At 69.8% G+C, this 56,940-nt stretch carries 50 protein-coding genes and 2 pseudogenes (2 of these 52 cut by a window edge); 19 read left to right on the plus strand and 33 right to left on the minus strand.

What is annotated here, in order from left to right:
- On the minus strand, positions 1–214 hold the 5' end (the start) of the coding sequence (locus tag AC1RU4_RS11485; protein ID WP_492891223.1) for an FAD-binding oxidoreductase. The gene continues 1,220 nt to the left of window position 1, outside the view; only the first 214 of its 1,434 coding nucleotides appear in the window; its start codon is at positions 212–214; its stop codon lies beyond the left edge, outside the window.
- 222 nt (positions 215–436) lie between these two features.
- Here AC1RU4_RS11485 and AC1RU4_RS11490 point away from each other — a divergent pair, with 222 nt between their 5' ends.
- The 7 genes from AC1RU4_RS11490 (at position 437) to AC1RU4_RS11520 (ending at position 7,875) form a co-directional block, all read left to right on the plus strand.
- Complete coding sequence (locus AC1RU4_RS11490; RefSeq protein ID WP_492891224.1) at positions 437–2,254, plus strand: ABC-F family ATP-binding cassette domain-containing protein; 1,818 nt, start codon at positions 437–439, stop codon at positions 2,252–2,254.
- A 65-nt stretch (positions 2,255–2,319) separates the two neighbouring features.
- Complete coding sequence (locus tag AC1RU4_RS11495; protein ID WP_492891225.1) at positions 2,320–3,126, plus strand: TrmH family RNA methyltransferase; 807 nt, start codon at positions 2,320–2,322, stop codon at positions 3,124–3,126.
- A 794-nt stretch (positions 3,127–3,920) separates the two neighbouring features.
- Positions 3,921–4,520: an amino acid kinase family protein gene (locus AC1RU4_RS11500; protein WP_492891226.1), complete on the plus strand. Its 600-nt coding sequence runs from the start codon at positions 3,921–3,923 to the stop codon at positions 4,518–4,520.
- Complete coding sequence (locus tag AC1RU4_RS11505; protein ID WP_492891227.1) at positions 4,517–5,095, plus strand: flavoprotein; 579 nt, start codon at positions 4,517–4,519, stop codon at positions 5,093–5,095. Before AC1RU4_RS11500 ends, AC1RU4_RS11505 begins: the two co-directional genes overlap by 4 nt.
- Positions 5,088–6,518 (plus strand): DUF6513 domain-containing protein, encoded by a 1,431-nt coding sequence (locus tag AC1RU4_RS11510; RefSeq protein WP_492891228.1) that lies wholly within the window; start codon positions 5,088–5,090, stop codon positions 6,516–6,518. The genes AC1RU4_RS11505 and AC1RU4_RS11510 overlap by 8 nt, the downstream gene beginning before the upstream one ends.
- A 3-nt stretch (positions 6,519–6,521) precedes the next feature.
- Positions 6,522–7,115, plus strand: coding sequence for a DUF447 domain-containing protein (locus AC1RU4_RS11515; RefSeq protein ID WP_492891229.1), 594 nt, complete (start codon positions 6,522–6,524; stop codon positions 7,113–7,115).
- 25 nt (positions 7,116–7,140) lie between these two features.
- A complete protein-coding gene (locus AC1RU4_RS11520; RefSeq protein ID WP_492891230.1) occupies positions 7,141–7,875 on the plus strand; it encodes a (5-formylfuran-3-yl)methyl phosphate synthase in 735 nt (244 codons plus the stop codon).
- Positions 7,876–8,309: 434 nt separating this feature from the next.
- On the opposite strand, the gene AC1RU4_RS11525 is transcribed toward AC1RU4_RS11520, so the two are convergent.
- The 5 genes and pseudogenes from AC1RU4_RS11525 to AC1RU4_RS11545 all read right to left on the minus strand — a co-directional run bounded on the left by AC1RU4_RS11525 (position 8,310) and on the right by AC1RU4_RS11545 (position 12,107).
- The gene (locus AC1RU4_RS11525) at positions 8,310–8,684 is read right to left on the minus strand and encodes a hypothetical protein (protein ID WP_492891356.1); all 375 of its coding nucleotides are present in this window, start codon (positions 8,682–8,684) and stop codon (positions 8,310–8,312) included.
- Between the two features lie 12 nt (positions 8,685–8,696).
- Positions 8,697–9,248 (minus strand): annotated as a pseudogene (locus AC1RU4_RS11530) (OmpA family protein); the annotation flags it as partial.
- 243 nt (positions 9,249–9,491) lie between these two features.
- Positions 9,492–10,379 carry a hypothetical protein gene (locus AC1RU4_RS11535; protein ID WP_492891231.1) on the minus strand — a complete coding sequence of 296 codons (888 nt, stop codon included), beginning with the start codon at positions 10,377–10,379 and terminating at the stop codon, positions 9,492–9,494.
- A gap of 29 nt (positions 10,380–10,408) precedes the next feature.
- Positions 10,409–11,725, minus strand: coding sequence for a hypothetical protein (locus AC1RU4_RS11540; RefSeq protein WP_492891232.1), 1,317 nt, complete (start codon positions 11,723–11,725; stop codon positions 10,409–10,411).
- A 16-nt stretch (positions 11,726–11,741) separates the two neighbouring features.
- Positions 11,742–12,107, minus strand: a complete 366-nt coding sequence (locus tag AC1RU4_RS11545; RefSeq protein ID WP_492891233.1) for a hypothetical protein — start codon at positions 12,105–12,107, stop codon at positions 11,742–11,744.
- A 532-nt stretch (positions 12,108–12,639) separates the two neighbouring features.
- On the opposite strand from AC1RU4_RS11545, the gene mgtE reads away from it, so the two are divergent.
- Positions 12,640–14,055: a magnesium transporter gene (gene mgtE, locus AC1RU4_RS11550; protein WP_492891234.1), complete on the plus strand. Its 1,416-nt coding sequence runs from the start codon at positions 12,640–12,642 to the stop codon at positions 14,053–14,055.
- 52 nt (positions 14,056–14,107) lie between these two features.
- Here the strand turns inward: mgtE and AC1RU4_RS11555 are convergent, their stop codons facing one another.
- On the minus strand, positions 14,108–14,311 hold the full coding sequence (locus AC1RU4_RS11555; RefSeq protein ID WP_492891235.1) for a DUF1059 domain-containing protein: 204 nt from the start codon (positions 14,309–14,311) through the stop codon (positions 14,108–14,110).
- Positions 14,312–14,764: 453 nt separating this feature from the next.
- On the opposite strand from AC1RU4_RS11555, the gene AC1RU4_RS11560 reads away from it, so the two are divergent.
- Genes AC1RU4_RS11560 through AC1RU4_RS11575 form a run of 4 tightly spaced genes read left to right on the plus strand, consistent with a single transcriptional unit; the run spans position 14,765 to position 18,570 of the window.
- The gene (locus AC1RU4_RS11560; protein ID WP_492891236.1) at positions 14,765–15,889 is read left to right on the plus strand and encodes an ATP-grasp domain-containing protein; all 1,125 of its coding nucleotides are present in this window, start codon (positions 14,765–14,767) and stop codon (positions 15,887–15,889) included.
- A gap of 10 nt (positions 15,890–15,899) precedes the next feature.
- On the plus strand, positions 15,900–16,853 hold the full coding sequence (gene mch / locus AC1RU4_RS11565) for a methenyltetrahydromethanopterin cyclohydrolase (protein ID WP_492891237.1): 954 nt from the start codon (positions 15,900–15,902) through the stop codon (positions 16,851–16,853).
- Positions 16,850–17,752 (plus strand): RimK family alpha-L-glutamate ligase, encoded by a 903-nt coding sequence (locus tag AC1RU4_RS11570; protein WP_492891238.1) that lies wholly within the window; start codon positions 16,850–16,852, stop codon positions 17,750–17,752. The genes mch and AC1RU4_RS11570 overlap by 4 nt, the downstream gene beginning before the upstream one ends.
- Entirely contained in the window at positions 17,749–18,570 is an 822-nt protein-coding gene (locus tag AC1RU4_RS11575) for a triphosphoribosyl-dephospho-CoA synthase (RefSeq protein ID WP_492891239.1), read from the plus strand. The genes AC1RU4_RS11570 and AC1RU4_RS11575 overlap by 4 nt, the downstream gene beginning before the upstream one ends.
- Here AC1RU4_RS11575 and AC1RU4_RS11580 read toward each other — a convergent pair.
- The gene (locus tag AC1RU4_RS11580; protein WP_492891240.1) at positions 18,560–19,237 is read right to left on the minus strand and encodes a HisA/HisF-related TIM barrel protein; all 678 of its coding nucleotides are present in this window, start codon (positions 19,235–19,237) and stop codon (positions 18,560–18,562) included. The genes AC1RU4_RS11575 and AC1RU4_RS11580 overlap by 11 nt on opposite strands.
- A gap of 29 nt (positions 19,238–19,266) precedes the next feature.
- Here AC1RU4_RS11580 and AC1RU4_RS11585 point away from each other — a divergent pair, with 29 nt between their 5' ends.
- Genes AC1RU4_RS11585 through folB form a run of 3 tightly spaced genes read left to right on the plus strand, consistent with a single transcriptional unit; the run spans position 19,267 to position 21,663 of the window.
- On the plus strand, positions 19,267–20,229 hold the full coding sequence (locus AC1RU4_RS11585; RefSeq protein WP_492891241.1) for an ATP-grasp domain-containing protein: 963 nt from the start codon (positions 19,267–19,269) through the stop codon (positions 20,227–20,229).
- Positions 20,226–21,269, plus strand: coding sequence for a hydantoinase/oxoprolinase family protein (locus AC1RU4_RS11590; protein ID WP_492891242.1), 1,044 nt, complete (start codon positions 20,226–20,228; stop codon positions 21,267–21,269). Before AC1RU4_RS11585 ends, AC1RU4_RS11590 begins: the two co-directional genes overlap by 4 nt.
- Before the next feature lie 31 nt (positions 21,270–21,300).
- Positions 21,301–21,663 carry a dihydroneopterin aldolase gene (gene folB, locus AC1RU4_RS11595; protein WP_492891243.1) on the plus strand — a complete coding sequence of 121 codons (363 nt, stop codon included), beginning with the start codon at positions 21,301–21,303 and terminating at the stop codon, positions 21,661–21,663.
- A gap of 9 nt (positions 21,664–21,672) precedes the next feature.
- Here folB and AC1RU4_RS11600 read toward each other — a convergent pair whose 3' ends face one another.
- Positions 21,673–22,923: an acyltransferase family protein gene (locus AC1RU4_RS11600; RefSeq protein WP_492891244.1), complete on the minus strand. Its 1,251-nt coding sequence runs from the start codon at positions 22,921–22,923 to the stop codon at positions 21,673–21,675.
- Between the two features lie 191 nt (positions 22,924–23,114).
- On the opposite strand from AC1RU4_RS11600, the gene pepN reads away from it, so the two are divergent.
- Positions 23,115–25,763 carry an aminopeptidase N gene (gene pepN / locus AC1RU4_RS11605; RefSeq protein WP_492891245.1) on the plus strand — a complete coding sequence of 883 codons (2,649 nt, stop codon included), beginning with the start codon at positions 23,115–23,117 and terminating at the stop codon, positions 25,761–25,763.
- 96 nt (positions 25,764–25,859) lie between these two features.
- Positions 25,860–27,290, plus strand: a complete 1,431-nt coding sequence (locus AC1RU4_RS11610; RefSeq protein ID WP_492891246.1) for a GGDEF domain-containing protein — start codon at positions 25,860–25,862, stop codon at positions 27,288–27,290.
- 26 nt (positions 27,291–27,316) lie between these two features.
- Here the strand turns inward: AC1RU4_RS11610 and AC1RU4_RS11615 are convergent, their stop codons facing one another.
- Entirely contained in the window at positions 27,317–27,856 is a 540-nt protein-coding gene (locus AC1RU4_RS11615) for a formaldehyde-activating enzyme (protein ID WP_492891247.1), read from the minus strand.
- Positions 27,857–28,130: 274 nt separating this feature from the next.
- Here AC1RU4_RS11615 and AC1RU4_RS11620 point away from each other — a divergent pair, with 274 nt between their 5' ends.
- Complete coding sequence (locus tag AC1RU4_RS11620) at positions 28,131–30,482, plus strand: PAS domain-containing sensor histidine kinase (protein ID WP_492891248.1); 2,352 nt, start codon at positions 28,131–28,133, stop codon at positions 30,480–30,482.
- 44 nt (positions 30,483–30,526) lie between these two features.
- Positions 30,527–31,654, plus strand: coding sequence for an NAD(P)/FAD-dependent oxidoreductase (locus tag AC1RU4_RS11625; RefSeq protein ID WP_492891249.1), 1,128 nt, complete (start codon positions 30,527–30,529; stop codon positions 31,652–31,654).
- A 3-nt stretch (positions 31,655–31,657) separates the two neighbouring features.
- Here the strand turns inward: AC1RU4_RS11625 and AC1RU4_RS11630 are convergent, their stop codons facing one another.
- The 23 genes and pseudogenes from AC1RU4_RS11630 to AC1RU4_RS11740 form a co-directional block, all read right to left on the minus strand.
- Positions 31,658–34,588 carry a bifunctional [glutamine synthetase] adenylyltransferase/[glutamine synthetase]-adenylyl-L-tyrosine phosphorylase gene (locus AC1RU4_RS11630; RefSeq protein WP_492891250.1) on the minus strand — a complete coding sequence of 977 codons (2,931 nt, stop codon included), beginning with the start codon at positions 34,586–34,588 and terminating at the stop codon, positions 31,658–31,660.
- 114 nt (positions 34,589–34,702) lie between these two features.
- A complete protein-coding gene (locus AC1RU4_RS11635) occupies positions 34,703–36,139 on the minus strand; it encodes a sensor histidine kinase (RefSeq protein ID WP_492891351.1) in 1,437 nt (478 codons plus the stop codon).
- Positions 36,123–36,803, minus strand: coding sequence for a winged helix-turn-helix domain-containing protein (locus AC1RU4_RS11640; protein ID WP_492891251.1), 681 nt, complete (start codon positions 36,801–36,803; stop codon positions 36,123–36,125). Before AC1RU4_RS11640 ends, AC1RU4_RS11635 begins: the two co-directional genes overlap by 17 nt.
- Before the next feature lie 284 nt (positions 36,804–37,087).
- Complete coding sequence (locus AC1RU4_RS11645) at positions 37,088–38,662, minus strand: Do family serine endopeptidase (RefSeq protein ID WP_492891252.1); 1,575 nt, start codon at positions 38,660–38,662, stop codon at positions 37,088–37,090.
- Between the two features lie 112 nt (positions 38,663–38,774).
- Positions 38,775–39,248, minus strand: coding sequence for a cytochrome c-type biogenesis protein (locus AC1RU4_RS11650; protein ID WP_492891253.1), 474 nt, complete (start codon positions 39,246–39,248; stop codon positions 38,775–38,777).
- Complete coding sequence (locus AC1RU4_RS11655) at positions 39,245–41,248, minus strand: heme lyase CcmF/NrfE family subunit (RefSeq protein ID WP_492891254.1); 2,004 nt, start codon at positions 41,246–41,248, stop codon at positions 39,245–39,247. The genes AC1RU4_RS11650 and AC1RU4_RS11655 overlap by 4 nt, the downstream gene beginning before the upstream one ends.
- Positions 41,245–41,715 (minus strand): cytochrome c maturation protein CcmE, encoded by a 471-nt coding sequence (gene ccmE / locus AC1RU4_RS11660; RefSeq protein WP_492891255.1) that lies wholly within the window; start codon positions 41,713–41,715, stop codon positions 41,245–41,247. Before ccmE ends, AC1RU4_RS11655 begins: the two co-directional genes overlap by 4 nt.
- Before the next feature lie 18 nt (positions 41,716–41,733).
- On the minus strand, positions 41,734–42,879 hold the full coding sequence (ccmI, locus tag AC1RU4_RS11665) for a c-type cytochrome biogenesis protein CcmI (RefSeq protein ID WP_492891256.1): 1,146 nt from the start codon (positions 42,877–42,879) through the stop codon (positions 41,734–41,736).
- Between the two features lie 171 nt (positions 42,880–43,050).
- Positions 43,051–43,518, minus strand: a complete 468-nt coding sequence (locus AC1RU4_RS11670; protein WP_492891257.1) for an RT0821/Lpp0805 family surface protein — start codon at positions 43,516–43,518, stop codon at positions 43,051–43,053.
- 83 nt (positions 43,519–43,601) lie between these two features.
- Positions 43,602–44,987 carry an ATP-binding protein gene (locus AC1RU4_RS11675; protein ID WP_492891258.1) on the minus strand — a complete coding sequence of 462 codons (1,386 nt, stop codon included), beginning with the start codon at positions 44,985–44,987 and terminating at the stop codon, positions 43,602–43,604.
- The gene (locus AC1RU4_RS11680; protein WP_492891259.1) at positions 44,987–45,658 is read right to left on the minus strand and encodes a response regulator transcription factor; all 672 of its coding nucleotides are present in this window, start codon (positions 45,656–45,658) and stop codon (positions 44,987–44,989) included. The genes AC1RU4_RS11675 and AC1RU4_RS11680 overlap by 1 nt, the downstream gene beginning before the upstream one ends.
- A 120-nt stretch (positions 45,659–45,778) precedes the next feature.
- Positions 45,779–46,480, minus strand: a complete 702-nt coding sequence (locus tag AC1RU4_RS11685; protein ID WP_492891260.1) for a lysozyme — start codon at positions 46,478–46,480, stop codon at positions 45,779–45,781.
- 73 nt (positions 46,481–46,553) lie between these two features.
- On the minus strand, positions 46,554–47,948 hold the full coding sequence (locus AC1RU4_RS11690; protein WP_492891261.1) for an SGNH/GDSL hydrolase family protein: 1,395 nt from the start codon (positions 47,946–47,948) through the stop codon (positions 46,554–46,556).
- Positions 47,948–48,115, minus strand: a complete 168-nt coding sequence (locus tag AC1RU4_RS11695; protein WP_492891262.1) for a hypothetical protein — start codon at positions 48,113–48,115, stop codon at positions 47,948–47,950. The genes AC1RU4_RS11690 and AC1RU4_RS11695 overlap by 1 nt, the downstream gene beginning before the upstream one ends.
- 171 nt (positions 48,116–48,286) lie before the next feature.
- Entirely contained in the window at positions 48,287–48,592 is a 306-nt protein-coding gene (locus AC1RU4_RS11700; protein WP_492891263.1) for a spike base protein, RCAP_Rcc01079 family, read from the minus strand.
- A gap of 56 nt (positions 48,593–48,648) precedes the next feature.
- Positions 48,649–49,350: a DUF2793 domain-containing protein gene (locus AC1RU4_RS11705; protein WP_492891264.1), complete on the minus strand. Its 702-nt coding sequence runs from the start codon at positions 49,348–49,350 to the stop codon at positions 48,649–48,651.
- Between the two features lie 40 nt (positions 49,351–49,390).
- Positions 49,391–53,308 (minus strand): baseplate multidomain protein megatron, encoded by a 3,918-nt coding sequence (locus AC1RU4_RS11710; protein WP_492891265.1) that lies wholly within the window; start codon positions 53,306–53,308, stop codon positions 49,391–49,393.
- A gap of 383 nt (positions 53,309–53,691) precedes the next feature.
- The gene (locus AC1RU4_RS11715; RefSeq protein ID WP_492891266.1) at positions 53,692–54,138 is read right to left on the minus strand and encodes an NlpC/P60 family protein; all 447 of its coding nucleotides are present in this window, start codon (positions 54,136–54,138) and stop codon (positions 53,692–53,694) included.
- 28 nt (positions 54,139–54,166) lie between these two features.
- Complete coding sequence (locus AC1RU4_RS11720; RefSeq protein ID WP_492891267.1) at positions 54,167–55,033, minus strand: phage/gene transfer agent baseplate hub protein; 867 nt, start codon at positions 55,031–55,033, stop codon at positions 54,167–54,169.
- A 24-nt stretch (positions 55,034–55,057) separates the two neighbouring features.
- Positions 55,058–55,699 carry a phage distal tail protein, Rcc01695 family gene (locus AC1RU4_RS11725; RefSeq protein ID WP_492891268.1) on the minus strand — a complete coding sequence of 214 codons (642 nt, stop codon included), beginning with the start codon at positions 55,697–55,699 and terminating at the stop codon, positions 55,058–55,060.
- A 2-nt stretch (positions 55,700–55,701) separates the two neighbouring features.
- Positions 55,702–56,289, minus strand: coding sequence for a phage tail tape measure protein (locus AC1RU4_RS11730; RefSeq protein ID WP_492891269.1), 588 nt, complete (start codon positions 56,287–56,289; stop codon positions 55,702–55,704).
- Between the two features lie 15 nt (positions 56,290–56,304).
- On the minus strand, positions 56,305–56,589 hold the full coding sequence (locus AC1RU4_RS11735) for a rcc01693 family protein (RefSeq protein WP_492891352.1): 285 nt from the start codon (positions 56,587–56,589) through the stop codon (positions 56,305–56,307).
- A gap of 146 nt (positions 56,590–56,735) precedes the next feature.
- Positions 56,736–56,940 (minus strand): annotated as a pseudogene (locus tag AC1RU4_RS11740) (gene transfer agent family protein); its annotated part runs 98 nt beyond the window's last position; the annotation flags it as partial.

Consider the following 56,940-nt stretch of genomic DNA (forward strand, 5'->3'; position numbering starts at 1 on the left):
CCGCCTTGGCACAGGCTTCGACGACGAAGGCGACCTCCTCCGTCGTCCCCGGCCGCAGCACCGCCGGGGTGCGCCCGTCATAGAGCCCGCGCTCCTCGCGCAGATAGGCGGCGACATCGCCCGGGGCGGTCAGCACATGCGCCGCGCCGATGCGCTGGGCGATGGCGGCGAGAAGGGCGGAGAGGTCGGCGGGAGAAGCGGCAGGGGCGTGCATGCGATGTCTCTGCGAGGGCGGCGGTCACTCGGCCGCGTCGAGCGTCACCATATGTCCGCTTCGTCCATAAGTCAGGATAGCCCGACCGGCGGTCAACAGTAGCACGGCGAGGTAGTGGGCGGTGGCGGCGATGGTGCGGTCGGCCGGCTCGGCAAGCTGCGAACGCGTTCATATTGCACCGCACCCCTTGCCCCGCGCCCGCTTTCCCCCTATCCCCGCGCCATGGCTCCCCCTCTGCTTCTGCTTCAAGATACAAAGCTCACCTTCGGCGGCACGCCCTTGCTCGAAGGGGCGGAGCTGTCCGTCTCCGCCGGCGAACGCGTCGGCCTCGTCGGCCGCAACGGCTCCGGCAAGTCCACCCTGCTCAAGATCGCCGCCGGCATGGTCCAGACCGATGGCGGGGCGCGCTTCGTGCAGCCCGGCGCCACGGTGCGCTACCTGCCGCAGGAGCCGGACCTCTCGGGCTTCAAGACCACGCTCGACTATGTCGAGGCCGGCATGGGACCGGGCGACCAGGAATACCGAGCCATCTACCTGCTGGGCGAGCTGGGGCTCACCGGCGAGGAAGACCCGGCTAACCTGTCGGGCGGCGAGGCCCGCCGCGCCGCGCTCGCCCGCGTGCTGGCGCCCGAGCCCGACATCCTGCTGCTGGACGAGCCGACCAACCATCTCGACCTGCCGGCCATCGAGTGGCTGGAGGCCGAGATCGCCTCGCTGCGCTCCGCCCTCGTGCTGATCAGCCATGACCGTCGCTTCCTGCAGGACCTGACCCGCGCCACCGTCTGGCTCGATCGCGGCCGCACGCGGCGCATGGAGCGCGGCTTCGCCTTCTTCGAGGAATGGCGCGACCAGGTGTTGGAGGAGGAGGAGCGCGACCAGCAGAAGCTCGCCCGCAAGATCGTCGCCGAAGAGCACTGGATGCGCTACGGCGTCACCGCGCGGCGCAAGCGCAACATGCGCCGTGTCGGCGAGCTGGCGGATCTGCGCGCCAAGTTCCGCGACCACCGCGGCGCGGTGGGCACCATCTCCGTCACCGCCACCGAGGCCGACGTCTCCGGCAAGCTGGTGATGGAGGCGGAGCACATCTCCAAGTCCTATGGCGATCGCGTCATCGTGCGCGATCTGTCGATCCGCATCCAGCGCGGCGACCGCATCGGCATCGTCGGGCCCAACGGCGCCGGCAAGACCACGCTGCTCAAGATGCTCACCGGCGAAATGGCACCCGACAGCGGCAAGGCCAAGCTCGGCACCAATATCGAGATGGCGACGCTCGACCAGCGCCGCGCCGCGCTCGACCCCGAGCGCTCGGTGCGCGACACGCTCACCGACGGGCGCGGCGACCAGGTGTTCGTCGGCGGCAATCCGCGCCACGTCATCGGCTACATGAAGGACTTCCTGTTCACGCCGGAACAGGCCGGCACCGCCGTCTCGCGGCTGTCGGGCGGCGAGCGCGGGCGGCTGCTGCTGGCCTGCGCGCTGGCGCAGGCGTCCAATCTGATGGTGCTCGACGAGCCGACCAACGACCTCGACCTCGAGACGCTGGATCTGCTGGAAGAGATGATCGACGACTATGCCGGCACCGTGCTGCTGGTCAGCCACGATCGCGACTTCCTCGACCGCACCGTCACCGCCACCATCGCCTATGAGGGCGACGGCAACTGGGCGGTCTATGCCGGCGGCTATTCCGACATGGTCGCCCAGCGCGGCCATGGCGTGAAGGCCAAGGCCGTCGCGGCCGCAGCCGCCGCGCCGGCGCCGGCCAGGAAGCCGTCACCCTCGTCTCCGGCACCCGCCGCGTCGAAGCGCAAGCTCTCCTTCAAGGAGAAGCACGCGCTGGAACAATTGCCCAAGCGCATGTCGCAGCTGGAATCGGACATCAAGCGGCTGAACAACACGCTGCACACCCCGAATTTCTACACTCGCGATCCCGCCGGCTTCCAGAAGGCCACCGCCGAACTCAGCAAGGCGCAGGCCGAGCTCGCCAAGGCCGAGGAAGAATGGCTGCAACTCGAAATGCGGCGCGAGGAAGTGGGCGGCTAGCAACGACTGCCGCCTGCGGCCCTCGGACCGTCGGGCGGGATTCCGGCAAGCAGGTAAGACACCCCATGCCCGACCTCATCCCGCTTTCCGCCCCCGACGATCCTCGCATCGACGCCTATCGCGTCATCAAGGAGCGCGACCTCGTCGGGCGGGGCGGGCGCTTCATCGTCGAGGGCCGCACCGTGCTCGACGTGGCGTTGTCGCTGCGCAACCGCTTCGCGCTGGAATCGCTGCTGCTGGCGGAAAGCCGCGTCGAGGCGCTCGCCCCGCTGCTGGAGCAGGCGCCCGAGGGCCTGCCGATCTATACGGCGAGCCAGGCGATCCTCGACGGCATTACCGGCTTCCACATCCATCGCGGCCTGCTCGGCGTCGGGCTGCGCCGCGAGATGCCCTCCGCGCGGGCGCTGGTGGAGAGCCTTCCCGAACGGGCGCTGGTGGTCTGCGCGCTCGGCATCACCAATCACGACAATGTCGGCGGCATCATGCGCAACGCCGCCGCCTTCGGGGCGGATGTGGTGCTGTTCGACTTCGCCTCCTGCGACCCGCTCTACCGCAAGGCGATCCGCGTCTCGGTCGGCGGCAGCCTCGTCGTGCCCTTCGCCCGCGAGGGCGAGGCGGGCGCGCTGCTGGACCTGCTCGCCGGCCACGGCTTCGAATTGCTCGCCTTCAGCCCGGCGGGCGAGAGCGTTCTGTCCGACCTCGCGCGGGCGCCGCGGACAGCCCTGCTGCTCGGCGCCGAAGGGCCGGGCCTGCCCGCTGCGATCCTTGCGCGCACGCGCACCGTACGCATCCCGATGGCCGGCGGCTTCGATTCACTGAACGTCGCCGCCGCCGGCGCCATCGCACTGCATCACCTTGCCGATATCGGCTGAGCTGCCGGGAACTCACGCTCGCGGGTAGACCGAAGGTGGAGGACATCGCACCACGGCCGGGGGCCGCCAGACACCCCTCGCCGCCGGACGACATCGACGACTGCTCTGCAAATGCCGAATACGTGATCGGCATGGAATCGCCCTCGACAAGGCTGCGGAACGAGATCATTCTTCTGCTTGGAATACTAGGCGGCCAGCTCGCCTCATGACCGTTGACTTTCAAAAGCCCGGAGCACCTCTCCGGGCTTTTTTTTGGCCCGCGCGGTGCCCGCTCCCGGAGCCGAAACGGACGCGGGTTGGAAGACGGCGGCACCGTCCCGGCAGCCATATTAATGGTACTAGATAGTTTCTGAAATTTGCGCTACGTTCGATCTGCCTTTCGAGGCACGGGGTGGACCTGCAACCGCCCCGCAGGATCCGGGCGCCCGCTGCACCGCCCCCCGCAGTAGCGGGCGCCCGGATTCGATCCGCCCCGAAACCGTGTCGCTCGACGCCTTCATGACGCTTACCCGGCGCCGCTGGCATCGAGGTGCGACACAAAGGCGATCAGGTCCTTCCGATCACCCCCCTCCGGCAGACCGGCGAAGCTCACGCGGAAACGCGCCGATGCAGGCGCCACGCCGGAAATATCCTGTGGCGGCGGCCAGCGAAAGCCGGCACGGAGAGCCGCGCCAGCCGCCCACCGCACGCAAGCGGCGGAAGACAAAGGGTTTTGCCGTCCGGCCTTTTGTCGCATAAGCATCACCACGCACCGGCGCCGGACAGTCCGGATATGCGCCGCAGGACAGAGCCGCATGGACCCGACGCACAGGCCGGATGCGATCATCGTCAAGCTTGGCGGCAGCCTCAGCGCCTCCCCGCGCCTGCCGGCGCTGCTCGCCGGCCTTGCCCGCGCCGGTGCCCCGCTGGTGCTGGTGCCCGGCGGCGGACCGCTCGCCGATGCGGTGCGCGACCTGCAGCCGCGCCTGTCGTTGAGCGAGCACGCCTGCCACCACATGGCGATCCTCGCCATGGAGCAGTTCGCCCTCGCCCTGGCCGATATCGAGCCGCGCCTCGCGCCCTGTACCGACGCGCCCGCCATCGCCCGCGCCCACGCACAGGGCCACGCCGCCCTGTGGCTGCCGGCGACGCTGGCGCGCACGGCCGAGGTGCCGGCGAACTGGGACGTCACCGCCGACAGTCTTGCGCTGTGGCTGGCGCTGCAGCTCGATGCCGGTCGCCTCGTCTTCGTTAAATCCGCGCTCGCCGCCGCCCGCAACCCGGCCAGCTGGGCTGCCGCCGGCCTCGTCGACCCGCATGTGCCGGTGCTGGCCACGCGCTTCGCCGGCCGGATCGAGCTCCTGTCCATCGACGAAGCGCTCGACGCCTTCGCATCGGGGAGCGCCGCGGCATGACCGACGCCGAAACGCCCCACGAGCCGAAAACTCCACGCCACGCAAATGCACGCTGGGCTTGGGCGCTCACCGGCTCCGGGCATTTCTTCACCGAGTCGCTGGCTCTGCTGGAGACGCTCGATCCGGTCGACCTGTTCGTCTCGAAGGCGGCGGAGGAGGTGCTGCGCATGTACAAGCAGGAGCTGCCGTCGCACCTGCGCATCTATCGCGACCTCACCGCCTCGGCGGTGCCGGTGGGGCGTTTCTACGAGGGCCGCTACCACACGCTGGTCGTCTCGCCGGCCTCCGCCAACACGGTGGCGAAATGCGCGCTGGGTATCTCCGACAGCCTGGTCACCAATTGCTTCGCCCAGGCCGGCAAGTGCCGGGTGCCGAGCATCGTCTTCGCCTGCGACACCGCGCCGGAGATGATCACCATGGCGCCGAGGGGACTGGTGCCGGTCTATCCGCGCGCCATCGATCTGGAGCACACGGCCCGCCTCGGCCGCTTCGATCACTGCACCGTCGTCGAATCCATCGGCGGCCTCGAACAGGCCATCGCCGCCCGCAAGGCCGAGCTTGCACGCGATGGCTGAGCAACCCGAGCGCATCGCCCTCGTCACCGGTTCGTTCGCCGAGCCGCGCCTGCGCAAGGTTGCGGGCGAGCTCGCCGGGCCGGAGATCGACCCGGTGGTGGTGAATATCGGCGTCAAGGTCGCGGCGCTGATGACCGCCGAGATCGTCGAGCGCCGGCTGAAGATCCCGGAAGGCGCTCGCCGCGTGCTGATGCCCGGCCGGTTCCGCGGCGACCTCTCGCGGCTGGAGCGGCATTTCGGCCTGCCCTTCGAGCGCGGCCCGGACGAGCTCGCCGACCTGCCGGAGCATTTCGGCCGCAAGCGCCGCGCCGCCGACCTCTCCCGTCATGACGTGACGATCTTCGCCGAGATCGTCGACGCCGCCGCGCTCGACCTCCCCTCGCTCCTCGCCCGCGCCCGGCATCTCGCCGCCGAGGGCGCGGAGGTGATCGATCTCGGCTGCCTGCCCGACACCGCCTTCCCGCATCTGGAAGACGCCATCGCTGCCATCAAGGGCGAGGGGTTGAAGGTCAGCGTCGACAGCTTCAATCCGCAGGAGCTCTCCCGCGCCACCCGCGCCGGCGCCGATTACCTGCTCAGCCTCACCGAAGCGACGCTTGCCATCGCCGAGGAGGGACCGGCGATCCCGGTGCTGGTGCCGACCTCGCCGACGGATCTCGACAGCCTGATCCGCGCCATCGAGGCCTGCCGGGCGAAGGGCCGCGCCTTCCTCGCCGACCCGATCCTGGAGCCGATCCATTACGGATTCACCGCCTCACTGGAGCGTTACGCGGCGCTGCGCCGGCTTTATCCCGACATCCCGATCCTGATGGGCATCGGCAATGTCACCGAGCTCACCGACGCCGACACCACCGGCATCAACGCCCTGCTCATGGGCGTCATCTCGGAATTGCGGCTCAACGCCGTGCTGGCGGTCGAGGTCAGCCCGCATTGCCGCACCGCCGTGCGCGAATTCGACCGTGCCCGGCGCGAATTCTACGCCGCCCGGCAGGCCGGCGCGCTGCCGCAGGGCTTCGGCGGCGGGCTGATGGCCTTGCGCGACCGTCGCCCCTACGCCGCCACGCCGGACGAGATCGCCGACCTCGCCAGGCAGGTGCGCGACGGCAATTACCGCATCATGGTCGCCGAGGACGGCGTCCACATCTTCAACCGCGACGGCCACCAGATCGGCGCCGATCCGTTCGCCTTCTTCCCGGCGCTGGGAGTGGAGACAGACGGCGCCCACGCCTTCTATCTCGGCGTGGAGACCGCCCGCGCCGAGATCGCCTTCCGGCTCGGCAAGCGCTATGCGCAGGACGAGGCGCTGCGCTGGGGCGTCGCCGGACGCGGCGATGGCAACCCGGACGACGGTACCGTCGACCCGCATCGTTTGACATTCGACAAGGCGGGGTCGACCCTGACCACCGGGCTCAAGAAAAGCTGAATCATGATCCGCGAAGCCATCGTCACCACCCGCTCGCATGCCGGCGAGCCACATATCGCCCCAATGGGTGCGACGGTGATCGAGGGCGGCTACCTGCTCCAGCCGTTCCGCCCCTCGCGCACGCTCGACAACATCGTCTCCACCGGCATCGCGGTGATCAACTTCACCGACGACGTGCGCCTCATCGCCGCCTGCGTGCTCGGCAAGCGGATACCGGTGGAAACCACCAAGGCGGTCTATCTCGATTGCCCGCGCCTCGTCGGCACGCTCTCGCATGACGAGCTCACCGTCGAGAAGGTGGAGGACGATCCGCAGCGCCCGCGCATCTTCTGCAAGACCTATTACAGCGAGGGCCACTCGCGCTTCCTCGGCATGAACCGCGCCAAGGCGGCGGTGCTGGAGGCGGCGGTGCTGGTCAGCCGGCTGCACCTGCTGCCCGACGACAAGGTCGATGCCGAGATGGCCTATCTCGCCATCGCGGTGGAAAAGACCGCCGGACCGGAGGAGCAGGAGGCATGGGAATGGATGATCGAGGCCGTCGCGGCACATCGCCGCACGCGGGATGGCGTGCCTGCCGATTCCGCGCGCGCCTCGTGAGCCGGCCCCGGTGGAACCGCACCTCATGAGCCGCCACGTCTCCGGCCTGAAGCCCATTGTCCCCGGCGCCGCGCCGGGCCTGCTCGCCAGCGTCGCCGATCTCGCCGAGATGCGCGATGCAATTCTGGGCGGCGTCGACATCGTCGATCTCAAGCAGCCTTCCTTCGGCGCGCTCGGCGCGTGGAGCAGCGAGGCGCTGACTGCCGCGGTGATGATGTGGAACGCCAGCGGGCCGGACCGGCCGGCGCTTTCGGCCACCGCCGGCGACCAGCCGATGGTGCCGGCGATCCTTGCCGCCGCCTGCGCCCGCGTCGCCGCCACCGGGGTGCCGATCGTCAAGGCAGGGCTGTTTTCCAGCGCCCATGCGGGTTCCTGCGTCGAGGCGCTGGCGCCGCTGGCGGCGAAGACGCGGCTGGTCGGCGTGCTGTTCGCCGACCAGGATCCGGATTTCACGCTGATCGCCAGCGCCGGCCGCGCCGGATTCTACGGCATCATGCTCGACACCGCCGACAAGAAGGCGGGCCCGCTCACCGCCCATCTCGATCTGCTGAGCCTCGGTCATTTCGTCACCGAGGCCCGCCGTCACGGCCTGATGACCGGACTTGCCGGCTCGCTCGCGCTCGACGACATCCCCGCACTCGGCGGCCTCGATGCCGATTACCTCGGCTTCCGCGGCGCCCTGTGCGCGGACGGACGCACCGGCCGGCTCGACCCTGTGCGCCTCGCCCAGGCGCGGGCGCTGGTGCGCTCGCTGGCCTGACACCCCCCACCACGCGCAATTGCCATCTGGACATCGCTAAAAGAGCGGATTACCTTCCAAAAAAATATAAAAATACGTATAAATTAGGGAAGAAATCTATGTACTCGGATCAGAACGAAGACAATGGCAGTCGCGTGCTCGGCGGGTTTCTCGCCCTGACCGCGCTGATGATCATTCTCGTCTGGAACTGCTTCTGAGCGCGTGCCCCGTCCGCCGGGCCTGACGGCTCGCGAACGGCGGCACCGCCCGGCGATCATCCGGCCGACCGGGGGCGGCGGACCGGATGACCCGTTTTCCGCCATCGCGCGCAGCCCCGGCATATCCGCCTGCTGCGCGCGATCCGGCAGTCTCCCGCCAGATCGAAGCCGCCACGACAGGCGAGCCCGCGCTCCACGGCAGACCTGACGTCGCCGACAGCCGGTTGCCGCAGCGGGCTAGTGTCCCGTCAGGTCGATCGGCACCTTCTCCACCGACATGTCGATCGGCACGCGGGCACGCTCGATCTCGATGGCCTGCTTGCGCTGCTCGACCTCGACCTTGGTGAGCGAGGCGTCGATCGTCACCGCCTCGTAGCGCTTTTCCAGCTCCAGCACCTGCTTGCGGCTCTCCAGCGGCACGATGAGCTTCACCGCGATGAAGCGGACCGTCGCCTTGCAGCGGCCGGCCTCGTCGAGAAACGCCTCGGTGCAGGCCGGCACCGGCTGCTTCTCGATGAAGCGGGTGATCGCCGTCACCTTGGCCGCGAACAGGAACTCTACCCGCCGGTTGCGCGCACGCCCCGCCGGCGTGGCGTTATCGGCGATCGGCATCGCCTCGCCGAAGCTGATCCGATAGACCGACGCCTGGTAGATGCCCCGCCGCACGAGTGCCGCCGCCACCGCCTGCGCCCGCCGCAGGCCGAGGTCGAGATTGTAGCCGGCGTCGCCCTCCGCATCGGTATGGCCGACCACGAACAGCGCGACGTCGGAGACCTCGTGTTCAGGTTGCGGGCGATCACGTCGACGAGTTCGTAGGCTTCCGGGCGGACCACGTCCGAGCCGCTGTCGAAGAAGGCGTCCTGCTGCGCACTCACCCGCAGCACCGGGATCGAGACCGGGAAATCGGCGATGCCGTGCTCGGCCGGCGATATCTCGTCCTGCGAAAATCGGAACGCCACCTTGCCCTTCGCATAGCGCATCAACCGCGCCACCCGGTCCTCGTGCTCGCGACCGACCAGCTTCCAGGCCAGCAGCGGACAGGGCAGGCCGCGCGCCAATATGCGCGGGTCGCAATCGGGCCCTTGCGGGGAGGCTCCCTGCGCCGCCGCGCCGGCGATCAGCGCCAGCCAGAGCGCCGGTATCGCCGCGTCGCGCATGCCGCCGAACGGCATCCATGCCTCGAATTGCGGCGTCGGGTCGGGATTGTCGGCCCAGACCTGCGCGAAGGTCTTGTCGCCGACATAGGCGCAGCTCTTGCCGCCGCAGGTGAGGATGCCGCGGATCGGCACGAAGCGGTCCTCGACCGACTGCATGTCCAGCCAGGCATTCACCAGCGCGCCGTTGCGGTCGCGCGAAAGGCGCAGGCGCATCGGGTAGTCCTCCCCGGCGAGCTTTATCGTGCCCTGGTAGATCGCCACCTCACGCGGCGGCCGTCGGCGGGCATGGGCCGGAGACGGCGGTCAGCGTCGCCAGCCGGGCGCGGCCGGTGAGGAAGAAGGCTTCGAGATAGTTCTTCGGCACGGTATCGGGCGTGCCCGGCGCGCCGAACAGGTGCACCTCCGCCCGCTGCAGGTCGAGCCCGGCGGCTTCCGCCCCGGCCCGCGCGGCAGCGCGGGCGGCCGGCACCTCGGCCTTGGGAAACTGCGCCAGACCGAGATCGGTGTAGATCACCACCCGCGGCAGACCACGGGCAAGGTCGGTGCCGGTTCCGCGCGCCAGCGAACGCACGAGGCTGCCCTTGGCAAATCCGGCCTCTGCGCCCGTGCCATCGGCGGCGGGCAGAGTTTTGGTGCCGGCCACCATCGCCAGCGTCGCCTTGCGGCGGAATTCCTCGGCGGCCTTCTTCTGGGTGCTGCGCCAGTCGCTGCCGAGGAACCAGTCGAGCTTCGAGCTGTCCTGGTCGAGCCTCGCCTCCTCCTCCGGCCGGTACATCGGCACGCAGCCGGTGAACAGCAGGGTGAGCCCGGAACCGTCGGCATTGGCGATGGCGAGGCTCACCCGCTCGCGCGCATCGATGCGCTGGCCGGCACCGGAGGCCAGCGGGTCGACGAACTGGCCGGCGAAGCGGCGCCAGCTCTGGTTGGCCTCCGCCGGCTTGCCGTCCGGCTCGGGCGTCACCATCCGCCCGTCGATCACCACCAGCGTCTGGCGCAATGCCGGCGGCAAGTTGCCCGGCCGGCAGAAGTTGTCGTCGACCACCGCCTGTGCGACCGCGGTGCCCGCCCAGAACAGCGTCGCGGCGAAGATCGGCAAAAAGAGATGCGGCAGGGCGCGCCGGCGATGCGGCGATCGGGCGGGTATGGGCATCGGGGTCGCCGCTTCCACAGGAGATCGGGTCAGAGATATTTCATGCGCAGCGGCAGCGCGGCGTAGTCGGCGGGCTCCAGCGTGTCGGTCGGGCTGGGATAGACCTGCGCCGTCCGCTCGAAACGTGTCGCCTGCCCGCTTCCGCCCTTGGCCGTTACGACGGTGCGGCTGACCAGCTGCCGGCGATAGGCTTCGAGCACCGACATCACCCGCGCGTCCTGCTCGGCGATGCGCTCGAAGGCGCGGCGGGCCCCCTGGTGTTCCGGCAGGTGGCCATGCGACTCGTGCTGGTTCTGTGCCTCGGTGCGGCTCTTCTTCGCGCTGGCGTCGATGCGCTCGAATTCGCGCTGCAGCGGCTTGTCGAGCGTCTCCTGAAGTGCGCGCATCTGCTTCTCGCGCGCCTCCATATGCTTGAAGGCGGCGGGAAAACGCGGGTCGCGGTCGTGCACGAAGAAGGCGAGGATCACGCCCACCGCCCAGACCACCATGTTGGAGAGCAGCGAGCCGCCGATGATCTTCAGCCGGCTCGGGGCGTCGCCGGACATCACCGCGATCTCGGCCAGGAGGTCGGCGAAGAAGCTCTCGCGCGCATACCAGACGATGCTCAGCACCAGAGCCAGCGACAGTGTGCCGAGGCCCATCAGCTTGGCGATCGCCCAGCGGTCGGCATCGTCCTGCGAGGGGTCGGACAGCACCGAGACCTGTCGCAGCAGCGTGCCGTAGCAATGCGAGGAGAAGGCCAGCGCGGCGGCCACCACCACCGAAGTGCCGGCGGCGATGGCGGGGGTGAAGAAGCGGATCGCCGCGAAGGTCTCGTAATTGATCATCATCTCGGCGATGCCGATCAGCAGCAGCGCCGCGAAGTACCACCAGCGCACCACCACCGGCCCGCGGTTATATTTCGAGTGCAGGCTCTCATATTGCCGCCGGGCGGTCTGGTAGCCTATGCGCGCGATGTCGAGCCGCGCGAAGTTCATCTGGTTCTTCTCGGCATGGGAGGCGACGACCTGCCGCTTCTGCATGAGGCGTTGCTGCTCGACGCGATCGAGTTCGCGCTCGATGAAGATGCCCGCCCCCGACGTCACCTGGTTGAGCGAGGCAGCCGCCGCGTCCACCGCGTCGAGCGCCGCCCGGCGCGGGCTTTCCACCAGGGCGCGGTACCAGGACGCCATGTTCGGCGTCAGGTCGGCCGGCACCGCCTCGGCATGATCGGACAGGTGGATGCGCGCGAGCGCAAGATCGTGGTCGATGCCGCCCATCAGTTCGGCGGCGGCCGGGCCGGCGAGCGAGAAATCAACGGCGGCGTAGGAGGCGGGAGGCGTTCCGTGCGAGATCGTTCCGTGCATGGCGAACCCCTGGCTGTCAGATGTCGACCGGCGCCCATTCGCCCTGCGGCGACCTGCACCAGAGCTGGCTCTTGGAACTCGCGGTCTCGCCGCCCACCGAGACGGTCTGGGCGGATTCGCGGCAGACCGGCGGTTCGGCGGCTTTGCTCTTCAGCAAGGCCGGCGCGGCGACCCGCCTGACCCGCGTGGTGACGCTGGCGGGCTTGCCGGATTTGGTGCGGAAGCTCTCGGTGCGGCTGGCATTGGCAGCCACCGCCTGGCGCTCGGCAGCGGCGACGCGGGCCTGGTCCTCGCGGGCGGCAAGCTGCATCAGCACCGCGCAGCTGCCGACCCCGGTCGCCGCGCCGATGATGGCGCCGCGCCCGGCATTGCCGCCGGTCATCTAGCCGAGAATGGCGCCGGTGACCGCCCCCACGGCCACGGTGGCCATGCACTGCCCGATAGCGCGCTGCATTGCGGTCTGGCCGGCTGCCTCGGCGGTTCCGGCAAAACCCGTAATGCTTGCGGCGACGAGGCCGGCGGCCACGCCCCGCGCTACAACTTTTGAGAGCATCGTTTCCCCCGACCCTATCGGGAAAGCCATAGCGCGAAACGCCAGAATGATACAATCAAAAGTTAAAATATGTTATTTAAACTCTCTATAGTTGTAGTTGCGTCGCAACGGCGCGGCCGCGTTCCGGCGCGGCGACAAGCTTGACAGGGTGAGCGGAGAGGTTCAGGAGAACCGTTATGATGCAGTGCATCATGCCTGCCATTTTTCCTCGAAAGACAGACGTCCAACCCCCATGCCCAGCGATAGTGACAGTCGATCGTCCGGCCCATGGCGGCCGGCGCCGTGAGCCGATCGCAGGCATGACCTGACCGGCTCCCCGCGCCCGCCCTGCCTCAGGCCGGACGACGGAAAGAGAGCCGAGATGGACGATATCCGGGACCCGGCGCAGGATCGCCGCGACGACCCCCGCCGTGACGACGAATTCGCGGACGCCGCCGTGCGTGCGGCCTCGATTGCCGCCGAGCTCGCCGAAGAGCACCCGGCCGACATTGCCGAAGCCCTCGACGAGCAGGAGCCGGAGACCGCCTCCGCCGTGCTCGCCAGCTTGCCGCGCGAGCAGCAGGTCGAGGTGCTGGACCTGCCGGATTTCGACCTGTCGAGCGACCTCCTCGAGGCGCTGCCGGTCGAGGAGGCGGTGCGCCTCATCTCCGACATGTCGTCCGACCGCGTCGCCGACCTGTTCCGCTGGATGGAGGAGCCGGCGCGCTCGCATCTGTTCGCGCGGCTGCCGCCGGCGATGCAGGCCGAGCTGAACCGCCTGCTCGCCTATCCCGAGCACACGGCCGGCAGCCTGATGACCACCGAATTCGTCACCGTCCCCTCGACCTGGACGGTGGGCGAGACGCTACGCCACATCCGCGCCATCGAGCGCACGCGCGAAACGATCTACGCCATCTACGTGCTCGACCCGGTCAGCCACAGGCTGCTCAAGGCGGTGACGCTGCGTCGCCTGATCACCGGCGAGACCGGCCAGCCCATCCTGTCGGTGGCGCCCAAGCACGATCCCATCACCACCACGCCGCTCACCGACCGCGAGGACGTGGCGCGGCTGATCTCGAAATACGACCTGCTCGCCGTGCCGGTGGTGGACGAAGAGGACCATGTGCTCGGCATCGTCACCGTCGACGACATGATCGACGCCATCATCGAGGAAGGCACCGAGGACGCGCAGAAATTCGGCGGCATGGAGGCGCTGGACGAGCCCTATATGGAGATGGGCTTCCTCGCCATGCTGAAGAAGCGCGCCGGCTGGCTGTGCATCCTGTTCCTCGGCGAGATGCTGACCGCCAGCGCCATGCAGCATTTCGAGGACGAACTGGAAAAGGCCATCGTGCTGACCCTGTTCATCCCGCTGATCATGAGCTCGGGCGGCAATTCCGGCTCGCAGGCGACCTCGCTGATCATCCGCGCGCTGGCGCTGCACGAGATCAGGCTCGGCGACTGGTGGCGGGTAGCGCTGCGCGAACTACCCTCGGGCCTGGTGCTGGGTGCCATTCTCGGCACGCTCGGCATGGTGCGGATCACCACCTGGCAGACGCTCGGCCTGCACGATTACGGCGAGCACTGGATGCTGGTGGCGCTCACCATCGGCTCGGCACTGGTGGCGATCGTGACCTTCGGCTCGCTGATCGGCTCGATGTTGCCCTTCGTGCTGCGCCGCGCCGGCTTCGATCCGGCCAGCGCCTCGGCGCCCTTCGTCGCCACCTTCATCGACGTGACCGGCCTCGTGATCTATTTCAGCGTGGCGCTGGCCATCCTGCATGACACGCTGCTCTGAGCGAGGCGGCGGGCGCCGGCCGGGAGACCGGTCGGCGCGCCAGTAGCCCGCTTCAGGCGGCGCGATGCACCTGCAGAGGCGGCGTGCCCTGATGGATCGCCTTCTTGAGCTCGCTCCTCAGTTGCGGCGTGTCCTTCGCGCCATGAACCGAGACGGCGTGCTGGGCAACGGCATCGAGCAGTTCCCGCTCATTATCGGCCGCGATAGCGACAGAGCATGTCATGTCGCTGGGCACCTCGCGGCAGTCGACGAACATTCGGCCCAAAAGTGCCTCCTGTGGTTCGGACGCCGAACACGACGCTCGGCGCCGGGGAAGCAAGCTACACCTCTCGCGCCATGCTGCCCAAATCACGAAAACGGGCCGCCCCCTCACCCCGGCAGGACCAACTCGCCGTGTGCCGCCGTCCACGCGACGCCCGCATGCTGACGACGGTGCTGGATTGCGGCGCCCGCTCCGGCATCGGGCCTTTCATCGACGGCAAGGACGCGGCACTCGCCCTCGATATGGCGGGCGGGCTCAGCGTGCTGCCCCCCCGGTGCGGGGCTTCGTCTTCGTCGGCGCCGGCACGGCTGAGACGGGCCATTGGCCAACTCACGTGCCGGGTGCAGAATGACCCTCTGAAGCGCATGCGAGTCGCCACCTCACCGCTCCCTGTTGGCGGGGAGGAGTGCTTCGACCTCGCCCCGTCGCTTGCCAGTCGAGACAACCATGCCCGAGATCGTGCTTGCCGCCATTTCCGCCCGCAATCTCGCCGCGGCGGCGCGGCGCGCCGGACTGCGGGCACTGGTGCTCGATTTGTTCGGCGACGACGACACGCGGGAGCTGGCAGCCGACGTCGTGCCGCTGCGTCGGCGCGCCGGGCTCGCCATCGATATCGACGACCTGTTCGAGCAGCTCGAGGTCCATGGCGGCGCGCAACTGCCGCTTGTGCTCGGCTCCGGCTTCGAATCGACGCCGGACGTCGTCGACACGCTCGCCGAGCGCCTGTCTCTCGCCGGCAATGGCGGGGCTGTGCTGCGCAGGTTGAAGAACCCGTTCGAACTCGACAAGCTGCTGACATCGCTTGATATCCCGCATCCGCGCGTGTTCGCCGAAGAGGCTCCGGCGGGGGTCGACACGCTGGAAAAGGCCATCGGGGCCTCCGGTGGCGCGCATGTCCACCCTGCCCGCCGCGTGCAGGGCGGCGGACGCTACCTGCAGGAGCGGATCGAGGGCCGTACCGTCTCGGCGCTGTTCGTTGCCGACGGGCGCGACGCCTGCCTCCTCGCCTTCTCCGAACAATGGTGCACGCCCGACGCGGGCTCGCCCTATCGCTATGGCGGCGCGGCCGGCCCCATTGCCGTCACGCTGCCGCTCGAGCGCGAGATCATCCAGGCGCTGCGCCATCTCGCCGGAGCGGCAGGCCTCGTCGGCCTCGCCAGCGCCGACATCGTCCTGACGGCGGACGGCTGGCGGCTCATCGAGATCAATCCGCGCCCCGGCGCCACCCTCGACCTGTTCGATCACCCGCCGCTGCCGCCGCTGCTGCGCCTGCATCTCGATGCCTGCGAGGGGCGCCTGCCGGTGCTGGCGCCGTTGCGCCCCGGCACGCCCCATGGCGCGCGGGCGGCCGGTGTCTTCTACGCGCCGGTCGCGTTCGAGATGCGATTGGACGGGCTTCCCACCCACACCGCCGACCGGCCGGCCTTCGGCACCAGGCTGCAGCCCGGCGAACCGGTCTGCACGGTGTTCGGCGAGGGCCGGGACGCCGAGGAGGCGCGCGGCGCCATGCTCATGCGCATGGATGCACTGTGGGACGCGATGCAACTCGCCAGCCGCAGAGCGGCGGAGTGAGACAGTGATCATGGAATCGCAGGTAAGCCTCAACCGCCTCGTCGCCACCCGCGTCGACGCGCTGATCGCCGAGGCCGGCATGCTGCGGCTCGCGGTCAGCCGGTCGCGGGACGGGGTGCGGATCGTCGATGCCGGCATTGCCGCACGCGGCGGCATCGAGGCCGGCCGACGCATCGCCGAAATCTGCCTCGGCGGCCTCGGCATGGTGTCGCTTGGCCCGGATTCCCGCTTCGGTCGTTGGAGCACGCTGATTTCGGTGTCGACCGTCGATCCGGTGCTCGCCTGCCTTGCCAGCCAATATGCCGGCTGGAGTCTGGCGGAAGGCGAATTCTTCGCGCTCGGCTCCGGTCCGGGGCGGGCGCTGCATGCCGGCGAGACGCTGTTCGCCGAGCTCGACTATCGCGATCGGGCCAGCCGCGCCGTGCTGGTGCTGGAGGTCGACCGGCTGCCGCCCGAACCGCTGGTCGGCCGCATCGCTTCCCTGTGCGGCGTGGAGCCGGACGCGCTGACGCTGATCCTCACCCCGACACGCAGCCTCGCCGGCACGGTGCAGGTGGTGGCACGGGTGCTGGAAGTGGCGCTGCACAAGGCGCATGCGCTGCATTTCCCGCTGGAGCGCATCGTCGATGGGCTCGGCAGCGCGCCACTGCCGCCACCGGCGCCGGATTTCATCGCCGCCATGGGCCGCACCAACGACGCCGTGCTCTATGGCGGCGACGTGCATCTATATGTCGAGGGCCCGGAGGAGGAGGCTCGCGACCTCGCCGCCGGGCTGCCCAGTTCCACCTCGCGCGACCATGGCCGCTCGTTCGGCGAAATCTTCGCCTCCTATGACGGCGACTTTTACAAGATGGACCCGATGCTGTTCTCACCCGCCCGTGTCACCGTCACCGCGCTGGCGACCGGCCGTAGCTTCCGCTTCGGCGGCTTCGACGAGGCGGTACTGGACCGCTCCTTCGCATGATCCGGGCCGATGCCATCGTCATCTTTACCGAGGATGCGGACTGGCACACCAACCGGCTCCGCGCCGCGTTGGCGCGCCAGGGGCTCGATGTCCACGTCCTGTCGCTCAACGATTGCGGTTTCTGCGTGACCGGCCGCGGCCACGGGCTGCACCTGCCGGGTCTCGACGGTGCCCTGCCGGCCGCCGCCTTCGTCCGGCTGATCGCCAAGGGCAGCACCGAGCAGATCACCCATCGGCTCAGTGTGCTGCATGCGCTGCGCGAGCTCGGCGTAAGGGTGGTGAACGACGCGCGCGCCATCGAATGCTGCGTCGACAAGAGCATGACCACCTTCCTGCTTCATCGCGCCGGCCTGCCGACACCACCCACCGTCACCGGGGAGGACGTTGTCGCGATGAGGGAGCGTCTCGCGGCGATGACCGGGGCCGGCGTGCTGAAACCGCTATTCGGCGCGCAGGGGCGCGGCCTGCGCCGGCTCGATCCGCTTGATGAACTGCCGGAGCCGGAGAAGGTGAACGGCGTCTATTATCTCCAGCAATTCGTCGGTGCGCTCGCCGCCGATCGCTATCACGACATCCGCGTGCTGGTGGCCGGCGACCGGCCCGTCGCGGCGATGCGGCGAAACGCCGACGGCTGGATCACCAATATCCACCAGGGCGCGACCGGCGAGGCGCTGGAGATGACGCCCGAGTTGACCGAGCTCTCCGTGCGGGCGACGGCGGCGGTCGGCGCCGATTATGCAGGGGTCGACCTGATCGCCGATGAAGCGGGGCGGCTCTTCGTGCTGGAGGTCAATTCCATGCCGGCATGGAAGGGGCTTCAGGCGGCCACCGGCATCGACGTTGCCGAGAGGCTCGCCCGCCACGTCGCCGGGTTGATCGCGGAACCCGCGAACCCATGACGGCGGCCGACATCGAAGCCGCCTTCCTGCGCGCCTGCCTCGCCGAGCTCGATGCGCTGAAGCCCGGCAATGTCCACCGCTTCGCTGCCGGACATGGCATGGAGGTCGCCCATTTCGAGGCTGCCGCCCGCGCCGCCGCGCCGCATGTCGCCCGCTCCGGTGCGGGCGTCGGCGATCGCGTCGAGGCGGCGGTGGCAGCCTCGCTGGCCGCGACCGGCCTCAATGCCAATCTCGGCATCCTGTTGCTCTGCGCGCCCCTGGCCGCAGCGGCGGAGCAACCGGGACCGTTGCGCCATGCGCTTGCGCAGGTGCTGGCGGAACTCGATATCGCCGATGCCGAGGCGGCCTTCCGCGCCATAGCCGCCGCCCATCCCGGCGGCCTCGGACGCCGAGCCGAGCACGATGTTGCCGGCCCAGCCACGATCGGCCTGCGCGAGGCGATGGCGCTGGCGCAGGACGAGGATCGCATCGCTCGCCAGTATGTGACCGGCTCCGCCGACGTCTTCGATATCGGCGTCGCCCGGTTGCAGGCGCTCGCCGATGCCGAGCCGGAAGCGCGCACCGAGGCCGCTTATGTCGCCTTTCTCGCCGCGTTCCCCGACAGCCACATCGCCCGCAAGTTCGGATTGCCGGCGGCGCAGGCCGTGCAGCTCGAAGCACGACAGCTCGCCGCCAGCCTCGACTGGCATGCCCCGGCGGCGCAGCGCCATCTGCTGCTCGCGAAATTCGACGCATCGCTGAAGGCGCGCGGGCTCAATCCCGGCACCAGCGCCGACCTCACAGTCGCCAGCTTGTTCGCCAACGCCCTCACGCCATGACGGCGCGAAGCTCGGCTTCGCCGAGCCTCCCATCATGCAGCGCGCTCGCGAGCAGGACCCCGGCGACGCCGAGATCGCGCAGGCGCTTGAGATCGTCGGCATCGCGCACCCCGCCGGCGGCATAGATGCGGCGGGAACCGGCGCGCGCCAGCGTATCGCGCAGCCGCGCAAAATCGGGACCGTCGCCGCCGCCGACTCGGGCGAGCGTCATCAGGATCACCTCGTCCGGCCACAGGTCGGCGCGTTCGTGCAGTTCACCCGGACCGCGCGGTCCCTCCGGCCCGTGATCGAGCGACAGCACCGCCGGGCCGCGCCGCAGCGTCGCGAACCCGGCTGCGAGATCCGCCATGGATTCGGTGCCGACGACGCGTCGCCGTCCGGGCGCGAAGCGATCGAACCCGGCCTCACCGGCATCGATCCACAAGCTTTCGAAATGCGTGGCGAGTTCATCCGTCGCCGCCTCATTGGCGGGACGAGAGGCTATGGCGTCGAGATCGGCCACATAGAGCGTGCGGAAAGGCATGAGACTGCGCAGCCCCCTGGCAACCACGGCCGGGACGGCGCCCTCGCAGAGCCGCGAGGCGATGGGGCGATAATTCGCACGGTCGCCGCGCCGGGCATGGACGACGACGCCTCCCATCAGGTCGATCACCGGTATAAGTTCCACCCCGGTCGGTCTCCGCCGCGAAGGTTACGATGCTGGTTCTTGTCTGCGAGTTTGTTACAGGAGGCGGGCTGAGGGGCGAAGCGCTTTCGCCCTCGCTCGCCGCCGAAGGCGCACTGATGCGCGACACGCTGATCGGCGATCTGGAAGACCTCCCCGGCGTGCGGGTGATCGCCACCCATGACGACCGCCTGCCGCCCCCGCCGCGGGGCCGCAGTCAGGCCATAGGCACCGCCGACGACGTGCTGGCGATCTGGGCCGACCTCGCCGGGACCGCTCGTTGCGCCTGGCCGGTGGCGCCGGAGACCGGCGGCGCGCTAGAGGCGGTCGCGGCGCGACTGCGCGAACGCAATCGCCGCGTCATCGCCCCGGACGATGCGACGCTGCGCCTTTGCGCCGGCAAATACGCCACCGCCGCGCATCTCGCCGCCGCCGGCATTCCGGTCATTCCGACATGGCACGCGAGCGAACTGCCGGCGGAAGCCGCCGGCCCCTTCGTGGTGAAGCCCGACGATGGCGCCGGCAGTCTCGACATCCGCCTGTGCGAAAGAGCGGAAGCGGAAGCCGTCGATCCGTCCTGCATCGTCCAGCCCTATGTCACGGGCGCCGCCGAGAGCCTCACATTGCTCTGTCAGGATGGGCGGGCGCATGTCCTCAGCGTCAACCGCCAGCATGTGGACATGGCGGACGGGCGGATCGCCTTCCATGGCGTTACCGTCGGTGCCCGGCCGCCCGATTCCAGCCTCGCCCATCTGGCGCAGGCCATCCTCGACGCCCTGCCGGGCTTGCACGGCATTGTCGGCGTCGATTATGTGGCGACGCCGCAGGGACCGGTGGTCGTCGAGATCAATCCGCGGCTGACGACGAGCTATGCCGGGCTGCGCCGGGCGCTGGGCGTCAATGTCCTCGCCTTCGTCGCCGACCTCGTCCGCGACGGGGCGGTGCCGGATCTGCCGCATCTTCCTCCTCCCCTTGCCATCGAGGTGCTTGTGTGACGACGATTTCGCGGCTCGGCTGGGACGTGGGCGGCGCCCATGTGAAAGTGGCGGCCTTCGGCGACAACGGCCGCCTTGCGGCAGTACGGATCGTCGCCTGCCCGGTCTGGCGGGGGGCGCAGCACCTCACCGACGCGCTGCGCGGCCTGCGCGCGCAGTTTCCCGCCGGCATCCCTTCCGCCGCCGCCATGACCGCCGAGGGTGCCGATCTGTGGCCGGATCGCCATGCCGGCGTGGTCGGCACCGCGGCGCTGATGGTCGAAGCGTTCGGCGGCTCGCCGCTGGTGCTGTTCGCCGGACCCGACGGCTTCGTGAAGCCGGAACAGGCCGCCACCTATTCCGCCACCATCGGCTCGGCAAACTGGTACGCGACCGCTGCCGTGCTCGCGCATCTGCTGCCGGCCGGCGTGCTGGTCGATATCGGCTCCACCACCGCCGACCTCATCCCCTTCGGCGACGGCCGGGTGCAGGCGCGCGGCTTCACCGATGCCGAACGCCTCGCCGCGGGCGAGCTTCTCTATACCGGCATTGCCCGCACGCCGGTGATGGCGCTCGCCCGACGGGCGCCTTTCGCCGGGCGCTGGGTGCCGCTGATGGCCGAGCTCTATGCTACCAGCGCCGACATCTACCGCCTGCTCGACCTGATGCCGGACAACGCCGACCTGCATCCGAGCGCCGATGGTGGCGACAAAACCGTGGAGGCGAGCGCGCGCCGGCTGCTGCGCATGGTCGGCGAGGACCTGACCCCGGCCAACCGGGCCCGCGCACGCCGCCTCGCCTTCCATCTCGGCCAGCAGCAGCTGCACGACCTGGGCGGTGCGCTCGACAGCGTCGCCTCGGGGATGGAGGAGGATGTCGGCCTCGTGGTCGGCGCCGGCGTCGGGCGTTTCCTCGCCCGCCAGCTCGCCGAGCGGCGCGGCGCCGCCTATCTCGACCTCGCCGACGTGCTCACCGACGACCCCGTGCTCGCCGTCGACGCGGCGGATTGCGCCCCGGCGGTCGCGGTCGGCTTGTTGTCAGCCGCCCTCGATCCGGGCTAAGCCGCGCAGCTGAGTATTCCGGGAGCCGTCCATGTCCGACCGTATCTTCCTGCGCGGCATCGAGTTGCACGCCTATCACGGGCTCTACGAGGAAGAAGCACGCCTCGGCCAGCGCTTCGTGGTCGATGTCGACTGGTGGCTCGACGCCCACCCCGCCGCCCAGCACGACGACTATGCCGAGACTGTGGGCTACGAGAAGGTGTTCGAGACGGTGCATGCCGTCTCGACCGGGCACCGCTTCCATATTCTCGAAGCCTTCGCGGAAGCGATCGCCGCGGAAATCCTGCGCCGCTATGGGCGGGTGGAGAAGGTCCGCGTCGAGCTTCACAAGCCGCACGCCCCGATCCCCGGCGTGCTGCGCGACGTCGGGGTCGAGATCGTTCGCCAGCGCTGACGCACGCCCTCAGCGGCGATTATCGCGCAGCACCCGCACCGGGACCGGCTGACCGTAGCGCGGGGCCACGCGGGCCGGCGGCAGCAGCCGCAGCGGCTTCTCCTGCGCCCGCGCCAGCCGGGTGAAGCGGTCGCGCCACGGAACCTCTATGAGGCGGAAACTCTGCGCCGCCAGACCGATGACACACGCAATGAACGCCGCCAGCAGCACGCCGGCGCCGGGCGCACCGATGTCGTAGAGCCGCTTCACCGTGCCGTCGATCAGCATTTCGCGACGTAGATCGACACCGGCGAGATCGCCATAGGCCCAAAGGCCATAGCCGACGCCCAGCACCAGCATCGGCATGTGAATGAGATAGATGGAGAACGACCAGCGCCCGAGCGCCTGCAGCGGCGCCAGCCGCATCAGCCGCGAAGCAAGGCCGCTCTCACGCGCGAAGACGAGGATCGGCACGGCAAAGGCGAACGGCGCCAGCACGCTGAGCGCCGCCACATGGTCCGGCCCGCGACCGGCCATGACGATGAACCCCGTCGCGAGGGCCAGCGCCGCGCATTCGAACAGCGTGGCCACGGGCAGGCGCCGGTCGCGTAACGCCGCATGGAGGTGGTAGGCGCCGACGCCGGTGAAGAATCCGGCGATGCAGCGGATGAAGCCGAAATCGGCGGTGGAGTTCATGTAGGCCGGCGCGAAGGCGAGGATCGCCAGCATGGCGGCGGCGGCCACCGCCAGCGAAACCGTCAGCAGGTGCCGGTGCGCAGCGAGCGCGACCAAGGCAAACAGGAGATAGGTGTAGAATTCAGCACCGATACTCCAGGCAGGACCGTTCCAGGCACTGCCGTACAGCCCCATCGAATTGAGCAGCAGCGCATTGAGCAGCAGCGCGTGCAGCGAATAGCCGCCACTGTCGGTATCGATCATCAGCCGTTCGGGATGATGGCCGGCGACGTTGATCGCCATCACGCCCAGCATCATCGCGAACAGCACGGCAAGATGCAGCGGCCATAGACGGCCGATGCGGCGCAGCAGGAAGCCGACGAATTGCCGACGGTCGCCGATGCGATCGCGGTAGGCATGGCACACGACGAAACCGGATAATACGAAGAAAAAATCGACGAATAGATAGGCATTTAGAAGAAATTCGTTACGAATAAAAGGCACATCAACCACAAATATAAAATGATATATGATCACCATGACGGCGCAGACACCGCGCCAGGAATCCAAAACTTCGAATCGTTCGCCCTTAGCGGCAGCATCCATGTCGCAAACCTCTCAGGTAACATCTAACCGCCTAACATCATCATCCATGCGTTCGGCGGAAACTCCCCCGTCGCTAACGGCAGAGGCGGCGACGGGTTCCATCGGCGTGCGATCCATTCGGAGCGTGAAGGGGCTTCCGGTCGCTGCACCGACGTTCTACAGCTTGAGGATCGTGCATGCGGGAGTGAGCGATGATGCGTGACACCGACCCCAACCCTGTTCGCCTCGCCGACTATTGCCCGCCGGACTGGCTGGTCGACACCGTCGACCTCGACATCAGCCTCCACGCCGCGGCCACCATCATCCGTGCCCGGCTCGCCATGCGGCCCAATCCGGCGGGCCGCGCGGGCTCGCCGATCGTTCTGGATGGCGACGAGTTGGTGTTGAAATCGGTCGCGCTCGATGGCCGGACGCTGGCGGGCAATGCGTATCACCTCACGCCGTCCTCGATGACGCTGCTGGCGCCGCCGCAGCGGCCGCTGCAGCTAGAGATCGAGACGTTGCTCGACCCTTCCGCCAATACCAAGCTGATGGGACTTTTCCGGTCGAGCGGCACTTATTGCACCCAATGCGAAGCCGAGGGCTTCCGCCGCATCACCTATTTCCCCGACCGGCCGGACGTGCTCTCGGTCTACACGACCCGCATCGACGCCGAGCGGGCGGAAGCTCCGGTGCTGCTCGGCAACGGCAATCCGGTCGAAGCCGGCGAGGTGCCCGGCACCACCCGCCATTTCGCGGTATGGCACGATCCATGGCCCAAACCCTGCTATCTGTTCGCGCTGGTCGGCGGGCGGCTCGACCGCCTCAGTGACCGCTTCGTCACCGCAACGGGACGCGAGGTCGAGCTCGGCATCTATGTCGAACCCGGCAAGACGGCGCGGGCCGGCTACGCCATGGAAGCGCTTAAGCGCTCGATGCGCTGGGACGAAGAGGCCTTCGGCTGCGAGTACGACCTCGACGTGTTCAACATCGTCGCCGTCGCCGATTTCAACATGGGCGCGATGGAGAACAAGGGTCTCAACATCTTCAACGACAAATACGTCCTGGCGAGCCCCGAGACCGCCACCGACGCCGACTACGCGAGTATCGAGGGCATCATCGCCCACGAATATTTTCACAACTGGACCGGCAACCGCATCACCTGCCGCGACTGGTTCCAGCTCTGCCTCAAGGAAGGTCTCACCGTCTTCCGCGACCAGGAATTCTCCTCCGACCAGCGCTCGCGCCCGGTCAAGCGCATCGCCGACGTCCGGCTGCTGAGGACATTCCAGTTCAGCGAGGATGCCGGGCCGCTCGCCCATCCGGTCCGGCCGGACACCTATCGCGAGATCAACAATTTCTACACCGCCACCGTCTATGAGAAGGGCGCCGAGGTGGTGCGGATGCTGAAGACCCTGCTGGGGCCTGATGGCTTTCGCGACGGCATGGACCTTTATTTCGAGCGCCATGACGGACAGGCCGCCACCATCGAGGATTTCCTCGCCTGTTTCGCCGATGCCACCGGCGAGGACCTGACCCAGTTCGCGCTCTGGTACGCCCAGTCCGGCACGCCGCAGGTCTCCGTCACCGGCGCCTGGAATCCGCTTGAGAAGACCTATCGCCTCGACATAACCCAGTCGGTGCCGGCGACGCCTGGCCAATCGGACAAGCAGCCCATGGTGATCCCGCTGGCCATCGGCCTGGTTGGGCCGTCCGGCGAGGATCTGCCGCTCACCCTCGAGGACGGCACCATCCCGGACGACGGCGTGCTGATCGTCGATGCCGCCCACCGCAGCTTCGTGTTCCGCAACGTGGCGGAGCGGCCGGTGCCCTCGCTCAATCGCGGCTTCTCGGCCCCGGTGCGGCTTTCCAGCGATCTGACGACCGACGACCTGCTGTTCCTCGCCCGCCGGGACCGCGATCCGTTCAATCGCTTCGAGGCGGGGCAGACCATCGCCCTCGCCCACCTCATCGAGGCGACCCATGCGTCGACCTCCGGCCGCAACCTGCCGGCACCGGAAGCGCTGATCGCCTCCATGGCGGCGAGCCTGCACGACCCGGCGCTCGATCCGGCCTTTCTGGGCCAGGTTCTGTCGGTGCCGTCGGAGAGCGACGTCGCCCGCGAGATCGGCCGTGACGTCGATCCCGACGCCATCCATGCCGCGCGGCGCGAGCTGCGCCGCTCGATCGGCGTGGCGCTGTCCGACATGCTGGTCGCCACCTTCGAGCGCTTCGCCGCGCCGGGTGCCTATTCGCCGGATGCCGCCTCCGCCGGCCGGCGGGCACTGCGCACCGCCTGCCTCGACCTGCTCGCCACGGCCGGGGCCGGCGATGGGGTGGCGCGCGCGCTCGGCCTTTACCGCGCCGCCGACAACATGACCGATCGCCTGCAGGCGCTGGTGGTGCTCGCCCATTCCGCGCCCGAGCATCGGGCCGAAGCGCTGGACGACTTCTATGCGCGCTTCCGCGACGACCCGCTGGTCATCGACAAATGGTTCGTCCTGCAGGCGCAGATCGCCGAGCCGGGAACCCTCGACCGGGTGCGGGAACTGACCGGCCATCCCGCCTTCTCGATGCGCAATCCGAACCGGGTACGCGCGCTGATCGGCAGCTTCGCCAACGGCAACCCGACGCAGTTCAACCGAGCGGATGGCGCAGGCTACCGATTCCTCGCCGACACGGTACTGGGCCTCGACGGCCCGAACCCGCAACTCGCCGCACGGCTGCTCGGCGCGGTGAAGAGCTGGCGCCTGCTGGAATCGGGACGCCGCCGGATGGCCGAGGAGCAGTTGCAGCGCATCGCGCAGACGCCCGGCCTGTCGCCGGACGTGACCGACATCGTTACACGCTCGCTGGCCTGAACCGGCACGATCGGCGGTATTAAACTTCCGCTCAACGCAGAAAACCGCTTATGCTAGAATTGATGCGTTGCAACAGAGCGAACCGCCGACCATCTCATGCACAACAGGGCGCCCGGCCCCTCTGCTGACGAACCCGCTGCTCCGTCCGCCGGCGAAGCGGCCTACGAGGCAGCGCCGGTCGGACTGTGCACCCTTGCTTCGGATCGCCGTATCCTCGCCTGCAACGAGCGCTTCCTTCGCCTGATTTCAGCCGACCGCGCAGCCGTGATCGGCACGCCGCTCGGGAACTGGCTCACCGGCAGCGACGCCCTGCTCGACCGGCTTGCGGCGGCGAGCGGCAGGCCGACGGACGATGCCTGCATCGAAGACGATCTGGCGATCGAGCGCGACGGGCATGCACTCATGTTGCGCCTGTCCGCGGCGGAATTCGCAGGCGGCGTATCACTGGCGTTGCTCGACGTCACCGCGTCGACCGACGCCCGCGACGCCCTTCAACATGCCGTCGAGCGATCGAGCTTCGCGCTGGAAAGCGCCGGCCAGTGGGTGTGGGACTACGACCTCATCGAGAATCGGGTATGGCGCTCCCAGCAGTGGAAACGGGCGCTCGGCTATTCGCCGGAGGAACTCGCCGATCAGGACGAGCCCTGGCGCATCGTGCATCCCTCCGACCGCAAGGTGGTGCAGGCGGCGATGGCGCCGATCTTTGCGGGGCAAGGTAACGATTTCGAGGCGACCTACCGGCTGCGCCACAAGGACGGCAGCTGGCGCTTCATCCTCAGCCGCGGCAAGGTGGCCGCCTACACATCCGATGGCCGGCCGGCCCGCGTGCTGGCCACCAGTATCGACATCACCCGCCAGAAGGAGGTGGAGCGCGAGCTTGAGGCGACCATCCGCCAGCGCCGGGCGCTCGAACACGACCTTCTGCTCGCCAATCGCCGGCTGCGGCTGCTGGCGGAGATCGACAGCCTCACCGAACTGCCCAACCGGCGCAAGTTCGACAAGTTCCTCGAGCGCGAATTCCGGCGCGCCCGGCGCCAGCGGCCGACCATTGCGCTCCTGATGATGGATGTCGATTATTTCAAGTCGTTCAACGACCTCTACGGCCACCCGGCCGGCGACGAGTGCCTGCGCGCCGTTGCCGAGGCGCTCCAGCACGAGGTCCGGCCGACGCGCGATCTGGTGACCCGTTACGGCGGCGAAGAATTCGCGGCGATCCTCGTCGACGTCGACGAGGCCGATGCGATCACCATCGCCCGGCGCATGACGGCCGCGGTGGCGCGACTCGCCATCACCCATCGCGGCAGCCCGTTCGGCGCGGTGACGATCTGCATCGGGCTGACGCTGTTCACCCTCGACCAGCAGCCGGAATCACGCACGCCGCATCAATTCGTCCAGGCCGCCGACCGGGCGTTGTACGCCGCCAAGAATGCCGGCCGCGACCATATCGCCCTCGCCCGCCGGCTTCCCGAGGATCGGATCGAAACCTCCATCGTCGAGCGCGGCGAGGCCGCCGCGCCGGTGGATTGAATCGCGCCTCGGTACTCGACCACGCCTCAGTATTCGACCACGCCGTCGAGCGCGTAGTGCTTCACGGTGCGGCGATTGGCGATGAGCTCATCCACCGTGGGCTTGCCGGTCAGGGCGCGCTCGATGGCGATCTTCATCGCCTCGTAATTGGTGCGGTAGAGATCGGCCCGGTCGAGGTTCGGGTCCTCGGGGCAGCGCGGATCGAGCCAGACCATGACGATCATGCACAGTTCGTCGGCCTGGTCCTTCGGCAGCAGGCCCTCGGCCAGCGCGTCGACGATGGCGTCGCCGATCGCCGCCTGGATCACGCCGCCAAGCAACTCGACATACTCGGCCGACGGGATGGTGACCTTGGTGGTCATCATGGTCGCCGGCCGCACCATCTGGTTGAGGTCGCGGATGACAAACATGCGCGTATGGCCGACCGCCTGGCCCATCATCGAGGCGAAGGCGTGCCCTGCCGGGCCGCGGACCGAGCCGATGAGGATCTCCGGCATGGCGTCGGTGAACTGGCCATCCGCCGCGAGCACGGTCGCCTCACCCGTGCGGAACCATAGGTCGCTCATCGATTTTCCCCTTAGTAGCCTCTGCTGCGGCCGCCCTTAGCACCACCGGACCCCGGCCGTCCATGCCGCGCTTTTGTCGTCCGGCCGCCAAGCCATGAGCCGCAAGGCCCGGCGCGGCAAGGCCACCCCTTAAAGTTGCCGAATCGTTAACTTGACTCTCAGAGACTCTGGACACGATGGGGTCGATTCGATTCAAATCAGCGGTGATTCGGGGTGCCGTTCACGGCGATACCGGACATTGGGATCAGGGCAAAAGTACTGGGGGAGGCCGGCGATGGCACGCGCCAACGCTGCGGGCGCGTCCGTGCGCGTTCAGGCCATGCGCGGTCTGGCGCGATCGGTCGCACGACCCGCCTATCAGCGGCTGGTCGACGCCGAGCCCTTCATGCGCAAGGCGGTGCCGGCGCTCATCGTGGCCTTCATCGCCATCGTCGCGGTCGCCGCCCTGGTGCAGATTCGGGCCTATCGCACCGATTCGATCACCGACGCCAAGGACGAGCTGGCGCTGTTCACCCTCGCTGTCGCCAGTGAACTGCGCCAGCGGCAGGGATCGGCCCACGGCCAGAGCCAGATCGACCCCGCGTCCCTGTCAGCCGCGCTGAAGGCCAGCCTTCCGGCCCGTGCCGCCGAAGCCCGGCGCCGCTACGGGCTCGCCGATTCGAGCGGCGCGGTGCGGGCCGCCAGCGACGAGGATCCGGGCACGACGGCGGATATCCGCTTCGTGCTGGCCAATTCGCAGGCGCTGACCATCTTCGCCGAAAGCGCCGGCGTGCTGGACGTCGTCCTCGCCGACGGACGGTCCGGCCTCGCGACGGTACGAAACCTGCCGGGTCAGGCGCTGCAGCTGGTGGCGATCCAGCCCCTGTCCGGCGCGCTGTCGACCTGGCAGTCGGACACGATCCTCACCGTCACCCTGCTCAGCACCACCGGCGGCGTGCTGCTCATCCTCGGCTTCGCCTTTCATTGGCAGGCGACCCGCGCCCGCGAGGCCGACGGCATCTACGACACGGTGCGCACCCGTATCGACACCGCCCTGTCGCGCGGCCGCTGCGGCCTATGGGACTGGGACATGGGACGCGGGCGCATGTTCTGGTCGGAATCGATGTTCGAGATGCTGGGCCTTGAGCCGCGCGACGATCTCGTCTCCTTCGGCGACGTCAGCGGCCTCGTGCATCCCAATGACGTCAATCTCTACGACATGGCCAAGGAGATCGCCGACAAGCCGGGACGGACCATCGAACGGGTGTTCCGCATGAAGCATGCCGACGGCCATTGGGTGTGGCTGCGGGCGCGGGCCGAGGTGGTGCCGCAGGAGAACGGCGAGCCGCCGCACCTCGTCGGCATCGCGATCGACGTCACCGAGGAGCGCCGCCTCGCCGAGCGCACCGCCACCGCCGACATGCGGCTGCGCGACGCCATCGAAAGCATCTCGGAATCCTTCGTGCTGTGGGACAGCTCCAACCGTCTCGTGCTGTGCAACTCGAAATTCCAGGCGCTGCACGGCTTCATCGACACCTCGCTCGCCCCGGGAACCCCGTTCGACACGATCGCCGCCCAGCTGCGCCAGCCGGTGGTCCGCATCCCGCTGCGCTCGGAAGACCGGCCGGAGGAAGGCGCCCGCGCCTTCGAGGCGCAGATCGAGGGCGGGCGCTGGCTCAAGATCGCCGAGCGCCGCACCAAGGATGGCGGCTATGTCTCGGTCGGCACCGACATCACCGCGCTCAAACGCCACGAAGAACGGCTGATGGACAGCGAGAAGCGGCTGATGGCGCTGGTGGCCGACCTGCGCAAGTCGCAGCAGACGCTGGAGATGCAGGCGCTCCAACTGGCCGAGCTCGCGCAGAATTATGCCGACGAGAAAAACAAGGCCGAGGACGCCAACCGCGCCAAGTCGGAATTCCTCGCCAATATGAGCCATGAGCTGCGCACGCCGCTCAATGCCATCATCGGCTTCTCGGAACTGATGGAGAGCGGCCTGTTCGGCCCGCTCGGCAGCGACAAGTACAACGAATATTCCCGCGATATCCGCGACAGCGGCCGCTACCTGCTCGACGTGATCAACGACATTCTCGACATGTCGCGCATCGAGGCCGGCCGCATGCAGCTCACATTGCAACCGACCAAGCTGGACGAGATCGTCGCCGACGCCATCCGCGTCATGTCGGTACGGGCGGACGAGAAGAAGCTCGCCGTGATCTCCGAGGCCGACCCGGACCTCACCATCGAGGCCGACCGGCGGGCGCTCAAGCAGATCGCGCTGAACCTGATTTCCAATGCCATCAAGTTCACTCCAGAGCACGGCCGGATCACCCTGCGCACCCGTCGCACCAACCAGTCGGCGCTGCTGGTCATCGAGGATACCGGCATCGGCATCCCCAAGAGCGCGCTCGCCAAGATCGGCCGGCCCTTCGAGCAGGTGGAGAGTCAGTTCACCAAGACCCATAAGGGTTCCGGCCTCGGCCTCGCCATCGCCAAGTCGCTAGTCGAACTGCATGGCGGCACCATGCGCATCCGCTCATCCGAGGGCGTCGGCACCACGGTGATCATCCGCCTGCCGCTCAATGGCCGGCCCGCCCTGCACTATCGCTTCGGCGCCGCTCTGTCCGAAGGGATGGCGACGCATTAGCATGGCTCGCCGCCCTCCATTGCCTGCCGCCCGGAACGCCTGCCATGACCGACCGTCCCGCTGACGATGCCGTACCCATCGATTGCGTGGTGGCGGGCGCCGGCGTGGTCGGGCTTGCCGCCGCGCGGGCGCTAGCGCTGGCCGGCCGCGAGGTGCTGGTGCTGGAAGCCGCCGGCCTCATCGGTTCGGAGACCTCGGCCCGCAACAGCGAGGTCATCCATGCCGGCATCTATTACCCGCCGGGCTCGCTGAAGGCGCGGCTCTGCGTCGCCGGGCGGGAGGCGCTCTACGCCTATTGTGCCGAACGCGGCATCGGCCACAAGCGCTGCGGCAAGCTGATCGTCGCCAATGGCGAGACGGAGATCGCCAAGCTCGACGCCATCCACGCCCGCGCCACAGCCTGCGGCGTCACCGATCTCGACGTGCTGGACGGCCCCGCACTGCGCGTGCTGGAGCCGGCTCTGAGGGCGGATGCGGCGCTGCTCTCGCCTTCCACCGGCCTCGTCGACAGCCATGGACTGATGCTGGCGTTGCGGGGCGATATCGAGGACCGCGGCGGCGCCATCGCCTTGAATGCGCCGATCCTCGGCGGCTACGTGACCGCCGACGGCATCGTGCTGAATGTCGGCGGCGCAGAGCCGATGACGCTGCTCGCCAGCAGCTTCATCAACTCTGCGGGTAACGGCGCGGTGGCCCTGGCGCGGTCGATCGCGGGGCTCGATCCAGGCCATATCCCGCCGGCCTATCTCTGCAAGGGTTCCTATTATTCGCTGCCCGGCCGGGCGCCGTTCTCGCGGCTGGTCTATCCGGTGCCGGAGGCGGCCGGGCTCGGGGTGCACCTCACGCTCGATCTTGGCGGCCAGGCGCGGTTCGGGCCAGATACCGAATGGATCGACGCCATCGACTATGACGTCGATCCCGCCCGCGCCGAGCGCTTCTACGGCGCGATCCGGCATTACTGGCCGGCGCTGCCCGATGGCGTGCTCACGCCCGCCTATGCCGGCATCCGGCCGAAGATCACCCCGCCCGGCGCGCCGGCCGCCGATTTCCGCATCGACGGGCCGGCGGAACATGGCGTGCCGGGACTGGTAAACCTGTTCGGCATCGAATCGCCCGGCCTCACCGCCAGCCTCGTCCTCGGCGACCTCGTCGCCGGGAAGCTTGCAGCCTGATCCTCAGCGCCGGCGGCCACGTGGCTTGGACGATGCGAGCAGCCGGGTGAAGATGGCCCGCACCTCCCGCTGCGTCTCGCGCATATGCGCGTCGAGCGTGGCGAAGTCCGGCATGGTGCCGGCACGGGCCAGCAATTGGCGCAGGGCGGGGCTCGCCTGCGCCGGGTCGAACGGCCCGGAAAGCGCGAGACGCAGCACCTGGGTGAGGTCGTGCAGCAGCACGCAGGCCCGCGTCAGCACCTGCGCATCCGCCGTCTCGATCACTCCCGCACGGCCGGCGCCGGCCAGCACCCGCGCGGTCGAGGTCTGCACGATCTCGGGATGTGCGACGCCGTGGGCGAGGACCAGAAACTGGGCGAGAAATTCGAGGTCGACCAGCCCGCCCTGGGCATATTTCAGGTCCCAGGCGTCGGCGTCGCCCTTCTCGTCGGCGATCGCCCCGCGCATGTCGACGATGTCGGCGGCGAGCCGCGCGGGATCGCGGCCGCGGCGCAGCACCGCAGCGATCGCCGCCTCCACGCGGGTACGGAAAACCGGCGAGCCGAGCACAACGCGCGCTCGGGTCAGCGCCATGTGCTCCCAGGTCCAGGCATCCTGCGCCTGATAGAGCTCGAAGGCCGGCAGCCTCGTGGCGATAGGCCCGGCGCGGCCGGAAGGCCGCAGCCGCAGGTCGACCTCGTAGAGCCGCCCGGCATTGGTCGGGGTGGTGAGCGCACTTACCAGCCGCTGGGTCAGCCGGGCGAAATATTGCGTACCGTGCAGCGGGCGCGAACCGTCCGAATCCGGCGCCTCGTCGTCGAAATCATACAGCACGATGAGATCGAGGTCGGATCCGGCGGTCATCTCCCGACCGCCCAGCTTGCCCATGGCCAGCACCGCCACCTCGCCGCCGGCAAGGGCGCCGTGCGCCTCGCGGAAGCGCTCGATAACCGTCTCGCCCAGCACCCGGATCACCACGTCGGCGAGCCGGGCGAAGGCTTCGCCGGCCTGCGCGGCCGTCAGCGTACCGGAAAGCACCCGTACCCCGGTGAGCACATGCTGCTCCTGGCGGAACCGGCGGGCACGGTCGAGCCGGTCCTCCTCGTCGCTCGCCTCGGCGAGCAGGGCACGCAGCCGCGCCTCCAGCGTCGCCTCGTCCGGCAGTGCGCCGAAGAAGGCCGGGTCGAGCAGCGCGTCGAACAGGGCCGGTCGCTGGGCAAGGATTTCCCCGAGCCGCGGCGCGGTCGAGAGAATGGTGGCAAGCAGGCGCACCAGATCGGGATGGCGCGCAAGCGCCGAGAGCAGCCGCAGTCCGACGGGCAGCTGGTGGAAGAAGCGCTCGGCGGCGACAAGCGCCCGGTCGGGTTCGCCGCCGCGCGCCAGCGCGTCGAGCAGCAGCGGCACGATGGTCGCGAGCCGCTCGCGTGCCGCCGCGTTGCGTAGGGACCGCACCTCGCCGGAGAGCCAGCTGCGCACGGTGGCGCTGGCGGCCTGCGGCTGGGCGTAGCCGAGGCGATGCAGCGTCGCCAACGTTTCGCGGTCGTCGGCCGCGGCGGGGAAGTCGAGCCGTCCCTCCACCGCCGCGCGGGGCGGGGCGTCCTCGAACAGGCGGGAATAATGGTGCTGCACGCGGGTGAGCCGTTTCGTCAGTTCGGCGGCGAAAGCATCGCGCGAGGGATAGCCCATGAAGGCCGCGAACTCTTCGAGCGCCGCGGCCTCGTCCGGCAGCGTGTGGGTCTGCTCGTCGGCCACCATCTGCAACCGATGTTCGACCCGGCGCAGATAGAGATAGGCCTCGCCGAGCTCGTCGCGTGCGGCCTTGCCGATCCAGCCGTCTTCGTTGAGCCGCTCCAGCGCCTCCAGCGTGCGCGGGGTACGCAACCGGGCGTCGCGCCCGCCGGCGATGAGCTGCTGCGTCTGGGCGAAAAACTCGATCTCGCGGATGCCGCCACGCCCGAGCTTGACGTTATGCCCCTCGACGGCCACCGCATCATGGCCGCGAAACGCATGAATCTCCTGCTTCATCGCATGCACATCGGCCACCGCCGCATAGTCGAGCGAGCGGCGCCAGACGAAGGGGGCCATCTGCTGCAGGAAGCTCTCGCCGAGCGCGATATCGCCGGCGATCGGCCGTGCCTTGATATAGGCGGCGCGCTCCCAGGTGGCCCCCTCGCGCTCGTAATAGTCGAGCGCGCTGTCGAGCGAGAGCGCGACCTGGGTGGAGGCAGGGTCCGGCCGCAGCCGCAGATCGACGCGGGCGACATAGCCTTCGGCCGTGCGCTCCTGGATAAGCCGCACCAGTTGGCGGGTCAGCCGCACGAAGAACGGCGCCGCCTCGACATTCTTGCCGAGCGGCGCACGGGCCGGGTCGTAGAGGACGATCAGGTCGACATCGCTGGAATAGTTGAGTTCGCGCGCTCCGTGCTTGCCCATGGCGAGCACCACATAGCCGCTGGCGCCGCGCGCGAAGCTGTGCAGCTTGCGACCCTCCACCGCCTCGCGCAGCAGATGGTCCACTGCCGCCGAGATCGCCGCATCGGCAGAAGCGGCAAGCTCGCCGGTCACGGCGGCGAGATCGAACACCTCGCCGATATCGGCGAGTGCGACGGTGAGCGCCGTCTCGGCCCGCAGCCGGCGCAGCGCCGCCATCACGCCGGCCTCGTCCGGGGCGGCGCGCACCGCCTTCGCCATTGCCATGCGCGCCTCGGCGAGGCCGGCGGCGGGATCGTCGTCGAGCAGGCGCAGCAGCCGGGCGGGGTCACGGCGGATCAGTTCGGCGAGAAAGGGCGAATGCGTGCAGACGCCGGCCAGCACCGAAGCAGCCTGCGGCAGCGTCGCCAGCACGGCGGCGAGGCGCGCCCTGGTCTCGTCGTCGGCGGCCTCGACCAAATCGAGCAGCGGATGCGGCGCCCTTTGAACCGGCCCGGAAGACGGCAGCTCGCCCGCGGCACGCATGCGTGCCGCCAGGCCTCCGCGCGTACCTTGCCGTGCCGTCTGCCGTCTGCCCGGTCGTTCCGCCATGTCGTCAGCGCACCCCCATCCGCTGCCCACCCTATAGGCAAACAATTGTCAAAGTGCTGCCTCGGCGGGTGAAACGGCCGGCAGATCGACGTCCTTCTCCACATCGGCCGGCAGCTCGATCACCACCCGCAGGCCCGGCTCGTTGTCCTCAAGGCGGATCGCCCCGCCGTGAAGATGCACCACCGCCGCCACCAGCGACAGGCCGAGCCCGGATCCGGGGCGCGTGCGGCTCGCCTCCAGCCGGACGAAGCGCTGCAGCACATTGGCGCGTTCCTCCGGCGGGATGCCGGCGCCGCCATCGGCAACCACGAGGCGCACGGTGTCGCCGTCGCGGCTGCCGGCAACGGTGATGCGGCCGCGCCGGCCCGGCACATCAGGCGCGCCGTATTTGATCGCATTGTCGACGAGGTTCGACATTGCCTGCCCGAGCAGTTCGCGCACGCCGCGCACCACCAGCGGGCCGTCGATCGCCACGTCGAGATCGAGCCCCTGCTCGTCGGCAAGCGGCTCGTAAAGCTCGGCGACGCCGGTCGCGGTCTCGGCGAGGTCGACCGGCTGCATCGCGATGCCGCCCTGCCCGGCCTCGACGCGGGCGATCATCAGCAATGCGTCGAAGGTGCGGATCAACTCGTCGGACTCATCGATGGTCTGCTCGGTCGCCGCCCGCCATTCCGCATCGCCGCCGGCGGTGCGCAGCGCGTCCTCGGCACGGTTGCGCAGGCGCGTGAGCGGCGTCTTGAGATCGTGGGCGATGTTGTCGGAGACCTGCTTGAGACCGACCATCAACGCCTCGATCCGCTCCAGCATGGCGTTGAGACTCAGCGCAAGCCGGTCGAATTCGTCGCCGGTGCCCGCGACCGACAACCGGCCAGAGAGGTTACCGGCCATGATGCTCTCGGAGGTCGCCGTCATCTGGTCGATGCGCTTCAGCACCCGCCGCGTCACGAACAGGCCGCCGGCGACGCCCAGCACCACCAGCAGCACAAGACCCCAGACCACCGGCCCGATGATGATCTTGCGCAGTTCCTCGCGCTCGACGATGTCGCGGCCGATCAGCAGCCGGAACTCGCCCGGCAGGTAGACGACATGTACCAGCGCCCGGCTCGGCGGCCTGCCGGCCTCGTCGGATCGCAGATAGTCGATCTCCCGCCAGCCCTCTTCCGACAGGAAATTGAGCGGCAGGTTCAGGACGTTGCCGGCCACGGGCTCGCCATTGAAGCTGGTCAGCAGCAACAGGCCGGCATCGGGCGCGCGCGCCCGGCGGTTCACCACCTGCACGAGGCGCGAAATGCCGCCGCGCTCGAACTGGGCCTTCATGAAGTCGGTGTCGGCCTGGATCGATTCGCTGGCCTGCCGGGTCACGAGGCGCTGGGTGTGCCAGCCGAGATAGCCGATCAGCGAGCCGGCGAACACCGCGAACACAATGAGATAAGCGGCGATCAGCTTGAACGCCGTGGTGCGGAGCAGCCTACCGAGCGATGTCACGAACGACATATCCAGCCCCGCGCACCGTATGGAGAAGCGGCGGATCGAACCCCTTGTCGATCTTGGAGCGCAGCCGCGAGACATGGACGTCGATCACGTTGGTCTGCGGATCAAAGTGATAATCCCAGACATTTTCGAGCAGCATGGTGCGCGTCACCACCTGCCCGGCATGGCGCATGAGATATTCGAGCAGCCGGAACTCGCGCGGCTGCAGCACGATCTCCTGCCCGGCGCGGGTGACGCGATGCGCCAGCCGGTCGAGCTCGAGATCGGCGACGCGGTACACCGTGTCGGTGGCCTGCGGGCCGCCGCGCCGGGCCAGCGCCTCGACGCGGGCCAGCAGCTCGGAAAAGGCATAGGGCTTGGGGAGATAGTCGTCGCCGCCGGCGCGCAGCCCGGTCACCCGGTCGTCGACCTGGCCGAGGGCGGAGAGGATCAGCGCCGGGGTGGCGTCGCCGCGCCCACGCAGCTCGGTGATCACCGACAGGCCGTCGCGGCGCGGCAGCATGCGGTCGACCACCAGCACGTCGTAGCCGCCGTCGAGCGCCAGGGCGAGCCCCTCCTCACCGTCTCCCGCGATATCGACGATGTGGCCGGCCTCGCGAAACGCCTTGCGCAGGTAGTCGGCAGCGGAACGATCGTCTTCGACGATAAGCAGACGCATGATGAAGTCTTCAGCGGAGGGGCCGCCGGCCATCGAGGCGTCGGCGCCGCCCGCGGGGCGCACCGGCGACCGAAGGGAATCGGCGGCGGAAGTCGGTCTGGTCATGATGTACGGCATAATCGGCCTCCCGCCTATCGTTGAGGCACCCGCGCAGGGCCTTGAAACGACAGGCGCGGGAGCCCTTTCGGACCCCCGCGCCATCGGACCGGCTGCAGCCCAAGGGGCGACGGAGCGGACCGCAACCGGAACCGATCGAATTCGATCGGCTGATGCAGGCGGCCGGATCAGCCGCGCTGCTGGCCAAGCGAGATGGCGACGAAGCGCGTGCCCTGCTCGGACTTCACCCGCATCAGCACCGCCTTGCGGTTGTCCTTGCGGGCATCCTGCAGGCCGGCACGCACGTCGGCCGGGGTGGAGACCGGCTTGCCGCCGACGTCGAGGATGACGTCGCCCGCCTTGATGCCACGCTCGGCGGCCGGACCGTTCGGGTCGACCTCGGTCACCACGACGCCCAGGTCGCCGGCGCCGGCGACGCCCTTGGCGGGAGCCAGCGACAGGCCGAGGCGCGGGCCGTTGCGGTCGCCCTTCTCCTGCTCGCCGCCCTTCTGGTCGTTGGAGGCGACGTCGGTGGGCAGCTGCTCCAGGGTCACCGACACGGTGATCGGCTTGCCGTCGCGCAGCACGCTCAGCTTCACGCTGGCGCCCGGCTTCATCTTGCCGATCTCACGCGACATCTCGCGGGATTCCTTGATCTCCTGCCCGTCGATGGCAGTGACGAGATCGCCCGCCTTCAGGCCGGCCTTCTCGCCCGGCGTGCCCGGCTGCACCTGGGCGATCAGCGCGCCCTGCGCATCCTTCAGGCCGAGCGCGTCGGCGACGTCCTCGCTCACCGGCTGGATCTGGACGCCGACATAGCCGCGCGCCACCGTTCCACCGTTCTTGAGAGCGTCCACGACTTCCGACACCGTCTCCGACGGGATCGCAAACGCGATGCCGACATTGCCGCCCGAAGGCGAGACGATGGCGGTGTTGACGCCGATGACTTCGCCATTGAGGCCGAAGGTCGGGCCGCCCGAATTGCCGCGGTTGATCGGCGCGTCGATCTGGATGAAGTCGTCATAGGGACCCGAGCCGATGTCGCGGCCGCGGGCGGAGACGATGCCGGCGGTCACGGTGCCGCCGAGGCCGAACGGGTTGCCGACAGCCACCACCCAGTCGCCGACACGCGGCGGGGCCGCGGCGAGCTTCACCCAGGGGAAATTGTCCTTGCCGTCGACCTTCAGCAGCGCCACGTCGGTGCGCGGGTCGGTGCCGATCACCCTGGCGGTATAGGTCTTGCCGTCGGTCAGGGTCACGTCGACTTCGCTGGCGTCGTCGACGACGTGATTATTGGTCACGACATAGCCGTCGGCCGAGATGAAGAAGCCCGAACCCTGGCCGACCACGCGGCCATGGCCCTTCGGTCCGGCGCCGGGACCGCGATCCGGCCCCATGCCGGGGCCGCCCTGGCCGCCGGGGCCGAAGCCGAAGCGACGCATGAAGCGCTCGATCTGCGGCGGCACGCCCTGCTGCGGGCCGGCCTCGTCGTCGTTCATCGCCATCTCGTCCGGCGCGTCCTTCTTCACCTTCACGCTCACCACGGCGGGCGAGACCTTCTCGACGATGTCGGCGAAGGAGAAGGTGTTGGTCGGCTGGTTGGTGGTGATCTGGGCGAAGGCGGGCGTCACGACGTCCGGTGCCAGGAAAGCGCCGACGGCACCGCCGGCCAGCGCCAGCGTGAAGACGCCGGCCAGCAGACGGTTGCGGCTCTTGCGCAGGGTGGAGGTCTTGTTGGATTCGGAAAGCGCGTTGCGCGACATATGTCAGTCCTCGTTCATCGACCTTCGCTACCTCCCGCAGGAGGCTTGAACGAGAACCTAGGGGCCGTCGCCTTAACGCAGGCTGGCGGGGACGTTACACTTTGGTAATGCGCTAGTTTTCCTGATCGAGCAGATCGTCGAGCCGCTTCTGTTCATCCGGCGTCAGGGCCGCAACGGCAGCCGGGGTGCCGTTCCGCCGCCGCGAGCGCAACCAGATGGCCATCCCGCCGCCGATCAGGATCAGGAACGGCGCGGTCCACAGGATGACGTTCGCCCCGTGCCAGCTTGGGCGCAGCAGCACGAACTCGCCATAGCGGGCAACGAGGAAATCCAGCACCGCCCGGTCGTCGTCGCCGGCCTTGACCCGCTCGCGCACCAGGAGGCGCAGGTCCTTGGCGAGCGGCGCATCGGAATCGTCGATCGACTGGTTCTGGCAGACCATGCAGCGCAATTCGCGCGACAGCGCCCGCGCCCGCGCCTCCTGCGCCGGATCCGGCAGCACCTCGTCCGGCTGCACGGCATGCAGCGGCCCGGCGGCCGCCAGAAGCAGCGCCGAAGCGACGAGCAGGGTTCGCGCGCGTCTCATTCCGCCGCCACCGGCGTCGAGCCCGGCTTGGCGGCGGCCGCCATCCGACGCGCCGGCTTCGGCGCCCCGACGCGCAGGCGCCGGTCGCTCAGCGACAGCACGCCGCCCAGCGCCATGATCAGCGCGCCGATCCAGATCAGCGTCACGAAGGGCTTCCAATAGGCGCGCACCGCCAGCCCCCCGCCCGGCAATTCGTCGCCGAGGCTGACATAGAGCTGGCTGAAGCCGATGGTGCGGATACCGGCCTCGGTGGTCGGCATGTTGCGGGCAGCGAACAGGCGCTTGGATGATTCGACGGTGCCGAGGCTCGCTCCGCCGCGCCTTATATCGAACACGCCGACCAGTTCGCTGTAGTTCGGCCCGGTGCGCGGCTCGATGCGGCTGAGCGTCAGTTCGTAGCGCCCGAGCGGGAAGCTGTCGCCGACCTTGGCGCCGACGATCGCCTCCTGGTTCCAGCTGGTCTCGGCGACGATGCCGAACAGGCACACCCCGACCCCGGCATGGGCGAGCGCCCCGCCCATCGCCGCGCGCGGCAATCCCTTGAATCGCGCCCACGCTTTCGCCGCCGGCACCCGGCCGATGCCGGCGCGCTCGGCGATGTCGACCACCGCGCCCAGCGCCACGAAGGCGGCGAGCCCCATGCCGATCGGCGCCAGCGCCGGGCCGCCACCCTGCGCATAGGCGACGATACCGGCGGCCACCAGTCCGAGCAGGAAGGCGAGCGTCAGCCGCTGCGCCACGCCGGCGAGGTCGCCGCGCTTCCAGGCGAGCAGCGGCCCGAACGGCATGGCGAACAGCACCGGCAGCATCAGCGCGCCGACCGTGAGATTGAAATAGGGCGGGCCGACGGTGATCTTCGCCCCCGTCGTCGCCTCCAGCGCCAGCGGATAGAGAGTGCCCACGAATACCGCCGCCGCCGCCGCGGTGAGCAGCAGGTTGTTCAGCACCAGCGCCCCCTCGCGGGAGATCGGCGCGAAGATCCCGCCCTGGCGCAGGCTCGGCGCCCGCAGCGCGAACAGCGTCAGCGAGCCGCCGATGAACAGCACGAGGATGGCGAGGATGAACACGCCGCGCGTCGGGTCGGTGGCGAAGGCGTGGACCGAGGTCAGCACGCCGGAACGCACCAGGAAGGTACCGAGCAGCGACAGCGAGAAGGCGAGGATGGCCAGCAGCACCGTCCACACTTTCAGCGCGTCGCGCTTCTCCATCACCACGGCGGAATGGATCAGCGCGGTGCCGGCGAACCACGGCATCAGCGAGGCATTCTCCACGGGATCCCAGAACCACCAGCCGCCCCAGCCGAGCTCGTAATAGGCCCAGTAGGAGCCCATGGCGATGCCAAGGGTGAGGAAACCCCACGCCGCCAGCGCCCAGGGCCGCACCCAGCGCGCCCAGGCGGCGTCGATGCGCCCGTCGATCAGCGCCGCCACCGCGAAGGCGAACGTCACCGAAAATCCGACATAGCCGAGATAGAGCAGCGGCGGATGGATGGCGAGGCCGATATCCTGCAACACCGGGTTGAGGTCGTTGCCTTCCGCCGGCGCCGGCACCACGCGGGCGAACGGGTTCGACGTCAGCAGCACGAAAGCGACGAAGGCGACGCCGATCGAGCCCTGCACGCCGAGCACGTTCGCCTTCAGCCGCGCCGGAAGGTTGCCGCCGAACAGCGCCACCATTGCGCCGAACAGCGCCAGCACCAGCGCCCAGAGCAGCATCGAGCCCTCATGGTTTCCCCAGGTGCCGGTGATGCGGTAGAGCAGCGGCTTGGCCGAATGCGAGTTCTCGACGACGTTCAGCACCGAGAAGTCGGACTGCACATAGGCGGTCACCAGCACCGCGAAGGCGAGGCCGACAAAGCCGCAGAAGGTGAGCGCCAGCGACGGGCCGACCCGCATCAGCGCCGCATCGCCGGTGCGGGCGCCCCAGATCGGCAGCACGGTCTGCAGGATGGCGACGGCGAGCGCCAGCACGAGCGCGTATTGGCCGATCTCGGGGTTCATTGCACCTTGCCGCCTTGCACCGGGTTGCCGTTCGCGCCTTCCTGCCACAGCCCCTGCTTCTTCAGGGCGTCGGCCACCTCGCGCGGCATGTATTTCTCGTCGTGCTTGGCGAGCACGCTGTCGGCGGAAAAGCTGCCGGGACCCGTGAGCTGGCCTTCGGCGATCACCCCCTGCCCCTCGCGGAACAGGTCCGGCAGCAGGCCGACATAGGCGACGTCGATATCCGCCCCGCCATCGGTGACGGTGAAGCGTACATGCGCATTGTCCTGCCTCACCACGCTGCCGGCCTTCACCAGCCCGCCGAGCCGCAGCCGCGTGCCGGGGGCAGTGTGCTCCCGGGCGATCTCGCTCGGCGAGCGGAAGAACACGATCGTGTCGTTGAGCGCGAACAGCACCAGCCCAGCCGCGACGCCGAGCACGCCGAGGGCGGTGGAAATCAGCACGAGGCGTCGGCCCTTGCGGGTCATTCCATCAGCTCCCCAACCTCAACTGCCAAGCCCGAGCTCACGGGCGAGCGCGTCGATGCGCCCGAGCGCCGGCCCGTCGGCAGCGAACTGCACCCGCGCCCTGGCCGCCGCGTCGCGGGCCTTGTCGCCTTCGCCGAGCACGTTCCAGGCGCGCATCAGCCGCAGCCAGCCATCGAGATCGGTGCCATCCTGCGCAAGGCGCTGCGACAGCCGGTCGACCATGCCGCGCACCATGGCGTTGCGGTCCTCGGCACTCATCTCCTGCGCGGCAGCGACGTCCTGCGCGCTCGGGCCGGGCGCATCGACGGCCGGGGCGGAGGCGGAGGCATTCACCCGCTGCAGCGCCACCGCCAGCATCGGCTGCCATGGCGCATCGGCCGGGGAATCGGCGGCAAGCGCCGACCAGATCGCCGCCGCATCCTGCTTGCGACCGTCCTGCTCGGCGGCGAGGCCGAGGAAATAGCGCGCCTTGGGGCTTTTCGGATCGGCCGCCTGCGCCGCCTCGAAGGCGGCCTTGGCCTGCGCGGTCACCACGCCGCCGGATTGCGCCATCAGCGCCTCGCCGAGCCCGTTCTGCCGCACGGCGTCGGAGCCGTCGAGCCGGATGGCGCTCGACCAGGCGCGCGCGGCGTCCTCGAAACGGCCGAGGCGCATATAGACCGGCGCGATCACCGCGTAGCCGCGCCCGTCATTCGGATTGGCCTCCAGATGCGTCTCGACCTTGCGCACGAGGATGGCGACGTCGGCCTGCTCCGGCCTTGCATCGAGCCGGGCCGCCAATGGCTGGCCGTCGAGCTGCGGCGATCCGAGGGTGAAATAAAGCCCGCCGGCGAAAAGCGGCACCCCGACCAGTGCGATGAGCGCCGCCAGCCGGCGGCGCCGGTCGTCGCCGCCAGCCGCAGCGGCCGGCGCAGCGGCGGCAACGCGCAACATGCGGCGCGCCACCTCGGTGCGCGCGGCCTCACCCTCGGCAACGCCGATCAAGCCGGCGGCGCGGTCGCGCTCGATCTCGGCGAGCTGGTCGCGATAGACGGCAAGGTCGGCCCGCCCGTCCGGCACGGCGACGCCGTCCGACCCGCTGTCGCCCGCGCGCGGACGCAAGGGCCACAGCACCGCCATCACGGCGGCACCGGTCATCAGTGAAATGGCCAACCAAAGCAGCATTAGTATTCCTCTAATGCGCTGAGGTACCCGACGTCGGCACCGACGCCAATCCGTAACAACCTCGGTCCGATCGCCGCAGGCTCACAGTCGCGCGAGCGGCGATGGGTCCGGGAAGCGTCGGCCGGCATCATCCCGGGCGCCGGCCGGCCGCCGCAGATCGGCTGGCTGGCCTCAGCCGGCGACAGGTGACCACGTGCCGTCCGGGTTGCGGCAGGCGGTGCCGCGCGCGGTCTGCGGCTGGCCGTTGATATAGATGGTGTGGGTGAATTCGCGGCAGCGCGGCGAGGGGCCGCGGGCATAGGCCGGGCCGGGCACGATGGTGCCATAGGCGCCGCTGTCGCCGCGCCAGCTCACCGGCGCGCCGGGATTGCCATATTCGAGCGCCTGCATTTCCGCCTGCTGGGCGCGCTGGCGGTCCTGGTCGTCGAGCGCGCTGCCGATGGCGCCACCGATCAGGCCGCCGGCCAGCGCGCCGATGGCGGCACCCGCGACATTGCGCCCGGCGATCGCGCCGATCACGCCCCCGGCCAGAGCGCCCGTCGCGGCGCCGCCGACCATGTTGGGGTTTTCCTGTGTGGCGGTGCAGCCGGCCAGCGTGGCGCCGATCAGCGCAACGGCGACGAAGTGGGTAGCGCGCATCAAGAATCCCTTCCGAAATAACCCCAGACAAGTGTGCGGCGCAGAAAGCGGGAGGATTCGGGCGAAACCGCGGCTTTCCCGCCTCATGCCACCGGTAGTCTCACCACGCAGCGTAATCCGCCGAAGGGCGATCGGTCGAGCACGAAGCTGCCTCCATAGAGACCGACCAGTTCGGACACGATGGACAGGCCCAGCCCGGAGCCCGGCCGCGTCTCGTCGAGCCGGCGCCCGCGCTTCATCGCCTCGAGACGCTGGGTCTCGGTAAGGCCCGGCCCGTCATCGTCGATGACGATCTCGAAGGCGGGACGCCGCCCGGACGCCTCGGGCACCGGCCGCACCCTCACCTCGACCAGCGTGCGCGCCCATTTGCAGCCATTGTCCACGAGATTGCCGACGATCTCCTCGAGATCCTGCCGCTCGCCGCGGAAGCGCGGCGCGCCCTCGATCTCGGTCTCCACGTCGATGCCGCGGGTGCGGTAGACCTTGCCGAGCGTGGCGGTGAGCTTTTCCACCACCGGCCCCACCTCCTCCACCGTGGTGACCACGCTGGCGCGGGCGGCGATGCGGGCGCGCTCGAGGTGATGGGCGACCTGCCCCTTCATCACCTCCGCCTGCTCCTGCACCTTGGCGGCGAGCGCGGCGTCCGGCCCGCCGGCCATCGCCCGCCCGGCCTCGTTCTGCAGCACCGAGATCGGCGTCTTCAGCGCATGGGCGAGGTTGCCGACATGGGTGCGCGCCCGCTCGACGATCTCGCGATTGGTGTCGATCAGCGCGTTGACCTCGGCGGCGAGCGGCGCGACCTCGATCGGGTAGTCGCCCTCCAGCCGGTCGGCGCGGCCTTCGCGCACCGCGGCGAGCGCGGCGAGCATGCGCTTGAGCGGGCGCAGGCCGAACAGCACCTGGAACGCCACCGTCAGCAGGAACACCGTGCCGAGCACCGCCAGCGTCACCGCCAGTGCGGTATCGAAGCCCTCCACCTCATCGTCGATCTCGCTGGCGTCGGCGGCGACCGCGACGGCGTAGCGCCCGTCGTCGCCGAGATCGACGACACGCTCGACGACACGCAGCCGCTGGTCGGCCGGGCCCTTGCCATAGCCCTCGCGCAGCCCGGTGAGGTCGGAATCCGCGCCCTTCTCCACCAGGATGGGCAGCGTGCCCTCCGGCAGCGAGCGCGAGGTCTTCACCTCCTTGGCGGTGCGGTCGAGCCGGGCGATCTGCCAGTACCAGCCGGAGATCGGGAAGGAGAAGATCGGGTCGCCCAGCGTCGTCGGCTCGGGCATCTGGCCGGAGGTGGAATTGGCGACGTCGGCGACGATGGTCTTGAGATAGACGTCGAGCCGCCGGTCGAAGGCGCGCTCCACCGCCTGGCGATAGGCGGAGGACAGCACGAAGCCGGTCACCAGCAGCACCGCCACGATCACCAGCGTGGCGGAGACGAACAGCCGGAGCGCCAGCGAGCGGGTGCGCATCAGCGCGGCGCGTCCGGCACCGCGAGCAGATAGCCGAGCCCGCGCACCGTCTGGATCACGTCGATGCCGAGCTTTTTGCGCAACCTGCCGACGAAGACTTCGATCGTATTGGAATCGCGGTCGAAATCCTGATCGTAGAGATGCTCGACCAACTCGGTGCGCGACACGACACGACCGGAATGGTGCATGAGATAATCGAGCAGCCGGTATTCGTGCGAGGTCAGCTTCACCGCCCGTCCGTCGACCGTCACCCGGCCGGAGCGGGTGTCGAGCATCACCGGCCCGCAGGTCAGTTCGCTGGCGGCATGGCCGGTGGCGCGGCGCAGCAGGGCGCGGATGCGGGCCAGCACCTCCTCCATGTGGAAGGGCTTCGCCACATAGTCGTCGGCGCCGGCGTCGAAGCCCTGCACCTTGTCGCTCCAGCGGTCGCGGGCGGTGAGGATCAGCACCGGCATCTTCCTGCCGTCGCGCCGCCAGGCCTCCAGCACCGAGAGCCCGTCCATCTTCGGCAGGCCGATATCGAGCACCACCGCGTCATAGGGCTCGTTCTCGCCGAGATAATGCCCCTCCTCGCCGTCATGGGCGCGGTCGACGGCATAGCCGGCATCGGTCAGCGCCTCGGTGAGCTGGCGGTTGAGATCGGGATCGTCCTCGACGACGAGCAGACGCACGGGCGGCACCTCCGGAAACGACGAATCGCCGCGAACCCTTGTGGGGTCCGCGGCAATCGTCAGGGAGCATGCCATTGCGGCATCTGATTGTCAGGCGAGGCCCCCTCACGCAGGGGCCCGTCAGGCAAGGCCGGCATCGCTGCGGCTGCGCCTCCACACGCCGTAGAGGGCGATGGCGATGCCGAGCACGGTGAGGCCGACGAACGCATAGGTCAGCAGCTGCGACACCTCGGCGAACGGCGACAGCTGCCGCGCCGCCTCCGACACCGCCGCGCCGGCCGTGCCGAGACCCGCCGCCAGCGTGCCCTTGCCCTCGGGACTCCCGCTCGCCCGCGGCTTCGGCACCGGCTCGACATAGTTCGAGGCGACGAAATCGCCGCGCACCCACAGCCCGCCCTCGGCGGCGCGCCGGTTGGTAAGGCCGGGCAGGACGTTCCCCCCGGCCCGGTTCCATTTCATCAGCTCGCGCGGCACCGCCGCGTGGTCGCCGGCGTTGAGCTTCTTCAACAGCGTCGAGGCGCGGAAATTCTCCGCCCCAACATTGAAGCAGAACGACACCAGCGCCGCGAACTGGTTGTCGGAGAGCGGCACCTTCACCGCCCCCTCCACCGTCGCCTCATACTGCCCGAGGTCGGCGCGCAGGATCGCCTCCGCCTCCGCCTCGGTGAGCCTGAGGCCCTTCCTCACCGCCGGCGGGCCGGCGGCGCCGGTATGGCCGTAGCCAACCGTCCACACTCCCACCGGGTCGCGGTAGGCGGCGAGCCGCCGCCCCTCCCACTGCTTGATCAGCGCGAGGCCGTCCGCATTGATCGTGCGCGGCATCAGGATCTCCCTTGTCTCCAGGAATCAAAAAGCCGCCCGGAGGCGGCGGACGGGTCGGCCATGAAGCGAAATGTCAGGCGAACAGTGCGGTGTTGATCGCGCCGGACGCGGCGACCAGAAGATTGCCCGCCCGGTTCGGGTGGAGACCGTCGCCGGTATATTTGAACGCCGAGCCGTCCACCTTCCACTTGCCGCTGTTGCGGGCGCTCTCGACGGCATCGGCCACGTCGAACACCGCATGGAGCGGATGCGAGCCGTCGCCGGCCCGGCTGGCGCCAGAGGTTCCGATGGCGACCGGCACGCCGGCAAGGATCGGGGCTCCGTCGCGCAGCCAGTCGTTCAGCAACTCGCGGGTGCCGTTGCCCGCGGTCGAGAAGTTGGTGGCCGCGGTCTGGTTGGCCGTCGTCGCCCAGCTGTCGGTCGAGGTGGTCGAGGGCGTGATCGTGGTCTGGAACAGCCGCGAGCCGGCACGCGCCTTCTCGGCTCCGCGCATCCACAGCATGACCATGCGTGCCTTGATGGTCGCGGGATCGGACGCATTGCCGATATCGTTGACGCCGTGCTCGAAGACGATGTTCTTGACGTAGCGGGCGAGCGAGAGCCTGAATTCGTTGCTGCGCGTGACGATGCTGAGGTCGTCGCCGGCCATGCCGGCGTTGATATAGGCGTGGGTGCCGCTGATCGCCCGGCCGATCAGGCCGAAGCCGTCGCCCGCATCGAGGCCGTCGCCGGCACTGTAGCTGTCGCCGGTGCCCTGCACGATGCTGTCGCCGATGCCGAGCACCCCGCCATGGGTGGTGCGGGCGATGATGCCGATCGGCCAGGTGCCGACCGAGCGGGCCGTCGGATCGCTCGGCGTGCCGACGCGCCGCGTGAGGTCGGTGACGCGGGAGGTGGAGCCGGTCGACCCTTCCGACACGTTGCTGTTCTGCGCCAGGTCGATGAACGGATGCCCGGCGCGGCTGAAGGTGGAAATGCGCGTCCAGATCTCGGTGCCGGCCGGCAGGCTGATCGGAACGAAATCCGAGCAGATCTCGCCGCCGGCATCCGCCATTCCCTGCGAATAGTCGTTGAAGGAAAGCTGGACGAGCGTCCCGCTCGGGTATTCGAGCGCCATCGAAAACGCCGTCTGGGCCTGGACGCACGCCTCGAACTTGTCGACGTTGCGGGCCGTGGTCCAGTTCGGCATGCGCACCGCCAGTTCGGTGACATCCGCGCGCAGCGTATGGTGGCACTTGGTGAAGGTGCTCAGGTCGTTCGTGGATTGCTGCGTCGAGATGCGGCAATTGGTGGCGACCTGGCCGTAATATTCGCCCTCGCCGAGCGGGAAATCGCCGACATTGGCCGGCAGGAGTCCCGCCAGCGTACGGATGGCGGAGAGGGACTGCCGTCCCCAATAGCCGTCCGCATCATGGCCGACGAGATGGGTGACCGCGCGCGGCGGCGCGAATTCGATTTCGCCCGACATCAGTTGTTCTTTCCTGACAGGAGGATATGGCTGCCGTCCGGCGCCTTGCCTTTGAGAACGAGAAGCGAGCCGTCCGGCGCCCTGCCGATGAGGAACGGACGGCCGGACGCCGGGCCGGCGCCGTCCCGTTCGGCGAGGCCGACGCCCAGTGCGAGAGAAAGTGTCACCGCGCCCTCCCGCTCAGCGGAGGAACACGACGCCGGCCGCACCGGCGCGGCGGGCGAAGCGGCAGGGACGCGAGAGCCGCGATGCGGCGGCGGGATCGATGTCGCTCATGGACATCTCCTTGTGCGGACGGTGAAACGGGGGAATGGCACGGCGGGGGTCGCAGGCCCGGCTCATTCCACGGTGTGGATCACCAGGCCGGCGGTGGTGCCGGTCGCCAGCACCCGCCGGACCACATATTCGAGGACGCTCACCTGCCCGCTCGGCAGCGGCAGGGTCAGCGGCGCGCCGTCGGCCGCCTGCACCGGCAGCACCCGCACGCTCGCCTCGATCACGTCGGACGGCACGAACACGCGGATGCGGGCATAGCGGGAAAGGTCGGTCGCGTCGTCGGGCGCCACCGCCGCTCCGGTGCGGCCGAGGCCGACCGGCGAGACGGCGACACCGCGCCAGGGGTCGCGCGAGGGGTCGTAGGGCATGTCGCTCTCCTGAGCTTGTATCTGGGCTTTGAGAGAAGGGATCTTGGGGGAAGGGATCAGGCGTCGGGCGCGGCAAAGCCCAGCGTGGTGAGCACCAGGCGCACCCGCCCGCCGGTGAAGGCGCTGCCGATGGCGGTGATCCGCAGCGGCGTGTCGGCATAGAAGGCCTGCGGGCCGATCACGCCGACATTGGTGGAGCCCAGGGCGGCGCCGAGGCTGTCGCCGAACTTGGCGTCCTCGCCGGCAATGCCGACGCGATAGGCGCTGGCGCCGGTGACGGCCACCAGCGTGCGGCTCGCCACGCCGAGGCAGATCGCCCGGTCGGGAATCGACAGCGTCGTCGTTACCGACGCGCCGGCGAGATCCACGTCGATCTCCGCCGCGCGAAGCGCCACCCCGCCGCCGGAGGCGGTGCCGGCGAGCGCGTCGCTCCAGCGGGTGCCGTCGAAGCCGACCGCCCGGCCTTCCGCGATCACATAGGCCCGCCAGCCCGCGCGGGGGCCGAGGAACCGCCAGCCGGCACCGTCATGGAGCGCCACGGTGCCGTCCTGCCCGGCCCAGTCGCCGCTGGCGCCGGTGGCGACGAGATGCCGGTCGCCGGCGGCGGGGGACGAAGGCGCCGCCGTGCGGGTACAGTCGATCACCGCCAGTTGCACCGCGGCGTCGAGCAGCGTCAGCGCCTCGTTATGGGTGACGTGCTTCTGCGCCTGCGCCGCCGCAAGCAGCGGCAGCGCGAGAAGAGGGGTCATCTCGCTCATGATGTCTCGTCCGTTGAAAGGCGGTCAGGTGGAAAGACGGTCAGGTGGAAAGGCGGGCCGTCAGCGCCGCACCCGCCCCGACGCTGGCCGAGAGCTGCGCGATGCGCAGGTCGAGGAAGCTTTGCGGAGCGCCGAAATCGGCGATCTCGTCCGCCGCCGCATAGGTGAGGGACGGGCTCGCCGCGGTGACGGCGCGCACCACGTCGAGCCCGTCGAGGATCTCCACCCGGTAGGCCTCCGACGCCTCGCCGAGCGGCACCTCGACGACGTCCCAATTGTCGCCGTCCTGCCGGGTGCGGCGGATCCAGCCGATCTCGACGCCGGCCACCGTGCGCCGCGCCGTCGCATGCACCGGCGCGAGCGGCGTCAGCGCCCGGCCGGTGACGGTCGCGCTCACCTGCGCCACGCCGGGATCGCCATGGTCGCGGTCGGCGCGCCCGGCGCGCAGGGTGAGCGCGCGGCCGATCAGCTCGGCGCCGCTCGCCACGGTGGCGAGGTTGCGGTCGAGCATGACGAACAGCGTGCCGGCTGCCCATTCCGCCTCGGCCATCGCCTCGGTGCCGCCCTGCCCGCGGATCAGCCCGCCCAGCGTCCACAATCTTGTGCCGACCAGCTCGGCATCGGTGAACTGGATCACCTCGACGCTGCCGTCCGGCGCCACCAGCGCCGCCATGTTGGCGCCGTTCAGCACCGCCTCCTCGCTCGCCGCGGCGACCAGCCCTCCATGCAGCTGCACGGTGAGGCGCGGCCCGCGATGCCACAGCCAGGGCACGCCCGCCGCCAGCGGCACGGTCAGCCGTCCCATCACCGAAGGCGCCGCCATGGTCGCCACCCGCTCGAAGCTCGCCCCGTCGAGGCCGCGCCACACCGCCAGCGCGCCCGGCCAGGGCGCGGCGAAGGCGGCGAGGAAGGCGAGCGGCGGCGAGCCGGCGGTCGAGGCGGACAGCGCCGGCAGGGCCAGCACCGCCACGTCCGGCGGCCCGGCCGCCGCCGGCACCGTCACATTCGCCACCCGCGGCTCGCGCACCGCCAGCGCGAACACGCCGGGGTCGATGCTGCGGGCGGTGATCGCCCGCGCCTCGGTATCCTCCACCGCGGTGATCTCGATCAGCCGCCGCCGCCCGTCGCGGGTCACGCCGACCACGTCGCCCGGCTCCAGCGCCAGTTTCGACGGCGGCAGGCCGAAGCGCACCGTCTCGCGCCCGGCCCACACGTCCTGCAGCCACATCTCGGCGAGGCCGGCGGCGAGGCCGTCATGCGTCGCCATGGCGAGGTCGAGCCCGGTCTCCACCCGCGCCGCGCCGGCCAGCCGCCGCGAGGCGCCGGTCGACTGGCGATAGTCGCCGATGGCGTCGACGAAGCCGACCGTCACCGACAGCGGCAATTCGCTCTCCGCCCCGCGCACGAAGCTGGGCGAGGGCTGGTCGTCGTCGCCGACGAAATCCTCGTCGGTCAGCTCCGCCACCACCCGTCCGCCGCGCTGGCGCAGGGCGAGCCCGTCGCCATCCTCCATCAGGTCGAAGGCGAAGACCCGCGCCAGCGGCTCCAGCGCCGCGCGCACGCTCATCGGCCGGTCGATGACATAGCCGTCGACCACGCCGCGCAGGTCCGAGCAGTCGAGGTCGGGCACCCCGGCATCCGCCGCCATCCGCGCGCAGGCCTCCGCCAGCGGCGCGGCGCCGAGCCGCCCGGTCAGCCAGTGGCCGGTCATCCAGTTCGCCCCGTCCGCCCACACGTCGGTGGCGAGCGGAAAGGTCGGGAACGGCCGCGCATCCCAGGTCCAGGCATAGAGCCCGGCGAGATCCATCATCCGCCCGCCCGGCAGCGCCGGCGCCGACGGGTTGGCGGCGGTGGTCGCGAAAGCGTCGAAGGAAGCCTCCAGGTGCCGGCGCTGGATCAGGTCGTCGCGCCGTCCGTTGGAGAACGGCGGCAGGCCGTTCTCGATGGATTTGGGATCGGGGAACACGCTCGGCCGGTTGGCGCCCTTGTCGACGGCCGCGCAGCCGATCTCGGTGAGCCGCACCGGCTTGCCGCCCGGCCCGAAGCCGGTCGGGCTCGCCTGCCGCACCCCGCCGATGCGCTCGTGATGCGCATTACCCCACCAGGCGGCGATGTCCTTCTGGCGGAACACCCAGGGTTCGCCATAGGCGCCGTCGGTGATCGGGGTGCGCACCTGCGCCTGCCGCGCTGCCTCGTCTTCATAGTACCAGTCGAAGCCCTCGCCGCCGGTGACGCCGGCCGCGAGATAGGCCGGCTCGTAGCCGGTCTGGTAGGTGACGGCGTCGAGATGGGTGTCGCCGTCGCGCCAGTCGGCGATCGGCGCGTACCAGTCGATGCCGATGAAATCGATCGCCGGCGAGGCCCAGAGCGGATCGAGCGGGAACCGGATCTCCGCCCCGCCATCCAGCACATGCGCGCCATATTCGGTCCAGTCGGCGGCATAGGAGACCAGCGTGCCGGCCCCGACCACCGCCTTCACCTGGGAAGCCAGCGCCGCATAGGCATCCGCCGCCGGGTAGACGCCGGAGGCGGAGCGCACCCGCGTCAGCGCCGCCATCTCGGAGCCGATCAGCATCGCCTCGACGCCGCCGGCCAGCACGCTCAGCTGCGCGTAGTGCAGCGTCATGCGGCTCAGCGTCCATTCCTCCGGCCCGTCATAGGCGACGGCATCGCCGGCAATGGCGAAATCCGCCGCGACGGCGTTGCCGAACAGCGCCGCCACCTGCGTCCCGGCGGCGGTCGTGCCGTCCGGCGAGCCGGGCCGCCCCGGCGCCGGATCGCAGGTGATGCGCCCGCGCCAGGGATAGCCCGGCTGGTCGCCCGCCCCGGTCCACGGGTCGGGCCGGCCGTTGCCGGACGGCACGTCCATCATGATGAACGGATAGAGCGTCACCTTCAGCCCGCGCGCCTTCAGCGCCGCGATGGCGCGGACGACGCTGCGGTCGGAGGGGGTGCCGCCATAGGCCGGGCGTCCCTCGTAGCCGCTCACCAGATGCGCATCGGCCCGCGTGCGCCCGGCGACGCCCCAGGCCTGCGTCACCCCGCCGGCGCTGACCGTCTTGTCGCGGCGCTCGACGCCGGGATGCACCTCGCACTCCCCGGCCCGCAGGTCGGTGGCGAACCACGACACCACCAGCGCCACCCGCTCCAGATTGGGGCAGCAGGCCATCAGCCGGTCCAGCGAGGCCTCGAAATCGGTATCGGCAATGGTGACGTGGCGGTTCTCGGCCTCGTAGGTGCCGGGGCCGGTCGCGCGCACCAGCTCCGTGGTGTCGTAGCCGAATTCGGTGGCGGCGGGGATCAGCGTCACCGCCCTCACCCGCGGCTCCAGCGCCCCGACCGCCCGCTCGACCTCCACCGAGATCTGCGGCAGGCGGTTGCCGAAATCGGCCAGCGGCAGCCGCTCGAACACGATATAGGCGAGCCCGCGATAGGCCGGCGCATCCTCGGCGCCCATGCCGGCCTCGATCAGCGGGTCGGGCGACTGGCCCTCGTCGCCGCGATGGGTGCGGATGTTGAGCCCCTGCAGGTCCAGCTCGCGCCCATCGGCCCAGACCCGGCCGATCCACGTCACCGGCCCCTCGCAGATGCCGACCGCGAAGCTGGCATAGTAGGAATAGGTGGTCGTGGTGGTCTCGCCGCCGGTGAAGGAAGTGCCCTTGCCGCCGGACGAGGTCGTCTCGGTCGAGACCACCTCCTCCACCGGCAGCGACCAGATCAGCTGGCCGGACAGCCGGGCGCGGCCATAGACGCGCGGCATCGGCGAGCCGTCCACCGAGGTCATGAAGTCGAGATCGGCGAGGCGCGGCCCCTCGACATGGCGGCCGGGGGTGAGCAGCGCGCGGTCGATCACCGCCCCGCCGACCGCGCCGAGCGCCCGCCCGGCAATGGCGCCGAGCGGTCCGAACAGCGTGCCGCCGAGCGCCGCGCCGGCGCCGCCGAGAATGAGTGTCGCCATGGAATGGGTTCCGATCAGGTTCGGATGAAGAATGTGCGTCGGCGCAAAGTCAGGACTGGCGAGGCCGGTCCGGGCACCGCCGGATGGCCCTGGCTTAGATCCGTCATGCCGAGGTGCCGGGCCATCCCAGCCCAGCCAGGGCGACGTCCCGAGGATGCCGGTCAGAAACCCCGTCATGCTGAGGCGCCGGCCGGAGCGGCCGGCCTCGAAGCACGCACGCGGCACCGGTTTGCGGCACCGGCTTGCGTCCTTCGAGGCTCGCCGGTGGCGAGCACCTCAGGATGACGGGGCGGGAGAGCGAGCGAGGAGAGCGGGAGAACGGGGAGCGAGCGGATGAGCGGGGGGAGCGGGCAGGTCGATCGCCGCTCCCGTCACGGCCCGCCTCACGCCGCCGGAAACGCAAACGCGAAGGCCAGACGGCGCCGCCACCAGGGCGCGAAGGCGACCTCCGCCACCGCGGCCCCGTCATGGGCGTGCACCATGCGGTCCGGCGCCACCAGGATCGCCGCGTGCTTGGCCGGCAGATGCGCCCGCCAGCGGAACAGCAGCACGTCGCCCGGCCGCACCGCCTCGACGGCGACCGGCACGAGATGCCGGAAGCCGGCGCCGGCGAGCTGCTCCTCATGCGTCGCCTCGGCCCAGTCGGGGCGATAGGCGGGCAGCGTCTCCGGTTCCGCGCCGATCGCCGCCCGCCACACCCCGCGCACCAGGCCGAGGCAGTCCGCTCCCTCCCCCTTGCAGGAGGCGCGGTGCAGATAGGGTGTGCCGATCCACGCGCGGGCCTCGGCGACGACCCTCGCCCGCATGTTCATCCCGCTCGTGTCAGGCATGCCGCTCGTGTCAGGCAGCCCGCTCATGTCAGGACAACCCCGGCTGGGCGACGCGCACCAGCGTGTCGTTGCCCGGCATATGCGGCATGCCGCGGAAATTCGCCGTGTTGGCGAAACGGTCGCGGCAGGTTTCGAGGCGCTTGTCGCATCCCGCGCTCACCGCGAAGGCGTCGCCTGCCGACAGCGGCGACGGCGGACGCTGCCACAGGTCGAGCCGCACCGCGCCGCCCGCATTGGCATGCGCCTTCACCTCGGTGGCGAAGCCGGCATTGGCCCCGCCGGTGAAGGCGAGCCGCCCCTGCGTGAACCAACCCGCGGCGAAGCCGCCGAGGCCCGAGGCGGTGAACAGGCTGGCACCCTCCACCGCGACCACCGTGCCGACGCCGGAATAGGCCGGATCGGCGAGGTTCACCCCGCAGCGCCCATCGCCGAGATCGGCATCGCAGCGGGTGGTGAACAGCCGCCCGCGCACCTGGCCGAGCGCGTCGGACAGCGCCCGCAATTCGGCGACGAACACGCCGTTCTCGCGCCGCACCTCGCCGATGCGCGCCCGCCGCAGGCGGACGAAGCGCGACGGGTCCGACCAGTCGACCAGCAGCAGTTCCACCGCCGCGCCGTCATAGAGCCCGGCATCGAGATCGGCTTCCAGCAGCTGGTCGGCGACCAGCGCGCCGGTGAGCTCGCCGGCATTGGTGGAAAAGCCCAGCGTCGCCGGCGTCTCGCTGCCGCCGACGCCGGCCGCCGCGAAGAAGGTGGTGCCGTCGACGTCGAGGTCGCGGTCGTGCTCGGTCAGGCCGACCACGCCGCCGTCGCGGCGGACGATCCGCCAGCAGCGGGCCAGCGTCGTCGCCCCCGAGGCGAGGGCGGCGGCGAAATCACCCGGCAAGGTCCTCATTGCAGCGTCCTCATTGCAGCGTCCTCATGCTCGGATCTCCAGGATCGGGATGCGCGGGATCTCGCCCGCCTCGAAGGCGGTGAGGTTCACCTCGAGAAAATCGGTGTCGAAGCGCGCCGGCACGTCGAACAGGAAGCCTGCCGTCACCGCCGCGCCCGAAGCCGGCACTTGGCCGGCGAAGAAGGTGACGGTGCCGAGCGTGGCATCGAGCGCGTAATGCGTGCCCTCGGTCTTCTCGGCGCCGTTCACCGCCACCCGCACCGTGCCGGCCACCGGCTTGCCGATCGGCCGCGCATAGGGGGCATGGGCGGCGCCATAGGTCTTGGCGAGCGCGAACTGCGCCTGCGCGCCCGTCCCGGTGCCGATCGCCTGGTCGAGCGGGCTCACGCCCGCCCCCGGCGCGGCGGAGGAATGGTCCAGCCGGTCGCGCCAGCGGAAGCCGTAGAGCCGGCCGCGCCGCTCCTCGAAGAAGGCGACCACGGCGGCGAGTTGGGCGAGCGAGGTCACGCCATAGCCGGCGTCCCAGCGCCGGCGCGAATGGGCGAGCCGCGTGTTGCGCTCCTCGCGCCCGGTGAGCGTGGTGACGATCTCGGTCGCCCGTTCCGGCCCGCCGGCGGCGCCGAGCGCGATGTCGAGCGGGAACAGGATGTCGTGGAAAGCGGCCATGGCTACGAACTCCGCTCGCCGCGCGCCACCGCGCGCGTCACCAGCCCGGCGAGATAGGCTTCCGAGCGGCGGAACGAGCCGGCATCCGGCGTCGAGACGTTGACGGTGACGTTCACCGCCCGCCCGCCGCCGCCGCCGCCGGCGGCGACGCCGAGCCGCCCGTCGGCGCCGCGCTTGAGCGGCAGGATGGCTTCTGCCCCCGCCTCGCCCATCAAGCCCATATTGCCGCCGGTCATCGGGAAATAGGTCGGGCTCGCCACCACGCCGCCGGAGGCGAAGGGCACCACCCGGCCGCCCTGGAACGCGCCGCCTTTCGCAAAGCCGAGCGCGCCGCCGAACAGGCCCTGGATCAGCCCGCCTATGCCCTGCTCGACCGGCTTCAACGCGAGGTCGAGCGCCAGATTGGACAGCCGCAGCCCCAGCGCGCGGATCACGTCGTCGGCGTCCTTGCCCTTCAGCGCCGCGCCGGTCAGCGCGTCGCCCACCGCCCGGCCGAAGCCGCGCGCCAGCCGCTCGGCATCGGAGAGCTCGCGGCGGAAGGCGCTGGTATCGGCGGTGATCTCCACCGTCAGGCTCTCATCCTCGGTCATGTCGGCTCCATCGGATCAATCGGGAAACCGCGCCATCAGCGCGTCGAGCCCGGCGCGGTCGAGCCGCGCGCGCTCGGGGCCGGCAAAGGCCCGCATGGCGCTCGCCAGCTCGCGCGGCGTCAGGCGCCAGAAATCGCGGGAAGCGAGGCGCAGCCGGCCGAAGCCGAAGGCCATCGCCGCCTCCCAGGGGAACGCCGCGGCAGGGCTGGGCGCAGGAGCTCCGGGTGCGGGAGCTCCGGGTGCGGGAGCTCCGGGTGCGGGAGCTCCGGGTGCGGGAGCGCGCGGCGCGCCCGCGCTCAGGCCCGCCGCGGCACGCGAGGGTCCGGCGGGATATCCCCGCCGATCGACGACCGCAGTCCCGAGACGCCGGGCCGCGAGACATTGCCGGCCGAACCGTCGCTGCCCGCGACGTTCCCGCCCGCCGGCACGTCCTCCGCCGGCACCGTGCCGAACGTGGCGGCGATCAGCTCGCCGACGATGCGGGCGAAGCCGGTGGCGCCGCCCGGCGTGGTCATGCGCGCGACCTCGTCCTCGCCGACCTCCTCGCCGGCGCCGCGCAGCCCGGCGGCGATGATGCGCGCCGCGTCGCGCGCCGACAGCCGCCCGGCGCCGAAGCGCTCGGCCAGCGCCACGAGATCGCCGGCGCCGAAG

It is taken from the genome of Ancylobacter sp. GW821-FHT10E12 (assembly GCF_058809335.1).

Coding starts and splice junctions, on each gene's coding strand:
- ccmE (WP_492891255.1), bottom strand. CDS start 41,715: ATGACCCGCAAGGGCCGACGCCTCGTGCTGATTTCCACCGCCCTCGGC.
- AC1RU4_RS11585 (WP_492891241.1), top strand. CDS start 19,267: ATGCTGGTTCTTGTCTGCGAGTTTGTTACAGGAGGCGGGCTGAGGGGC.
- AC1RU4_RS11495 (WP_492891225.1), top strand. CDS start 2,320: ATGCCCGACCTCATCCCGCTTTCCGCCCCCGACGATCCTCGCATCGAC.
- AC1RU4_RS11650 (WP_492891253.1), bottom strand. CDS start 39,248: ATGAGACGCGCGCGAACCCTGCTCGTCGCTTCGGCGCTGCTTCTGGCG.
- pepN (WP_492891245.1), top strand. CDS start 23,115: ATGATGCGTGACACCGACCCCAACCCTGTTCGCCTCGCCGACTATTGC.
- AC1RU4_RS11690 (WP_492891261.1), bottom strand. CDS start 47,948: ATGTCGGGCGAAATCGAATTCGCGCCGCCGCGCGCGGTCACCCATCTC.
- AC1RU4_RS11490 (WP_492891224.1), top strand. CDS start 437: ATGGCTCCCCCTCTGCTTCTGCTTCAAGATACAAAGCTCACCTTCGGC.
- AC1RU4_RS11625 (WP_492891249.1), top strand. CDS start 30,527: ATGACCGACCGTCCCGCTGACGATGCCGTACCCATCGATTGCGTGGTG.
- AC1RU4_RS11575 (WP_492891239.1), top strand. CDS start 17,749: ATGACGGCGGCCGACATCGAAGCCGCCTTCCTGCGCGCCTGCCTCGCC.
- mch (WP_492891237.1), top strand. CDS start 15,900: ATGGAATCGCAGGTAAGCCTCAACCGCCTCGTCGCCACCCGCGTCGAC.
- AC1RU4_RS11685 (WP_492891260.1), bottom strand. CDS start 46,480: ATGCCGCGCACGATCAATGCGGACGGCCTCGCGCTGATCAAGCAGTGG.
- AC1RU4_RS11700 (WP_492891263.1), bottom strand. CDS start 48,592: ATGCCCTACGACCCCTCGCGCGACCCCTGGCGCGGTGTCGCCGTCTCG.
- AC1RU4_RS11520 (WP_492891230.1), top strand. CDS start 7,141: ATGAGCCGCCACGTCTCCGGCCTGAAGCCCATTGTCCCCGGCGCCGCG.
- AC1RU4_RS11710 (WP_492891265.1), bottom strand. CDS start 53,308: ATGGCGACACTCATTCTCGGCGGCGCCGGCGCGGCGCTCGGCGGCACG.
- folB (WP_492891243.1), top strand. CDS start 21,301: ATGTCCGACCGTATCTTCCTGCGCGGCATCGAGTTGCACGCCTATCAC.
- AC1RU4_RS11705 (WP_492891264.1), bottom strand. CDS start 49,350: ATGAGCGAGATGACCCCTCTTCTCGCGCTGCCGCTGCTTGCGGCGGCG.
- AC1RU4_RS11500 (WP_492891226.1), top strand. CDS start 3,921: ATGGACCCGACGCACAGGCCGGATGCGATCATCGTCAAGCTTGGCGGC.
- AC1RU4_RS11715 (WP_492891266.1), bottom strand. CDS start 54,138: ATGCCTGACACGAGCGGGATGAACATGCGGGCGAGGGTCGTCGCCGAG.
- AC1RU4_RS11640 (WP_492891251.1), bottom strand. CDS start 36,803: ATGCGTCTGCTTATCGTCGAAGACGATCGTTCCGCTGCCGACTACCTG.
- AC1RU4_RS11655 (WP_492891254.1), bottom strand. CDS start 41,248: ATGAACCCCGAGATCGGCCAATACGCGCTCGTGCTGGCGCTCGCCGTC.
- AC1RU4_RS11600 (WP_492891244.1), bottom strand. CDS start 22,923: ATGGATGCTGCCGCTAAGGGCGAACGATTCGAAGTTTTGGATTCCTGG.
- AC1RU4_RS11535 (WP_492891231.1), bottom strand. CDS start 10,379: ATGCCCATACCCGCCCGATCGCCGCATCGCCGGCGCGCCCTGCCGCAT.
- AC1RU4_RS11630 (WP_492891250.1), bottom strand. CDS start 34,588: ATGCGTGCCGCGGGCGAGCTGCCGTCTTCCGGGCCGGTTCAAAGGGCG.
- AC1RU4_RS11610 (WP_492891246.1), top strand. CDS start 25,860: ATGCACAACAGGGCGCCCGGCCCCTCTGCTGACGAACCCGCTGCTCCG.
- mgtE (WP_492891234.1), top strand. CDS start 12,640: ATGGACGATATCCGGGACCCGGCGCAGGATCGCCGCGACGACCCCCGC.
- AC1RU4_RS11555 (WP_492891235.1), bottom strand. CDS start 14,311: ATGTTCGTCGACTGCCGCGAGGTGCCCAGCGACATGACATGCTCTGTC.
- AC1RU4_RS11725 (WP_492891268.1), bottom strand. CDS start 55,699: ATGGCCGCTTTCCACGACATCCTGTTCCCGCTCGACATCGCGCTCGGC.
- AC1RU4_RS11570 (WP_492891238.1), top strand. CDS start 16,850: ATGATCCGGGCCGATGCCATCGTCATCTTTACCGAGGATGCGGACTGG.
- AC1RU4_RS11620 (WP_492891248.1), top strand. CDS start 28,131: ATGGCACGCGCCAACGCTGCGGGCGCGTCCGTGCGCGTTCAGGCCATG.
- AC1RU4_RS11615 (WP_492891247.1), bottom strand. CDS start 27,856: ATGAGCGACCTATGGTTCCGCACGGGTGAGGCGACCGTGCTCGCGGCG.
- AC1RU4_RS11730 (WP_492891269.1), bottom strand. CDS start 56,289: ATGACCGAGGATGAGAGCCTGACGGTGGAGATCACCGCCGATACCAGC.
- AC1RU4_RS11505 (WP_492891227.1), top strand. CDS start 4,517: ATGACCGACGCCGAAACGCCCCACGAGCCGAAAACTCCACGCCACGCA.
- AC1RU4_RS11675 (WP_492891258.1), bottom strand. CDS start 44,987: ATGCGCACCCGCTCGCTGGCGCTCCGGCTGTTCGTCTCCGCCACGCTG.
- AC1RU4_RS11645 (WP_492891252.1), bottom strand. CDS start 38,662: ATGTCGCGCAACGCGCTTTCCGAATCCAACAAGACCTCCACCCTGCGC.
- AC1RU4_RS11720 (WP_492891267.1), bottom strand. CDS start 55,033: ATGAGGACCTTGCCGGGTGATTTCGCCGCCGCCCTCGCCTCGGGGGCG.
- AC1RU4_RS11515 (WP_492891229.1), top strand. CDS start 6,522: ATGATCCGCGAAGCCATCGTCACCACCCGCTCGCATGCCGGCGAGCCA.
- AC1RU4_RS11540 (WP_492891232.1), bottom strand. CDS start 11,725: ATGCACGGAACGATCTCGCACGGAACGCCTCCCGCCTCCTACGCCGCC.
- ccmI (WP_492891256.1), bottom strand. CDS start 42,879: ATGCTGCTTTGGTTGGCCATTTCACTGATGACCGGTGCCGCCGTGATG.
- AC1RU4_RS11545 (WP_492891233.1), bottom strand. CDS start 12,107: ATGACCGGCGGCAATGCCGGGCGCGGCGCCATCATCGGCGCGGCGACC.
- AC1RU4_RS11670 (WP_492891257.1), bottom strand. CDS start 43,518: ATGCGCGCTACCCACTTCGTCGCCGTTGCGCTGATCGGCGCCACGCTG.
- AC1RU4_RS11510 (WP_492891228.1), top strand. CDS start 5,088: ATGGCTGAGCAACCCGAGCGCATCGCCCTCGTCACCGGTTCGTTCGCC.
- AC1RU4_RS11560 (WP_492891236.1), top strand. CDS start 14,765: ATGCCCGAGATCGTGCTTGCCGCCATTTCCGCCCGCAATCTCGCCGCG.
- AC1RU4_RS11525 (WP_492891356.1), bottom strand. CDS start 8,684: ATGCCGATCGCCGATAACGCCACGCCGGCGGGGCGTGCGCGCAACCGG.